At 47.4% G+C, this 57,671-nt stretch carries 55 protein-coding genes (2 of these 55 only partly in view); 18 read left to right on the forward strand and 37 right to left on the reverse strand.

The genetic code is table 11. The annotated features are described in order from the left end of the window. The 12 genes from AC58QD_RS07590 to AC58QD_RS07645 all read right to left on the reverse strand — a co-directional run. Positions 1-707, reverse strand: partial view of a HAMP domain-containing sensor histidine kinase gene (locus tag AC58QD_RS07590; protein ID WP_497331672.1) — the beginning only. 742 nt of this gene lie to the left of the window's left edge; the window shows 707 of its 1,449 coding nt (coding positions 1-707); its start codon is at positions 705-707; its stop codon lies beyond the left edge, outside the window. Continuing rightward, entirely contained in the window at positions 700-1,383 is a 684-nt protein-coding gene (locus AC58QD_RS07595; protein WP_497331674.1) for a response regulator transcription factor, read from the reverse strand. The genes AC58QD_RS07590 and AC58QD_RS07595 overlap by 8 nt, the downstream gene beginning before the upstream one ends. 33 nt (positions 1,384-1,416) lie before the next feature. Then, positions 1,417-1,743 (reverse strand): hypothetical protein, encoded by a 327-nt coding sequence (locus AC58QD_RS07600; protein WP_497331676.1) that lies wholly within the window; start codon positions 1,741-1,743, stop codon positions 1,417-1,419. Positions 1,744-1,927: 184 nt separating this feature from the next. Then, complete coding sequence (locus AC58QD_RS07605) at positions 1,928-2,371, reverse strand: DedA family protein (RefSeq protein ID WP_497331678.1); 444 nt, start codon at positions 2,369-2,371, stop codon at positions 1,928-1,930. Then, positions 2,368-2,967, reverse strand: a complete 600-nt coding sequence (locus AC58QD_RS07610; RefSeq protein ID WP_497331680.1) for a class I SAM-dependent methyltransferase — start codon at positions 2,965-2,967, stop codon at positions 2,368-2,370. The genes AC58QD_RS07605 and AC58QD_RS07610 overlap by 4 nt, the downstream gene beginning before the upstream one ends. Before the next feature lie 404 nt (positions 2,968-3,371). Beyond that, positions 3,372-3,500: an SMI1/KNR4 family protein gene (locus AC58QD_RS07615; protein ID WP_497332164.1), complete on the reverse strand. Its 129-nt coding sequence runs from the start codon at positions 3,498-3,500 to the stop codon at positions 3,372-3,374. Positions 3,501-3,637: 137 nt separating this feature from the next. Next, positions 3,638-7,225 (reverse strand): cadherin-like beta sandwich domain-containing protein, encoded by a 3,588-nt coding sequence (locus AC58QD_RS07620; protein WP_497331682.1) that lies wholly within the window; start codon positions 7,223-7,225, stop codon positions 3,638-3,640. Between the two features lie 297 nt (positions 7,226-7,522). Continuing rightward, positions 7,523-8,797, reverse strand: a complete 1,275-nt coding sequence (locus AC58QD_RS07625) for an ABC transporter permease (protein WP_497331684.1) — start codon at positions 8,795-8,797, stop codon at positions 7,523-7,525. Continuing rightward, positions 8,790-9,692: an ABC transporter ATP-binding protein gene (locus AC58QD_RS07630; protein ID WP_497331686.1), complete on the reverse strand. Its 903-nt coding sequence runs from the start codon at positions 9,690-9,692 to the stop codon at positions 8,790-8,792. The genes AC58QD_RS07625 and AC58QD_RS07630 overlap by 8 nt, the downstream gene beginning before the upstream one ends. Next, complete coding sequence (locus tag AC58QD_RS07635; protein WP_497331688.1) at positions 9,689-10,600, reverse strand: ABC transporter ATP-binding protein; 912 nt, start codon at positions 10,598-10,600, stop codon at positions 9,689-9,691. Before AC58QD_RS07635 ends, AC58QD_RS07630 begins: the two co-directional genes overlap by 4 nt. Next, complete coding sequence (locus AC58QD_RS07640; RefSeq protein WP_497331690.1) at positions 10,593-10,979, reverse strand: GntR family transcriptional regulator; 387 nt, start codon at positions 10,977-10,979, stop codon at positions 10,593-10,595. Before AC58QD_RS07640 ends, AC58QD_RS07635 begins: the two co-directional genes overlap by 8 nt. A 13-nt stretch (positions 10,980-10,992) precedes the next feature. Continuing rightward, on the reverse strand, positions 10,993-11,721 hold the full coding sequence (locus AC58QD_RS07645) for a hypothetical protein (protein ID WP_497331692.1): 729 nt from the start codon (positions 11,719-11,721) through the stop codon (positions 10,993-10,995). Between the two features lie 173 nt (positions 11,722-11,894). Between AC58QD_RS07645 and AC58QD_RS07650 the strand changes: the two genes are divergently transcribed. Further along, complete coding sequence (locus tag AC58QD_RS07650; protein ID WP_497331694.1) at positions 11,895-12,878, forward strand: LLM class flavin-dependent oxidoreductase; 984 nt, start codon at positions 11,895-11,897, stop codon at positions 12,876-12,878. A gap of 299 nt (positions 12,879-13,177) precedes the next feature. Here the strand turns inward: AC58QD_RS07650 and AC58QD_RS07655 are convergent, their stop codons facing one another. Then, on the reverse strand, positions 13,178-14,296 hold the full coding sequence (locus AC58QD_RS07655; RefSeq protein ID WP_497331696.1) for a response regulator: 1,119 nt from the start codon (positions 14,294-14,296) through the stop codon (positions 13,178-13,180). Position 14,297: 1 nt separating this feature from the next. Continuing rightward, the gene (locus AC58QD_RS07660) at positions 14,298-17,465 is read right to left on the reverse strand and encodes a hybrid sensor histidine kinase/response regulator (RefSeq protein ID WP_497331698.1); all 3,168 of its coding nucleotides are present in this window, start codon (positions 17,463-17,465) and stop codon (positions 14,298-14,300) included. Between the two features lie 170 nt (positions 17,466-17,635). Here AC58QD_RS07660 and AC58QD_RS07665 point away from each other — a divergent pair, with 170 nt between their 5' ends. The 5 genes from AC58QD_RS07665 (at position 17,636) to AC58QD_RS07685 (ending at position 21,927) form a co-directional block, all read left to right on the forward strand. Further along, positions 17,636-18,526, forward strand: a complete 891-nt coding sequence (locus AC58QD_RS07665) for an AraC family transcriptional regulator (RefSeq protein WP_497331700.1) — start codon at positions 17,636-17,638, stop codon at positions 18,524-18,526. Between the two features lie 167 nt (positions 18,527-18,693). Beyond that, the gene (locus AC58QD_RS07670) at positions 18,694-19,467 is read left to right on the forward strand and encodes a phytanoyl-CoA dioxygenase family protein (RefSeq protein WP_497331702.1); all 774 of its coding nucleotides are present in this window, start codon (positions 18,694-18,696) and stop codon (positions 19,465-19,467) included. 16 nt (positions 19,468-19,483) lie between these two features. Then, positions 19,484-20,494 carry an aldo/keto reductase gene (locus AC58QD_RS07675; protein ID WP_497331704.1) on the forward strand — a complete coding sequence of 337 codons (1,011 nt, stop codon included), beginning with the start codon at positions 19,484-19,486 and terminating at the stop codon, positions 20,492-20,494. A gap of 14 nt (positions 20,495-20,508) precedes the next feature. Further along, entirely contained in the window at positions 20,509-21,231 is a 723-nt protein-coding gene (locus tag AC58QD_RS07680; protein WP_497331706.1) for an SGNH/GDSL hydrolase family protein, read from the forward strand. 126 nt (positions 21,232-21,357) lie between these two features. After that, positions 21,358-21,927: a Uma2 family endonuclease gene (locus tag AC58QD_RS07685; protein WP_497331708.1), complete on the forward strand. Its 570-nt coding sequence runs from the start codon at positions 21,358-21,360 to the stop codon at positions 21,925-21,927. 24 nt (positions 21,928-21,951) lie between these two features. Here AC58QD_RS07685 and AC58QD_RS07690 read toward each other — a convergent pair whose 3' ends face one another. From AC58QD_RS07690 to coxB, 8 genes are all read right to left on the reverse strand, one after another. After that, positions 21,952-22,668 carry a hypothetical protein gene (locus AC58QD_RS07690; RefSeq protein WP_497331710.1) on the reverse strand — a complete coding sequence of 239 codons (717 nt, stop codon included), beginning with the start codon at positions 22,666-22,668 and terminating at the stop codon, positions 21,952-21,954. After that, positions 22,661-23,200, reverse strand: a complete 540-nt coding sequence (locus tag AC58QD_RS07695; protein ID WP_497331712.1) for an RNA polymerase sigma factor — start codon at positions 23,198-23,200, stop codon at positions 22,661-22,663. Before AC58QD_RS07695 ends, AC58QD_RS07690 begins: the two co-directional genes overlap by 8 nt. Before the next feature lie 159 nt (positions 23,201-23,359). Next, the gene (locus AC58QD_RS07700) at positions 23,360-23,815 is read right to left on the reverse strand and encodes a DUF420 domain-containing protein (protein WP_497331714.1); all 456 of its coding nucleotides are present in this window, start codon (positions 23,813-23,815) and stop codon (positions 23,360-23,362) included. A gap of 20 nt (positions 23,816-23,835) precedes the next feature. Next, positions 23,836-24,732: a cytochrome c oxidase assembly factor CtaG gene (ctaG, locus tag AC58QD_RS07705; protein WP_497331716.1), complete on the reverse strand. Its 897-nt coding sequence runs from the start codon at positions 24,730-24,732 to the stop codon at positions 23,836-23,838. Between the two features lie 98 nt (positions 24,733-24,830). After that, entirely contained in the window at positions 24,831-25,145 is a 315-nt protein-coding gene (locus tag AC58QD_RS07710) for a cytochrome C oxidase subunit IV family protein (RefSeq protein ID WP_497331718.1), read from the reverse strand. A gap of 4 nt (positions 25,146-25,149) precedes the next feature. Continuing rightward, on the reverse strand, positions 25,150-25,767 hold the full coding sequence (locus AC58QD_RS07715; protein ID WP_497331720.1) for a cytochrome (ubi)quinol oxidase subunit III: 618 nt from the start codon (positions 25,765-25,767) through the stop codon (positions 25,150-25,152). Beyond that, complete coding sequence (gene ctaD / locus AC58QD_RS07720) at positions 25,764-27,614, reverse strand: cytochrome c oxidase subunit I (RefSeq protein WP_497331722.1); 1,851 nt, start codon at positions 27,612-27,614, stop codon at positions 25,764-25,766. Before ctaD ends, AC58QD_RS07715 begins: the two co-directional genes overlap by 4 nt. Positions 27,615-27,641: 27 nt before the next feature. Continuing rightward, positions 27,642-28,721 (reverse strand): cytochrome c oxidase subunit II, encoded by a 1,080-nt coding sequence (gene coxB, locus AC58QD_RS07725; protein ID WP_497331724.1) that lies wholly within the window; start codon positions 28,719-28,721, stop codon positions 27,642-27,644. 398 nt (positions 28,722-29,119) lie between these two features. Here coxB and AC58QD_RS07730 point away from each other — a divergent pair, with 398 nt between their 5' ends. From AC58QD_RS07730 to AC58QD_RS07750, 5 genes are all read left to right on the forward strand, one after another. Next, positions 29,120-29,803, forward strand: coding sequence for a YhcN/YlaJ family sporulation lipoprotein (locus tag AC58QD_RS07730; protein ID WP_497331726.1), 684 nt, complete (start codon positions 29,120-29,122; stop codon positions 29,801-29,803). Between the two features lie 166 nt (positions 29,804-29,969). Then, positions 29,970-30,785: a flagellar motor stator protein MotA gene (gene motA, locus AC58QD_RS07735; protein ID WP_497331728.1), complete on the forward strand. Its 816-nt coding sequence runs from the start codon at positions 29,970-29,972 to the stop codon at positions 30,783-30,785. Beyond that, positions 30,757-31,569: a flagellar motor protein MotB gene (locus AC58QD_RS07740; RefSeq protein ID WP_497331730.1), complete on the forward strand. Its 813-nt coding sequence runs from the start codon at positions 30,757-30,759 to the stop codon at positions 31,567-31,569. Before motA ends, AC58QD_RS07740 begins: the two co-directional genes overlap by 29 nt. A gap of 177 nt (positions 31,570-31,746) precedes the next feature. Further along, the gene (locus AC58QD_RS07745) at positions 31,747-32,334 is read left to right on the forward strand and encodes a guanylate kinase (RefSeq protein ID WP_497331732.1); all 588 of its coding nucleotides are present in this window, start codon (positions 31,747-31,749) and stop codon (positions 32,332-32,334) included. Positions 32,335-32,431: 97 nt separating this feature from the next. Beyond that, on the forward strand, positions 32,432-33,589 hold the full coding sequence (locus AC58QD_RS07750; RefSeq protein ID WP_497331734.1) for a virulence factor: 1,158 nt from the start codon (positions 32,432-32,434) through the stop codon (positions 33,587-33,589). A gap of 131 nt (positions 33,590-33,720) precedes the next feature. Here AC58QD_RS07750 and AC58QD_RS07755 read toward each other — a convergent pair whose 3' ends face one another. The 3 genes from AC58QD_RS07755 to AC58QD_RS07765 form a co-directional block, all read right to left on the reverse strand. Beyond that, complete coding sequence (locus tag AC58QD_RS07755) at positions 33,721-33,906, reverse strand: hypothetical protein (RefSeq protein ID WP_497331736.1); 186 nt, start codon at positions 33,904-33,906, stop codon at positions 33,721-33,723. 209 nt (positions 33,907-34,115) lie between these two features. Continuing rightward, on the reverse strand, positions 34,116-35,792 hold the full coding sequence (locus AC58QD_RS07760; RefSeq protein WP_497331738.1) for a DEAD/DEAH box helicase: 1,677 nt from the start codon (positions 35,790-35,792) through the stop codon (positions 34,116-34,118). 255 nt (positions 35,793-36,047) lie between these two features. After that, positions 36,048-36,899, reverse strand: coding sequence for a MurR/RpiR family transcriptional regulator (locus tag AC58QD_RS07765; RefSeq protein WP_497331740.1), 852 nt, complete (start codon positions 36,897-36,899; stop codon positions 36,048-36,050). A 242-nt stretch (positions 36,900-37,141) separates the two neighbouring features. On the opposite strand from AC58QD_RS07765, the gene AC58QD_RS07770 reads away from it, so the two are divergent. From AC58QD_RS07770 to AC58QD_RS07785, 4 genes are read left to right on the forward strand one after another with little or no spacing between them, the layout of a single operon-like run. Next, positions 37,142-38,173 (forward strand): HD domain-containing phosphohydrolase, encoded by a 1,032-nt coding sequence (locus tag AC58QD_RS07770; RefSeq protein WP_497331742.1) that lies wholly within the window; start codon positions 37,142-37,144, stop codon positions 38,171-38,173. Between the two features lie 40 nt (positions 38,174-38,213). Beyond that, positions 38,214-38,765: a heme NO-binding domain-containing protein gene (locus AC58QD_RS07775; RefSeq protein ID WP_497331744.1), complete on the forward strand. Its 552-nt coding sequence runs from the start codon at positions 38,214-38,216 to the stop codon at positions 38,763-38,765. A 3-nt stretch (positions 38,766-38,768) separates the two neighbouring features. Beyond that, the gene (locus AC58QD_RS07780) at positions 38,769-40,508 is read left to right on the forward strand and encodes a hybrid sensor histidine kinase/response regulator (RefSeq protein WP_497331746.1); all 1,740 of its coding nucleotides are present in this window, start codon (positions 38,769-38,771) and stop codon (positions 40,506-40,508) included. After that, positions 40,501-40,875, forward strand: coding sequence for a response regulator (locus AC58QD_RS07785; RefSeq protein ID WP_497331748.1), 375 nt, complete (start codon positions 40,501-40,503; stop codon positions 40,873-40,875). The genes AC58QD_RS07780 and AC58QD_RS07785 overlap by 8 nt, the downstream gene beginning before the upstream one ends. Before the next feature lie 93 nt (positions 40,876-40,968). Here the strand turns inward: AC58QD_RS07785 and hisJ are convergent, their stop codons facing one another. Further along, the gene (hisJ, locus tag AC58QD_RS07790; protein WP_497331750.1) at positions 40,969-41,811 is read right to left on the reverse strand and encodes a histidinol-phosphatase HisJ; all 843 of its coding nucleotides are present in this window, start codon (positions 41,809-41,811) and stop codon (positions 40,969-40,971) included. Positions 41,812-41,917: 106 nt separating this feature from the next. Between hisJ and AC58QD_RS07795 the strand changes: the two genes are divergently transcribed. Further along, complete coding sequence (locus AC58QD_RS07795; RefSeq protein WP_497331752.1) at positions 41,918-45,193, forward strand: DEAD/DEAH box helicase; 3,276 nt, start codon at positions 41,918-41,920, stop codon at positions 45,191-45,193. A 398-nt stretch (positions 45,194-45,591) separates the two neighbouring features. On the opposite strand, the gene AC58QD_RS07800 is transcribed toward AC58QD_RS07795, so the two are convergent. Continuing rightward, positions 45,592-46,917 (reverse strand): hemolysin family protein, encoded by a 1,326-nt coding sequence (locus AC58QD_RS07800; protein WP_497332166.1) that lies wholly within the window; start codon positions 46,915-46,917, stop codon positions 45,592-45,594. A gap of 427 nt (positions 46,918-47,344) precedes the next feature. On the opposite strand from AC58QD_RS07800, the gene AC58QD_RS07805 reads away from it, so the two are divergent. Then, a complete protein-coding gene (locus tag AC58QD_RS07805; RefSeq protein WP_497331754.1) occupies positions 47,345-47,974 on the forward strand; it encodes a sensor domain-containing protein in 630 nt (209 codons plus the stop codon). Positions 47,975-48,031: 57 nt separating this feature from the next. Here the strand turns inward: AC58QD_RS07805 and AC58QD_RS07810 are convergent, their stop codons facing one another. The 8 genes from AC58QD_RS07810 to AC58QD_RS07845 all read right to left on the reverse strand — a co-directional run bounded on the left by AC58QD_RS07810 (position 48,032) and on the right by AC58QD_RS07845 (position 54,822). Further along, positions 48,032-48,277 (reverse strand): glutaredoxin family protein, encoded by a 246-nt coding sequence (locus AC58QD_RS07810; RefSeq protein WP_497331756.1) that lies wholly within the window; start codon positions 48,275-48,277, stop codon positions 48,032-48,034. Between the two features lie 104 nt (positions 48,278-48,381). Beyond that, the gene (locus AC58QD_RS07815; RefSeq protein ID WP_497331758.1) at positions 48,382-48,861 is read right to left on the reverse strand and encodes an NUDIX domain-containing protein; all 480 of its coding nucleotides are present in this window, start codon (positions 48,859-48,861) and stop codon (positions 48,382-48,384) included. A 245-nt stretch (positions 48,862-49,106) separates the two neighbouring features. Next, on the reverse strand, positions 49,107-49,739 hold the full coding sequence (locus AC58QD_RS07820; protein ID WP_497331760.1) for an ATP-binding cassette domain-containing protein: 633 nt from the start codon (positions 49,737-49,739) through the stop codon (positions 49,107-49,109). A gap of 3 nt (positions 49,740-49,742) precedes the next feature. Continuing rightward, the gene (locus tag AC58QD_RS07825; protein WP_497331762.1) at positions 49,743-50,612 is read right to left on the reverse strand and encodes a hypothetical protein; all 870 of its coding nucleotides are present in this window, start codon (positions 50,610-50,612) and stop codon (positions 49,743-49,745) included. Further along, positions 50,609-51,211: an RNA polymerase sigma factor gene (locus tag AC58QD_RS07830; RefSeq protein WP_497331764.1), complete on the reverse strand. Its 603-nt coding sequence runs from the start codon at positions 51,209-51,211 to the stop codon at positions 50,609-50,611. The genes AC58QD_RS07825 and AC58QD_RS07830 overlap by 4 nt, the downstream gene beginning before the upstream one ends. After that, entirely contained in the window at positions 51,208-51,861 is a 654-nt protein-coding gene (locus AC58QD_RS07835; protein WP_497331766.1) for a hypothetical protein, read from the reverse strand. The genes AC58QD_RS07830 and AC58QD_RS07835 overlap by 4 nt, the downstream gene beginning before the upstream one ends. 14 nt (positions 51,862-51,875) lie before the next feature. After that, the gene (locus AC58QD_RS07840; protein WP_497331768.1) at positions 51,876-53,954 is read right to left on the reverse strand and encodes an ABC-2 transporter permease; all 2,079 of its coding nucleotides are present in this window, start codon (positions 53,952-53,954) and stop codon (positions 51,876-51,878) included. Next, positions 53,947-54,822 (reverse strand): ABC transporter ATP-binding protein, encoded by an 876-nt coding sequence (locus tag AC58QD_RS07845; protein ID WP_497331770.1) that lies wholly within the window; start codon positions 54,820-54,822, stop codon positions 53,947-53,949. Before AC58QD_RS07845 ends, AC58QD_RS07840 begins: the two co-directional genes overlap by 8 nt. Positions 54,823-55,054: 232 nt before the next feature. On the opposite strand from AC58QD_RS07845, the gene AC58QD_RS07850 reads away from it, so the two are divergent. Beyond that, positions 55,055-55,903 (forward strand): sugar phosphate isomerase/epimerase family protein, encoded by an 849-nt coding sequence (locus AC58QD_RS07850; RefSeq protein ID WP_497331772.1) that lies wholly within the window; start codon positions 55,055-55,057, stop codon positions 55,901-55,903. A 59-nt stretch (positions 55,904-55,962) separates the two neighbouring features. Here the strand turns inward: AC58QD_RS07850 and AC58QD_RS07855 are convergent, their stop codons facing one another. Further along, positions 55,963-56,949 (reverse strand): bile acid:sodium symporter family protein, encoded by a 987-nt coding sequence (locus AC58QD_RS07855; protein WP_497331774.1) that lies wholly within the window; start codon positions 56,947-56,949, stop codon positions 55,963-55,965. A gap of 479 nt (positions 56,950-57,428) precedes the next feature. Continuing rightward, positions 57,429-57,671: the final stretch of a YidC/Oxa1 family membrane protein insertase gene (locus tag AC58QD_RS07860; protein WP_497331776.1), read on the reverse strand. The gene runs 420 nt beyond the window's last position; only the last 243 of its 663 coding nucleotides appear in the window; its start codon lies beyond the right edge, outside the window — the gene reads right to left on this strand; it ends in the stop codon at positions 57,429-57,431.

Here is a 57,671-nt window from a genome sequence, read left to right on the forward strand (position 1 = left end):
TGGGCCATCGCGTTGATGTTCGCCGACACCACTCCCAGCTCATCGCGGCTTCGCACATCCAGCCGAACGGCAAGTTCCCCTTCCGCGATCCGGGTTAGGCTTCTGTTCATTTGGCCAATCTGCCGCATCTTCCTAAACGTAAACAAATAGAAAAACAAGATGAATAAGGACGTCGTGAGGAAAAAATTCGTCAAGCTCCGGTCCGGGTAATGATAACCTTGCTCCGGACGCAAGCGTCCGCTTACGATCAAATACGCCTCCTGATCTTGATAATAAATAGGGGAGATTCGCATATAGGGTTGTCCGGACTGAGGGGCGAGGTTAGCGGCTTTTTCCGTATAAAGCGCTTGATGAATATTGATAAACTGTTCAGAAGCCCCTTCCGTATGAAGGAGAATGCGACCGAGCGGGTCGGTTATATAAGCTTCGACTCCCTCTAAACCGGCTGCGTTTTCCATGGCTACCATTAAATCCGATGGGTTGCTGATCTGCTCCAACACTTGTTCCAACTTGCCCAATTGGTTCTGAATGTGTTCCTGGCTCGACGTGTAGCTGGTGAAGGGGATTCTATGGTAATGCCTCGAGATCCGGTCGATGGCGAACGATGTAAAAAAACTTAACCCCACACAAATCACGAAGGTGACCATAAGCTTCACGCGCAAGGTCGTTTGTAGACGATTGGAAAAGCTCAAGAGGCGTTCAATCAACTTTGTACCCCACTCCCCACACGGTTTTGATGTAACGTGGCTCTCTTGGGTTGAGCTCCAACTTCTCACGAATGTTGCGGATATGGACCATGACGGTATTCTCGGAATAAAAGTCTTGTTCTTTCCATACGTTTTGATAAATCTTGTCCACGCTGAACACATGGCCCTTATGGGAAGCTAGCAGCTCCAGAATGGAGAATTCGATCGGTGTCAGCGCCACTTCCCTACCTTCTACGGTCACCAAATGCCTTGCCGTATGGATAATTAAGTCCCCTACCTGAATTTCCTGCTCCTCCGCTTGTGTTTTCCGTTGGAGTTGGCCTCGGCGAAGTTGAGCTTTCACACGCGCAACAAGCTCCAAGGGGTTAAAAGGTTTGGCCATATAATCGTCCGCTCCAAGCGAGAGACCAGTGATCTTGTCCATGTCGTCCCCTTTGGCGGACAACATGATGACAGGCGTGGGATCCGTTTCGCGAAGTTTAAGGCAAGTCTTGATCCCATCCAGCACCGGCATCATCACATCCAGAATAATGAGCTGGACGGGCTCCTTCGCGAGTATCTCCAGAGCTTCTTGACCGTGCTCCGCTTCCAGCACTCGATACCCGTCATTGCGCAAATAAATATGAATGACTTCCCGAATCTCCGGATCGTCATCGACCACAAGTACCGTCGTCATAGCGCTTACGCTCCTCTCTCTTCCAGCGTCGCTTTAGTAGTCCAACCGTTCTCCGAACGTTATACGTCCCCTGCCGGCTTCTTGCTGCTTAGACGATGCTCTGCAAAAGAGCAAACGGGAACCGGCAAACATGCGTTTATCGGTAATGAATAACAGCACCAAGGCACCTGCAATAAAAGGATACCAAATCATGTAAGGAATAATAAAGACCGGGAGAAAAGGAATGACGCGGTCCAGGTCGGATACAAGGCTATGGATTTGCGGACCTGCTTGGTTCAGCGCGGAGTAGACTAGATTCAACAAAGGGATCATCAGCAGCCACAATAGCGGTCGGTACTTTTTCATCACTCTATTGTTCATATTATGGGAATCACCAGCTTTTTAGATATTTAGAAGCGAAAAAAGGAGCGAGTCCGGTGCGTAAGCTTAGACACTCTTAGAATAAGGAACGACGCGCCAATCACACAGGGAAGCCACATGATTCTCAGCCCATAATGGGTCAGCATATTCCATAGGGGCTCCAAATGTTCGCTAGCCATTAAGCCTACGGTAAAGTATACCGCGGTCCAAGCCAACGCTCCTGAATAAGCATAGGCGGCAAAGGACGGAACCTCATTCGGCTTGCCCCGTTCAGATAAGGTACCAAGTGCCGAACGACCGGGATGAAATAGCTGAAGCCGAGCGCCAACCGCCCATGGGCGGCCAATAGCTTCTCCGCTTTGGCCATCGGCCCCCGCAGTCGGCCTGACTTCAGCTTGGGCACGACGATAACTTCTGCAGTGCGGCCGACGCCGTACCCGAAGGTGAGGCCGCTCATGGCGCCAACCCATAAGGCCAAGAAAGCGACGGCTGGAGCAGCTAATGCACCCCCGAGTAAAGCGGCTAGCTCGCCCGGCACGGGCAAGGAGAACAACCCTAAACACAAGCTCAAGAACAAGGCGGCGTAACCCAGATTATCGACCATGGACACTAATGTGGAGTAGGTCATGTCGGAGCTCCTCTTTTCCGACACACGTACACGAATGCCGGAGGCAGATTAAATGGCACGTACCGAATGGCCTGCACGTCGAACCGTTGCTCGAGCTGTCGTTTCATCTGCAGCGAATATTGGAAGGCTACGAATGTTCCACCTGCCTTGAGCGACAACTCAATCTGAGCGAGTATGCTCTGCCGCATGGTTGGCGGGAAATTCGCAAAGGGCAGCCCGCTGACGATCGCATCCACCTCATACAAGCCTTCCATGCGAACCGCTTCTTGCAACTGCAAGACGTCCGTGTAGCAAGCGGCGTCAGGAAATTTGCGAATAAGCTCCGATCGCAGCTGCCCCTCCTTCTCGAATAAGATCAACTTACCGTTTGGCGCAAGCCGCTCCTGCAGAACCGTTGTGATGGGGCCCGTACCTGCGCCAAGCTCGGCTATGCTGCCTGTCCGTTCCCACGGGATCGCGTCGGCCATGGCTCTCGCCAAGTAGGGAGAGCTTGGCGTTACGCTGCCCACTTGACGGGGGTGCCGAAGAAATTTATGAAGGAACAGCAGCTTATCCTGCCATTGGGTATTGGAATCTTTGTTTTTGACCGTTAGCATGTGGCGATGACCTCCTATTTGCTTGGTATGCCACTAATCCTAACGGAAACTTCTGCGGAAAAAGTCAGGGGATTTCTGAAGCTTTTCTTAAGAAATGAGGTATAGGCCGTTCGGGGGAAAGAAAAGGCTACTACTATAGCCCAAAAAAGTGAGGTGAGAGCGCATTGCGACAGCTTCCAACAATAAAGGGACCGTCACGGTGGACGGCCACGAGATTACGATTACGAATCCAGACAAGGTGTTGTGGCCCGAGAAGGGAATCACGAAAGTCGTACGACAATTAGATTGATTCGAGTATATCTTGAGTGCTCAATTGTGCTTCAATGCTGTACCCTTGTTCAGCATGTTCTTCCGTGTTACATTCATGGTTAGCATTCTCCTTATAATTGAAATGTCGCCTTACATTAGGTAATAAAACCGCCATTCTGCTCCATTAAAATTTTCAGGTACGACTTTGGCAATGTCACGCCTAGTTTTTCCTCAGCATTTTTAATTGCCTCATCGGTTAAAGACTTTAATTTATAAGATCTAATTCCTTACGTTTTAAGAGTTGATAAAGACACATTGAGAAGAGGCTTGACGATGGGCTTGGTTATGCCTACAACCAAAAGCCCACCTCGGGTGAGATGGGCTTTGGTATCAATCACGATGGGTCGCTATGCCAGTTTTTTTAATTGGCGGTATTGTTGATCAAATTCGCCGCTACCAGCATTCGCTGAATCATAGCAGCCGTTTCTGCTCTTGTAATATTGCTCTTCGGCAGCAATCCTGCATCGGAGCCTTGAACCAGTTTGTTCTTCAAGGTTAAAGCAATTGCAGGCTTGGCCCAATCGCTAATTGCACTGCTATCAGCAAATCCGATAAATAAAGCTTCCTCGTCTGCAAGGTTTACATTTGCAGCTAAACCGGCAATCTTCATGGCACGGGAGATGATTACCAAGGCCTCTTCTCGGGTAATCTTCTTCTTCGGCAAATAGGTGTTTCCCTCGTATCCATCAATCAGTCCGTACTCACTCGCTTTCGCTACAGCTCCTGCGAACCAATCCCCGGCTACTACATCGGTAAACATTGTACTTTGGGCATTATCGGCCAAGCCAAGTGCTCTGACGATAATTGCCGCAAACTCCGCACGAGTAATCGCCGCATCCGGCTCAAAACGCCCTTCGCTCAGTCCATTCACTACCATACGTGAAGCCATATCGTTAACGACCGCTTTCGCCCAATGACCTTCAACATCCGCAAACTTTACCGGGTTGTAAACCAAGGTGTAGGTGCTGTTGGTTAAGCTGTTTACAACTGCGTAATTCTTTCCGTCACGGACTGTAACGTAAGTAGGCACATGACGGACTGTTCCGTCTGCTTCCAGAACGGTGGAAGTTGTAATCCGGTTCGGGTCTACACCAGCAGGAAGTGGAATTTCACGCACCACATACGATCCGAATTTATCTATACTGACCGTCTTCCCATTAAATGCAGCAGTTACCGTAAATTCAACTGGAGGCGCCATGATGGTAAAGCCTTCATTTTTCGCAGCATTATCCAAGGCAGCGACCTTCGAAGCGTCACCTTTCGCAATATCTACCTGTACAACGATATCCTTTAATGATACTTGCGTCCCAAGCTGGGCTGATAAGCGATCAATTAATACTTCAGATGCCGGAAGCTTATAGCTTCCGTTGCTCGTTTCGATGACGAGAAGAGCCTGTCTATTCTCCAATATTTTGATAGCATCCCCTGTCAATACTGCAGAAACTATATCCGTAGCAGTGGTCACAGGGATAGTAATCACCGGATTTCCAGTTTCTTTAAGCAATTGAGCCTCTAATTTGCCCGCATCGATCTTTACTGAGACTACAGTTTGTCCCCCAACCTGCGTGGTGGTTCCTGTTGCGATCTGCGCTTGAGGCTGGCCGTTTACGATGACTCTGAAGCCCGATTCGCTCGACCCGTCACTGCCCGTCTGTGAACTGGATGATGAAGGTTCGGCCTCCCTAGTTACGATCACCTCATAATTCTTCGTCGTTCCATCCTGTGCATAAACATTTGTTGTTACCGTGTTGCTGCCCACACTCAGGTTGATCGGGCTGCTCGCATGTCCGCTTACCGTCGAAGTCCCATTCACCTTCAATGCAGCACCACTGTCATAAACAGATGCCGTTACGGTAATTTGATTTACACTGTACGGCACACTTGATGTATAGCTTGTCGTTCCTGAGGCAAACGCAGGACTTAATACCCCTTCACTTAACCTCAACCCGTTTAAGTCAGCATTCCCCAATCTATTTACAATGATTTCATAGGTCTTCACTCTGCCGCTTGGAGCATATACAGCAACCGTGACCGTGTTGCTGCCCACATTCAGGCTGATCGGATTGCTCGCATGACTGCTTGCAGTCGGTGCTCCGTTCACCATTATTGCAGAGCCGCTGTCATAAACAGACGCCGCTACTGTTAATGCATACACGCTATGCGAGACACTCGTTATGTAGCTTGTCGTCCCCGAGGCAAAGGCCGGACTGAGTACGCCCTCGCTTAAAGTCAGGCTGGTCAGATCAGCATTATCGGCTAGCGTCACTGGCCCGATCCTAGTTACGATCACCTCATAACTCTTCGTCGTTCCATCCTGTGCATAAACATTTGCTGTTACTGTGTTGCTGCCCACACTCAGGCTGATCGGGCTGCTCGCATGTCCGCTTACCGTCGAAGTCCCATTCACCTTCAATGCAGCACCACTGTCATAAACAGATGCTGTTACGGTAATTTGATTTACACTGTACGGGACAATTGATGTATAGTTTGTCGTCCCTGAGGCAAACGCAGGACTTAATACCCCTTCACTTAAACTCAACCCGTTTAAGTCAGCATTCCCCGCCCTATTTACAATGATTTCATAGGTCTTCACTCTGCCGCTTGGAGCATATACAGCAACCGTGACCGTGTTGCTGCCCACATTCAGGCTGATCGGATTGCTCGCATGACCGCTTGCAGTCGGTGCTCCGTTCACCATTATTGCAGAGCCGCTGTCATAAACAGACGCCGTTACGGTTAATGCATACACGCTATGCGAGACACTCGTTATGTAGCTTGTCGTCCCCGAAGCAAAGGCCGGACTGAGTACACCGTCGCTTAAAGTCAGGCTGTTCAGATCAGCATTATCGACTTGCGTCACTGGCCCGATATAAGCACTGAACACCTCTACCCCTAGAGTGGCACCACTTGTTGCTACTGGTTTTACGCCAAAGCTAATATATTTTCCTGCATCAGCAGCAGTTAATGTATACGAGCTGTCGGTCGCTCCTGATATTGCTGTTTTATTAGCACCGGAACTACTATCAGCACGATACCATTTGAAGGTAGTCGCACCTTCCAGAGCCCCTTCCGTATCACTATAGGAATAAGAGCCTGTTAGGGTTTGTCCGACTCCAGCTTGTCCTGAAACCGAAACATTACTAGCCACAGGGCCATCGTCAGCAAGCAATACTTTGGTGATGTTTGAATAATATAGTCGATCTTCCGGAGTAAAAGCTATTCCATATGCATTGGATGGCAGTGTCTTAAAAAGTAAAGGACTATTGATGGTACCGTCACTCAGATCTGAATTGGATGCCATGGTAATATTTTTACTATAATCACAAAAGTATAAATTCCCAAGGGAGTCAAAAGCCAAGTCAGCTAGTTGTTGTCCCGTCGATGTAAACACCTCATGGACTTTAGTTGGATCCGTAAGAGACAGCGCAGGTCCGTTTAAATCATTTTTTAAAATTTTATAAATTTTCTTATTCCGAAAAGTGCTGAAGTATAAATCCCCTGTTTGAGGGTGAAAAGCCAATCCGTATAATTGAGAGTTCGCTGTTAATGTTGTAGTAACTTGGCCAGGATTAGCCGAAGCGGAAAAAGGCCCCCCACCCAAATTCCCAGCTGAAACTTTATAAATTTTATGATCATTTCCGCTTAAATTATCAATTACATAATATAAGTTACCTTCTGAATCAAAAGTTAAATCCACCGGTCCCGAATACGGGAGTCCGTTAACAATAGTTGATATCGTCCCATCATTCTCAATTTTAATAAAATCAGTAGTAATACGTGATGCGTACACAGCCCCATTATGATATGTAAGTCCCAATGAGGATACAGCTTTCTCTGTAAACGGAGGCTCTATGGGTGTAGCCAGTACATTGGGGACAGCCAGAGACAAAAATATAAGTAGTGCCATAGCTGTAATAAAAAGCCTTTTAACTCTTAATTTCACGTTCATTCACTTGCTCCTCCTAAATCTTTAGTAGTCTATATCATACCATGCTGATTAGGACTTGAGTACTAATTTTTAATTGAAAAAATGGTACAATAGAATCATAATTCGATAATTAATCCTATAAATCAACAAATATTACTCTACCCACCAGCAATTGGGTTAGGGCTCACAGTGAGGCTGCCTACTAGATAATATTACCTGTGTAAACACATGATTGAATACAAAAAACAGTTAGATCAAGGAGGGTTTGATCTAACTGTTCAGAATACTTCTTGATGTGCAATCAGACCACTGTAATATCTAAACCTTAAACGCCTTCATAGCCTTACGAAGCTCACCAAACGATGGTCGCTTGCCATACATAAGCACACCAACGCGATAAATCTTCGCGGACAACCAGCCAAGCGCGTAGACTGACAATGCAGTAGTGCCGATGGATAACCATACTTCCCACACCGCCGGATCGCTCATGCCGACACGCAAGAACATGATGAGCGGCGAGAAGAATGGAACGAATGACATAGCTACTACGAAAGGCGCTGTTGGATTCTGTAATCCGAACATGGCAATCATGAAGCCTGCTACGATTACGAAGGTAAGCGGCATAATCGCTTGCCCTACTTCTTCCGTACGGCTAACGAGTGACCCTACTGCAGCGAACAATGTCGAGTATATGAAGTAACCAAGCAGGAAGAAGATGACGAAATACACAAGCAGCATAGGATCCAGGTCGCTTAGACGAATATCCAGATCTATCAGCATCTCTCTGTTCCCAGGGACAGCCAGGTTAGCTACCGCAACGGCGATGAAGATTCCGATCTGCAAAAGGCCTAGTAGACATATACCGATGATTTTACCGAACATTTGCTTTAGCGGTGAGACACTTGTAATTAGCAATTCCATTACCCGCGAGCTTTTCTCAGCTGTAATCTCCATGGCAACCATGTTTCCAAAGCCTATTACGCCCATATACAACAGGAACAATAAGGCATATACAAGGATGTAGGCCATGGCCATCTCAGACTCCGATTTACTGGAATCCCCTTGCTGCAGTTGAACGGTATCCATCTTCACAGGAGCGGTAAGTTTGGCCAGTTGCTCTGGCTTCAGTCCGATATCCTTGACGACAATCTCGCTCTTCAGAATTTGAAGCACACCTTGCAGCTTATTCGTGTTGGAGAAATTCATCGACTTCTTGGACTTGAATTCTGCCTTCGGAAAACCAGCCGTAGCATCATCAGTCAGCTCAAGCACACCTTTGATCTCACCCGCTTCGATTCGCTCCAGGGCGAGCTTCTCGTTGCCTTCCTTCGTCCCTGTACCCTTAAGCGGTACAATTTCGAAATCCGGCACCTCCTGCTTGCTATAGTAGGCTTGTAGCATTTGAGTGATTTCTGTACCGTTCTCTATCACTCCTATTCTAGTTGCATCATCGCTAGAGAACTTCGAAATAATATTAGGAAGATTAATAAGGACCGAAATAATTACGGCAAGGATCAATGTCGTGATCAGAAAAGATTTGGAGTTGACTTTGTTGCGGAACGTAAAACCGACTACTGTCATCATTTTATTCATGATTGCCACCTACCGTCTTTATGAAAATTTCATTCAGTGTGGGCTCCATGATCTGGAACCGATTTACTTCCCCTTGCTGCATTGCGGTTCGCAATATTTCCTGTGCAGCGTCCGGATGAGAGATATGGATCTCAGTCCAAGCCTGCAAGCGATTCACTTCAGCGACTCCGCGAATGTTAGATAGTCCCTGCACTTCATGCTCCGTATCCAGAAGAATGCGTTCACGAGGAAAGGATCGCTTGATCTCTTTCAGACTGCCCTTCAAGACGGTATTCGATTTGTGCAGGATACAGATGTTCTCGCAAAGCTCCTCGACATGATCCATCCGGTGGCTGGAGAACAGAATTGACGTTCCCTGGTCACGCAGTTCTTTGACGTTCTTCTTAAGCAATTCAACATTAACCGGGTCCAGTCCGCTGAATGCTTCATCGAGAATCAGAATTTCCGGATTATGGATGACCGCAGCGATAAACTGGATTTTTTGCTGATTCCCTTTTGATAGCTCTTCCACTTTTTTATCGTAGTATTCGGACACCTCGAACCGTTCTAGCCACCGCTTCAGATTCTGATCGGCTTCCTTACGATCCATCCCCCGCAGCTGAGCCAAGTACACAATTTGCTCGCTTACCTTAATCTTCGGGTACAAGCCCCGCTCTTCAGGCAAATAACCTAGCAAAGACTTTAATTCCTCTGTATAGCCCTTTCCTCTCCACTTGATCGTTCCCTCATCCGGCAAAATAAGGCCAAGCACCATACGCATCGTTGTTGTTTTGCCTGCACCGTTAGCGCCTAACAGCCCGAATATCTCACCTTTCTTCACATCAATGTTAATCCCGTTAACAGCTGTTTTGCTGCCGTATTGCTTCGTTACTTGTGTAAGCGTTAGTGTGTTCATTTCCAGCTCATCCCCTTTTGTGCATGTAAGTTTACATCGGTTTTAATTAAGCAGGCTAATATTTCATCCAGCTCGACGGATTGGATCTGGCGGATCTCGATGCCTTGGGCTCGCAATGCTTGCTCTGTCTCCTTTGCGGAATGGCTTATGATGCGGCAGCCGCGATACGTATCCACCCTGGAAATACCAGGTACAGAGGCCAGCTTGCTTACTTCAGCATCAACAGCGAACGATTTCCAGCTATCCAGTAAAGTGTCCTTCTCATAGAACCCTAACAGTCGGCCTTCATACATGAAGGTCACATAATCGGCTAACCGCTTCACCTCTTCAATGGTGTGAGTGGCCAGTATGACGTTCTTACTGCCATCGATCATGAATTGTTGGATATCCTCCAGCATGAGTCTCCAAGCAAGGGGATCCAGTCCCGAGGAGGGCTCATCAAGCAGTAACAAATCAGGATTCTGAGCAAGGGCTAGGGCAAAATTAACTCTGCGCTTCATCCCTTTCGAGAGGTCCTTTACTTTACGGCGTGGATCGATCTCATATCTCTTCATGCAGGCTTCCCACTTGGCTTTGCTCCATTGCGGATACCAATAGGAATGGAAATCAGCGAATTCTGCTACACACCAAGCCTGTTCATCCGAGTAAGAATTGTCCGTTACATAGCCAATCCTTTGCTTGATCTCCACTTCCTTGTCCTTGATGCTCTCCCCGAAGAAACGAATCTCCCCTTCATCCGGCTGTCCAACGTTCATGAATAATTGAAACATTGACGTTTTGCCCGAACCGTTCGGACCGACGACAGCAAGCACGAATCCTTGCTCTAATTGAAAGCTGACAGGACCAAGTTGGAAATCGGGATAGGCCTTGACTAAATCTTGTACCTTAATGACGGGTTCATTATTCATACCATTCCTCCATTGCTTCCTTCAGGAGCTTCTCCATCTCTTCACGGGTGAACTGCACTCCACGCGCCGCTTCAAAAGCGGTCCGCACCGCATCATACACAGCTTGATTCCGGAATCCTTGTTTGTCCTGTGTGCTGACTGCAGCAACAAAGGTTCCCGTCCCTTGACGGGTACGCAGCAGTCCTTCATTCTCCAAGTCTTGATAGACACGGCGGATGGTGATGACACTGCAATTCAGATCCAAAGCCATCTCGCGAATCGAAGGCAGCAGAGTGCCTTCCGTCAATTGTCCGCTTACGATTAATCCTCGAAGTTGAACCTCGATCTGATGGTACATTGGTTCAGGAGAGTCGGGGGATACACGCAACGGAATTTGCATGTCATCACCCCCTTCATCGAGCGTATTTCCGCGTTCGTATGCGGCGCTCACATAGCTTGATCCAACCGAGCATAATAACAAAACCAACAATGAGACTTAAGATGGGTACTAACAAACCATATTGCTCTATAAGGTCCACTGTCGTAAGGAAGAAACTGAACCCCGTTAATCCAATGGCTATTGCGGCCATAAGGGCCACTCCAGTGGCTAGGAAGCTGACCAGTAAATATTGCTTTCCAGTTGTTCCAAGCTCCACATAGACATAGAATCCACCTATCATGATACTGATGCCCAACCAGGTTACCGCCCATTCGATATATTGCCATACTGATATCTGGTCCGCGAAGCCGGAAAAATAATAGAGCGGTAAGAAGAATGAAGCGGCTAGCAGGAGCATGCACACTACCATCTGTTGAAACCTGGCAAGAACGATCTCCTCCACTCGAATAGGCATTACCCTCAGAAAGACCAGACGTCTCGTAAAAGAGTCTGAACTCCAGTAAGTTCGGTAATCCTTCGTCATGACGAAGCCCATCACACTGACACAAATCATCAGAAGTCCATCCGTAACAAAGGTCTCCCTCCATGTCAATTGTTCGCGTGGAAGACTAAACATTTCTCTTATGCCCATATAGCCAATAATGACGCTAAAGTATATGTTCAGCAGCACGGATATTAAGAATCCAATCATGGACCTTTTCATGCTTTGCTTCGTTATCCACCATGCTCGTTGCCAAATCATTGAATCACCCTCAATCATTCGTTTAGGTCTGTATGTTTGTATAGTGTGTATATCTATATAATGAGTATACATAGGTAATTCCCAATTATCAAGTGTTTCTGGTAAAATAATTCCATCATGCCTTTCCATGCGAGAGACGCATAACACTTTCTTAGAGTAAAAAGGAGTTGTACATGATAGGCGTACTTAATACATTGAAATTGAGTGTGTTGGATTTAATCCCCGTATTTCCTGGCACTAGTCCTACAAGCGCATTAGAACAAGCAGTTCTGCTAGCGCAGACTGCTGAGCGTTCAGGCTACAACCGATATTGGGTAGCGGAGCACCATGATATGGAATTACTGGCATGCTCGAGTCCAGAGGTAGTGCTGTCTCATATCGGAGCCAAGACCGAGCGCATTCGTCTCGGCTCAGGCGCAGTCCTGCTACCTCACTACAAACCGATCAAAGTAGCGGAAACCTTCAACCTCCTTGCCGCCTTGTATCCCGGGCGAATAGATCTCGGGCTCGGACGCGCTCCTGGCGGGTCGGCGCACTTGAGTATGGCGCTCAGCGGCAACTTCCTTGAGAATGTACGGCAATTGCCGCACACCATTGGCGATCTGTTGAAATTGCTCACCAATGAATACGAGCTCGAGGGGGTGCGCGTTACCGCCCGGCCATTCCCTCCTGTTCCGCCGGAAGTATGGATGCTTGGCACCAATAATCGAAGCGCCTCCTACGCAGCCGAGTTCGGAACCGGCTATGTATTCGGTCAACATATGAGCGACATGGATGCTGTCGAGGTGCTGCGCGCCTATCGTCAGCAGTTCCGGCCATCCAAGCTTTGCTCTGAGCCTAAGGTTATCGTGGCTATAGGAGTAATATGCGCGGAGACAGAGAAGGAAGCGCGTGAGTTAGCCTTACATGGAGCCATGCTGTTTCGTTCGCGAGATGAAGCTGATGCTCAAACAGATGACACCCCGACAATAAGCTCTGATCCACAACCCGAGAATCCCAAATGTCTGGTAGGATCACCGCAGCAAATCATCGCCCAACTCGTCGAGTTGCAACAAAAATATGGAACGGACGAGTTCCTGATCGTCAATTCCATACCTGACTACGAGAAGCGTTTACGCTCTTATTCACTTCTTGCCGAGGGTTTGAGAGACTTTTAAGCGGGGTGCGGCTTCCGCTCTCTAAAGCGGATTTTCCGCTTTACTGCTGCCCGCGGGGTGTGTCCCGCTCTCTAAAGCGGATTTTCCGCTTTGCGGCTACTCGCGGGGCGCGTCCTCCGCTCTCTAAAGCGGATTTTCCGCTTTACGGCTGCCCGCGGGGCACGGCTCCCGCTCTCTAAAGCGGAAAATCCGCTTTACTGCTACCCGCGGGGCGCGCTCCTGCTCTCTAAAGCGGAATTCCCGCTTTGCAACTACTCGCGGGGCTCGGCTCCCGCTCTCTTACCAAATCCCGCTATCCGCTATTTACTCTCCATAACCAACTGGCGGAGATCTAACATTCGCGGCTTGACCTTCAATCCTAGATCGCTTTCTAACATCTGCTGATAGCGATCAAAATACTGCAGGAACGAGGCGCGCTCTTTCAAATGCGCATACGTTTCAAGCAGCAGCTCGTACGACTCCTCGTCGCAGAAATCATGCTCAATTAATTTCTGCAAGGTCTCCGTTGCACGCTTGCCAGCCCCTGCTTCCAGATAGGCGTAAGCCAGCCCCCTGCCTAATAACGAGAAGTGACGCTTCACCCGCTCCCTGATGGATTGGCTCCACAAATAATCTTTGTTCCCGAATAAGGGACCGCGGTATAAGGCGAACAGCTTCTCTGAATCCTCCAAGCTCATGCCCTCTAGTCCAGGGAATCGGGCAAGCATTCGTTCGAATTCGTTGAAGTCACACACTAAGCTGCCGCTCAGCCGATAGGTCCCTCTCTCCACCTCCAATTGAACGTCTATGGAATGTTCTACAATGGATTTCTTCAACCGGTAGATAGCAGTGTGTAAATTTTGCTCCGCCTTGTCCGGATCGGAATCTGGCCAGAGCTGCTCGCTGATTTCCCACTTGGACATCTTGATATCGCGGTGAACTAACAGGAATGCCATGAGTTCTTCCACTTTGGCCGTGGAGAAATGCACCGCATCTTTGCTGCGAGGCCCGAATACTTCGAATCTTCCAAAACAGGTTGAATTACCCTCAATAGGGACAAACGCTACTTGCTCACGTACTAGCCTCCGCTTAACTTTTTCCCAACTGGAAGCAATCTCTGTTGACCCTACAGGCTTCAGCAAATAATCCAACGCATGTACACGGAATGCTTCAAGCGCGTAGTCCTTATAGGCGGTTATGAATATAATTTCAATCTGCGGCAGACGATCTACCAAATGAGAGGCGAGCTCCAGTCCGCTCATCCCTGGCATTTCAATATCGAGAAAAGCTATATCCGGGGCAAGATCGACGGCTTTGTCCAGCGCTTCATTCGGTCGTGTGAACATCCCCTCTACACTCAGATCCGAGTGTTCGCTTAATAACTTGCTCATCAATTGCAGGGCTGGTTTCTCGTCATCCACAACTATGGCTTTCCACATGTTAGTTCACTGCCCCCTTATTCACAATATGAAAGGACACCTCTGTGCCTCTTCCCACCGTACTCTCCACATGAAGTCCTCTGCCGTACACACTGCGCAGCCGTCGATCTATATTGCTCAGGCCCACTCCCGTACGTTCCTTCTCGACTCGTTGTTCCGGCTCCCGCTTGAACAAACCGGCCAGCTTAGCGGGTGGAATGCCTAGCCCATTGTCTTGTACACGAACCGTGAACCCCTCTTCAAACGACTTTACACTCAAAATAATGCGACCGCCTTCCTCACGCTTCAGAACACCGTGTCGAATGGCATTCTCCATAAGAGGTTGGATGGTCAGAGGAGGCAGACGCAAATTCATTAAGGATTCGTCGATCTCATACTCCACGATGAGCCGTTCATCGAATCTGCTTTGTTCAATCTGCACGTAGGCATCAACAAGCTCGAGCTCGCCTGCAAGGCTTACGAAACGCTCCGTGCCGGTAATGTCGAAGCTTTTGCGCAAATAGTTGCTCAAGTGAGCAAGCAGCTTAGCTGCTTTCACCCCATCGACGTAGCAAAAGGAGATGATCGCATTTAAGGCATTATATAAGAAATGCGGCTTAATCTGAGATTGCAGAAAAGCAATCTCGGAAGCGAGGGCAAGACGAACAGATTGCCGCATTTGCAACAATGTGCCTACTCGTGATCTTACTTCCTCTGCATAAAATGGCTTGGTTACAAAATCATTCGCCCCTGCAGCGAAACCCGCCACTAACTCCTCGGGACCACTCCTTGCGGTTAGCATAATAACGGGCAGCTCAATCAATGGATATTGCTTGCGTATTTGTCTGCACACCTCGTAGCCCGACATTCGTGGCATCGTAACATCCAGCAGGACAAGCGATATTTCCGGATGAAGCTTAAGTAATTGCAGCGCCCCCTGTCCGTCCGTTGCCGTCAATATACGGCAAGAAGAGCTGCTGAATAAGTTCGTCAGCACCTGCAGATTGGAGGGCTGATCGTCCACTGCAAGCAAAGTCACCGGTTCCGAAGAGCCCGGCGCATACGGCTCGGTTACCTGTACTCCTGCTGCCGCCATAGTTCTGGCGGTCCATTCTTCTGATGGACCGTTAACACTTGCACGTTCTGCAGCAGCTTTCGAGTCAGAATAATCATCATTAGCCGACACATAGTCTAATCCCGTCTCTGCTATGGGCAATGTCAGTCGGAAGCGTGTTCCTTTGTTCGGCTCAGACCATTCCACATCAAGCTTACCGCCCATTAATTCCGCTAATCGACGTGAAATGGATAGACCCAGACCAGTCCCCCCGTATTCGTCTGCGATATGCGATTCACCTTGATCATAACGATTGAAGATCGATTCCCAACGTTCACTTGGAATACCGATTCCAGAATCCTCAACGGTTAATTTGATCATCTGTGAATCCAACTGTACCACTTCAATCACAATTAACCCCTTCAAGGTAAACTTAACGGAATTCCCCAGAAGATTGAACAATATTTGTCGGAACCGATTCTCGTCCACAGCTGCGAGGGGAAGCCCGTCCTCAATGCGGCTAATAATACGGAATCGCTTGCCCTCCACCATATAAGCAAAAGTCTCCAAAGTAACCTCCACGGCTGCCTTGATATCCAATGCTGCTGGACGCAGATGGATTTCATCCCGCTTGATCGCTTCCAGGTCAAGAATATCTCGTACAAGCGAGGACAGTCTCCGAGAGATGGAAAGCATCATGGATAAGTTATTGCGATTCACATCGGTAACGATGCCCCCGCGCTCCTCCAGCATGAATTGGGTCATATTGATCAACCCATTCAGAGGAGTCTGGAACTCATGCGAGGTCCGAACAAGAAACTCGTCCTTCAATTTATCCGTGCTTCTCAGACGATCCGTCACCTGCTCAATCGTTGCGAATGCTTCCGAGAACCGATGTGCCAGCATGAGCGCCACGAGTATACTGAACATTAACATGCCTACTGTTCCGAGCAAATATTGACTGGACCATCCCATCAGAAACATAGAGAAATCGAAGAAGCTGATCATCAGCACAAAAATCGCCAGAATCAGAATCCATACGTTCCGACGGCCGAAGCTCCCATACTGCCCACGAATGAAAGAGAAATACAATAAGAAAGTCATCCCTGCATATTCGGCAAACTGAATGATTCCGAATAAGACCGTGAATACATTGAATACCCTAAAAGGCAGCCCTGCAATAATAAGCAAATAGGTAACACTTGTAATCAAAACTACACGAATGGCCCAGCGCGGAATAAGCTCTCTGCACACAGCCTGGATGAACAAGGCGAGGAATATGATGGCGACATATTGAGACATCGTCTGTACCTTTTGCGAGAGCTCGAAGGAAAGCCATGGAACAAAATACATAAAGAGCTTGCTGCCATAGCTGGCATAAGCCGTAGCCGCACCGATGCAGTATAGGCCGAACCAGAGGAAGCCTTTCTCCTGCCGCCTCCAGACATAAGTACTCAAATGATACAAGCCGATTAATAGAATCGCTACAATAACTGCTAACTCATAACCGAATATACTGGTATTCCGCGCACTTATAGCTTGGGCATCCCCGAAGTAGATACTGTCCACTATACCGCCGAAGGAAGAATCATAATTAGCTGCCTGTATGACAATCTCTGCTTGATTACCTATGATAGGAAAAAAAACAGCATATGGTTTATTCTCAGGTGTATAGCTGGACCAATCCAGTTCAGGCATTCCGCTTCCGCCAACCTCGACTCCGTTAATGAGAACCTTACTCGACAATCGAATGTAAGAAATTCGAATTCCGTATGATTGGGTAGACGGATTCAGCTTGAGGGTTAAGCGATAAGTAGCTGCTCCTTTGCTGCTATCGACCAAGGAAGATGGTTTCCACTGGGAAGGGACCGGATAATAATTGGGCTCTTCTTCACCTGACAGACCACGCTCATCAAACGTTGTAAGAAGACGATTCCAATAAAATTCCCACTCGCCATCCAACGGGATGGAGCCATCCTTCTCAAAGTCCCATTCTGTCAAATCCATGACACCCTGCTGAGCCTTAGGGAAGGAATTATTATGATGAGATACCGACATTAAGATATAGTAAGAGGCAACAGCTGCAATTACGCATACAACTACTGCTATGAGATTTCTGGCCGTTCTCCAATTCATCAACTTCCGGCTCCTCTGCCGCACGTGGTTAAAGCACTATGTATAAGATTGAACAGGTATATAGTACCATATCTAGCTCAAGTAGGGCACATTAACGACAATTAATGCAGATGGTCACTCTGAGCGTTATCGACTATAATCGGATTTAAGACCTATTGGGGGTGTCCCTCTTGTTCCAATTACGAAATGATGCTTTTCTGGAAAGTCCGGAGTTCCCTTTCGACGCGAGTCCATTCCGGATCCTTGACAATAAACCGATCGAACCGCATTCGCATGAATTCATTGAGCTGGCTTATATAGCGGAAGGCAATGGCACTCATTCCTATGAGGGACGTAACTATAAGATCAGCGCAGGTGACGTATTCGTCATAGAACCAGGTGCCGAGCATGCCTATTGGGTTGATTCCGGCACCTCCCTACTCGTATATAACATTCTTTTCACTCCAGGCCTGCTGAAATCAGAGATCGAGATGCTGTCGAGCGTTACACCATTTGTGAATTTCTTTTATGTAGAGCCCTTTCTCCGTAGTACGGTTCGCTTCCAAACCCATCTAAAGTTGGATTTATATGAGCAATTGGAGATGCGAGCCTTACTTGACCGAATTGTGTTAGAAATCAAAGACAAAAGGCTTGGATACCGGATTGTAACGAAAACTCGATTAATAGAGATGTTCGTGTTTCTGAGCCGCTGTCTCGATAGCCGCAACTCTCCCTCGCCTTCTTTTCGGGTAGATGATAATATGCTGGTGCACATCTGCAACTTTATCGAACGTCATTACGCACAGCCCCTTAGCTTGAACCAAGTCAGTCAGTTGTGCGGTATGAGCGCGTCGGCTTTCTCTGCCAAGTTCAAACAGCATACAGGGCGGACATTTATCGAATATCGCAACGCGGTTCGGATTCGTGCCGCCGCCCAACGGATTGCACATTCCGATATGAAAATGTTAGCGATTTCCCAGGAAGTAGGCTTTGATGATTTGAGCTTTTTCAATAAATTGTTCAAGGTTCAGCTTGGTGTTACACCGGGACAGTATCGGCGGCAACACGCCCAATCCGAGTAACTTATTACCAATGCGCCCCGAGTTCATTCTGGAAAATCACCTGTTAAGTGTGGAAAATCAACCAAGTTTGCCGTCTGCCTTTCCTATACGATGTAATCAACCCCTTATACATTTGCAAAGCAGATGTTGCTCGAACAAATAGGGTAAGGAAAGGTAGATGACTTTAGATGGAGAACCTGCTTTCACAAGAGCAAATCGATTTTTACCAAACGAACGGATTCATCCAAATCGACAATGTGCTGACTAACGAAGAAGTCGACGAATTGGCTCTCTATATGGAAGAAGCGATGAGCACAAAGGAAGCGAACGCTGCTCGTGTAGGCGATGGAGCGTATTATAAGGTGCTCAATCAGAAGGTTAACACTTGGCGGGACCATGCAGGTATGGCGCGCTACACCTCGCATCCCAGGATTGCTCGTCTGGCTATGGAGCTTAGCGGCGCATCGGGAATTCGCTTATTCCATGATCACGCGCTGTGGAAAATGCCGCAAGATTCCAAGCCGACCCCGTGGCATCAAGACTTTCCTTATTGGCCTATGAATGAACCAGGAGCTCTATCCGTCTGGATCCCTATGCATGATGTAGACGAGCACAATGGATGCATGATGTTCGTTCCTGGCTCTCACAAGGCCGGGAAGTTGACTGGTATTAATTTCATTGAACCTCAGAACATCTTTGACTATGTAAAAGGTACAGAGCTCGAGAATCGCAATCCGGTTATTGTCCCGCTCAAGAAGGGAAGCTGCACGTTCCACCATGGCCTGACCTTTCATTATGGACACGCCAACCTGAGCGATTCTCCGCGGCGAGTTTTGGCAGCCATCTATATGCCGGATGGCACGACCTTCAATGGCAAGTCCCATCCATGCACCAACGGTCTCGATTTCCAGGAAAATGAACCTCTGCACGGCGGGTTGTTTCCTGTGCTGGCCAGAGCGTGAGAAGGGGGCGAATCCATTGAAATACCGCAAATTCGGCCGTACAGACTGGGACGTCTCCGAGATAGGGTTTGGGGCTTGGGGAATAGGCGGAAGCTGGGGTCCCGTGGATGACGGTCTGTCTATCCGCACATTGCTTACCGCGTTCGAGAGTGGAGTGAATTTCGTTGATACGGCTCAAATGTACGGCAATGGACATTCTGAGGAAGTCATAGGACGGGCTCTTAGGCAGTGGACCGGCAACCACATCTACACGGCAACGAAGGTACAGCCGGTCGCGTGGCCTCATGCGGATGAATCCAATCCGGATTTCGCAGGACGTTATCCAGCGCGACACTTAAGAGAGCAATGTGAAGCGAGTCTCAAGCGACTCGGCTTAGAGGCGATCGACCTCTACCAGCTCCACGGCTGGTTCCCGAGCGGTGTGGCCGATACGGAATGGTTCTATACGCTCACCGAGCTGATGCGGGAGGGCAAGATTCGTGCTGTTGGTGTATCACTGCGTGACTACAGACCGGAAGAAGGGCTGGGCATTGTGGAAGCCGGTCTGACCGATTCGATACAAGTCGTGTTCAACCTGTTCGAGCAGCGTCCAGCAGATCGATTATTTCCTTTATGCAGAGAGCACCCCACGGGAGTCATCGCCCGCGTACCTTTCGATGAAGGCGCGCTCATCGGGAATTGGTCGTTGGAATCGTACGAGCAATTCGCCGATAATGATTTCCGCAGGAAATATTTTAAAGGCGAGCGGTTCCCTCGGACGTTGGAGAAGGTTGAAGCGCTTAAAGCGACTGTTCGGGAAGTAACTGGGGACCAATACGCATCTCTTGCAGAAGTAGCCCTTCGCTACACCCTGTCGATTCCAGGTGTGAGCTGTGCGATACCTGGGATCAAGAACCTCGAGGAGCTTCGCGCTAATATAAGCGTGTCGGATGGAGAGCCTCTCCCTGACGAGCTGTTGGAAGCCTTGAAGCCTCATAACTGGCCGAGAAATTATCACAATCCCAACTCGGGTGTGGATCCTGAATAGCGGAGTGGATACGAATGGATTCGAAGAATTACCAATCTTTTTCCTATCTGAATGAAAGATTGCAGCAGAAAACGGCGAACGTTGCTGAACGCCCCGTCTTGTATGTGGCTTTTGGGGACAGTGTGACCCAGGGCTGGATGGAATTCGCTACAATGGATCATAACGGATCATTCCCAGCGCTGTTCAAAAAAAGGGTTGATGAACGATTTCCACTTGCTTCTCTTAACATCATTAATGCTGGAGTGTCGGGAGATACCGCCATTCGATCCTTAAGCCGTGTAGAGCGTGATCTGCTGCCGTTCGGGCCGGATCTTATAACGATTGGTTTCGGAGTCAATGACGCCCACCAGGGTATGGATGGAATAGTCGGATACCGTCGAGCCTTAACCGAATTAATCGAACGAATTCGCGAGCGAGGCCACTCCGATATCCTACTTGTGACCCCAAGTATGATGATGAGGCACGACAACACCCAGATTCACGACAACGACAAGAAACATGTGAATGCCTTCGTTGCTGTCGCCCAATCAGGGGTGTTACCTCTCTATCGGCAAGCAATGCTTGAAGTAGCTTCAGAGACTTATACACCCTGTCTAGATTCATATGCCATGTGGCTGGAGATGGAACAAGCGGGGGTAGATATTCACTCTCGGTTAGCCAATGGGATCAATCATCCGGATCGAGCATTTCATAATCAGCTTGCTGAGAAGATGGAACAAATCGTATTTCCTATGTAATAAGATTAACCTCTGGAACAAATTCCTTCTTATGTAACGGGTGCCGTCACTACTTAACGGCACCCGTGTTACATGTAGGGGTTAATGTTATAATAGATTCATAATGTTGGAATGGAGGAATCTTGTATGGAGTCTAATTCAAAACGCAAGGAATCCACTTCACAAGTTAAAGAGCAGAATGAGATTTATAGTGAGTATGATCGATTCGAAATCATAGACCATGTTCGTTATGATCTTAAGCCGGCACCAAATATTAACCATCAAGTGTTAGCTGGCAATTTGTACTTCAATCTGAAGAAAACCTGCTCTTTGGATGGTGTCATTCTAATCACTCCCCTTGATGTTTACTTGGATGAAGGGAATACTTTTCAACCGGACCTGGTATTTATTCATAACGATAATCTTGCCATCATCAAAGAGGCTCGGATCGAAGGAGCCCCTAACCTTGTTGTTGAAATTTTGTCCCCAAGCACTAGCACGAATGACAAAATCCACAAGAAGGTTCAGTATGAACGTTTTGGAGTACAAGAGTATTGGATAATTGATCCCGTACATCGCACGGTTGATCAATTTATTCTCAGTTCCGGCAAATTCATATTGCATGCAACGTATGGAGATGACTTGACCCTCACTTCCGATCTTTTTCCATGTATCCATTTGACGATGGATGAACTATTCACTAGCTTTCGGAAATAAGCACTTCACTGTAACCGCATCTATTTATTGCATCGCCAGCCAATTCGCTTTCCAGACACCCTCTTTGTTTTTAGTCAATCCAAAAAATTTCCGATTCTCCCCTGTGTCCGGTTTATGGACCGGGATCATGAGGATGTATGCCGTATCCCCATCAATCGTCTGCTCCAACCGATATTCGCTCCAATAACTTTCCCACATCTGTTTGGAGCGCTCAACCCCAGCTTGATCTTTGGCAAGTTCACTAAGATACTCCTCCCTGCTTGGGGTGCTCGTTCCTGCTCCCTTATCGAGCAAAGCATAAGTTGTTTCATGATGGCCCATTCTTGATGCAGTAATATACCATCGGAATATATCGATTGGTTCCAGTCCAATTAGCAGAGCCTCTGATTTCGTCTCCGCATATTGGGCATATTGCATGTATTGCGTTTCAGTCAGCTTCCATTTCTCATCGGCGTATTCTTTTTTCTGATTGTTCGGTGTTGCCTCCGGAGGTTGAGTCTGAATCGGTTCTTTAACGGTATGAATATTCGTGAGATTAAATATAACTCCGACCATGATTACAGCACAAGCTGTCACCACAGCCAGGGCTAGCAAGCTTCGTCTTCGGTCCCGAGAACCAAGCTTTTTCTTTTTAGCTATCCTCTGCTCTATTGTGGCTATATGGTCCATTGTAAAGGTTCGTTTCGCGAAAGGGTCCGTATCCTTCAATTGCCCATACCATTCGGGTCTCTGTTCACTCACTCGCTACCTCCTCCTTCCGACTAACAGACATTTTTTGACGCGCCCGTGAGAGACGGGACTTGACTGTTCCTTCAGAAACGTTAAGGATCTCAGCCATCTCTCTGGTTGTAAGCTCATATTTGGCATCCAGGATCAGAACTTCTCGATACTTAATCGGGAGCTTCAACACCAAACTCCATATATCCTCAGTAAAATTACGATCCATCACTTCTTGCTCTGCTGAAGCAGCTGTATCCTTTCCCATTACCAATCCGACTAGAGTCACCCTGCGTATAAAAGCAGTACGCATATAGTTGACCGAAATATTGCGGGTTATGGTGAATAACCATGTACGCATGGAAGCTTCCCCGCGAAATGAGGCTATCTTCCGATAGGCTTGAATAAATACATCCTGCGAAATATCATCCGCCAAGTCGTGGCGTTTCGTAAGAAAGTATGCAAAATTCCATACCGCTTGACCATGTGTAACCATCAAATCGCGGAAACTATCCGCATCCATATGTGATATATGTTTCCAGTAATCCTGCTCCACGCCATCACCTCATTCATTAGACAATACAAATGGAAGTAAAGTTCCATTTGTCACTGCACTTACGCTTTTCCACTCCATCCCCACGCCCTTTTCGTGCTTCGGTAAATAAAAAACAGCCCCGAAGGGCTGTCATCTTTAAACATTCAAACTGTTGTGCCGTTATCCGAATATAGCTTTCCAAACCGGAACCGTAGAACCGCCTGGATACTTGATATACAGCAGGTAATACACCGTAACACCCGTAATAGCAGTGGCAAACCAAATAACGGAAGTCCAAGGTCCAATCTTGCGATGCTTGGCTAGTTGATTCTTATACCCCCATCTGAGTGTGATGATCCCCATTACGCCCCCAACCGTAGCGAGAGTAATATGGAACAACAGGAAGATCAAATACCATGTTTTGACATGATCCGGTCCGTCGAAGAGAGTATTTCCCAATAAAACCGTACGGGACAAGTAGAAGATGAAAAATAAGGTGGCAAATACACCAGCTAGCGTCATCGTTTTCATATGGGCTTGTATTTTACGCTGAGCTATCAAGACCCAACCTATAGCAACAAATATTGCGCTAATTACAATGAACGTTGTACTGAGGAAAGGCAAAAATTTGAACATGACTTACACCATCTCCTAAATTAAATAGCTGGACCCGGCTCCAACTCATTATCATCCAATCTTTCTCTGCCGTACCAGGTGAAGAATACGTAAGCCAACGCTGCGCCGTACATTATCTCTTGGACGACTTTCATAATTACTCCGCCTAGTTGTTGGTCCTCTTGTGCATCCAGCAACGAGAAGAATGCCGGACCTCCATCAAAGTTCTGCAGCAGAACTTGAGCATTCGTTGGTACACAGTAGCCCATTGCTGTAGCCCATGCGGCAGGATCGCTGTATGTCGCGAATATAGGCGTAGTGGCAAATATGATCAAAGCGCACGCAGGGGTGATCAGTACACCGTTTGCGAATATATACGCCATTTTTTTCAACTCAGACATGGAATAAAGCTCAGGTAGAGGGTTTACGATCGGCCACCACATCATGAAGGCGGAAACAGCCAATACTAGATAGAACAAGGCATGAATCGTAAAATGGGTCATTACATAGTCGTGAATCGCAGGCATATGATAGAACGAAAATACGATATTAAAAACAATAACTGTAATCATGGGATGTGTGATTGCAGTCAACACTCGTTTGAACCCAGGAATTCTGAATAACGGGCGAATCATCCACCCTGGAATCCCGATCAACATAAGCGGCGGTGCAATTAGATAAGCTAGAGACATGGAAGTCATATGCGCACTGAACATCAAGTGACCAAGAAGCTCAATTGGTCCACCATTGGCCATGTAGAACACAAACAATCCGATCAAGAATAAAGCAATCTTTTTGATAGAAACCGGTTCTGAGTCTACGAATCTGGATCGATAGGGCCCTATCATCGCCAAATATAATAATGCGACTATAACGGTAATCACCATGTTCACCGGGCTCCAAAGTTCGCTGAACTCGAAATATTGCAGTCCGAGCATGAAGGTAACCTCCTCCGTAACAATCGTTATTGTTCTTACCAAGAATACATAAAATTACTAAGAAAAAAGGGAGCCTGACCTGCAAGCCCCCGAAATTCCTACCACCAGATCCAATATACTACAGCAGCAACACCAGTTAGAGCAATTATGAATCCGAAGATGATTCCGACTGTGGCGAAGAAATGTCCACGGTCCTTCATATGCATCCAGAATGCTAATTGGAATGCGGCTTGGATAAGCGCCAAGGTTACAATAAATATTAGAGTAAACGTTCGACCCATCTCTGCAATTACGACTACAAACGCCAGAAGGGTTAGTATGATCGATAAGGCAAAGGACAAAAAGTGATTCCGGGGACCCTCATGATAATGCCTGCTTTTCCCCTGATCCGTTGTGGAATGATTAGAAGCCATGGTGCTAGCCCACCTTTCCCATCAAATAGACGACTGTGAAGATGAAAACCCAGACCACGTCGACAAAGTGCCAGTACAGACCAGCAACATAAAGCTTCGGAGCTGTTACAGTAGTGAGCCCTTTAGTCTTGGTTTGCAGCATAAGAAGCGATATCCACACTACTCCGAACAATACGTGAGCTCCGTGGAACCCAACCAACGTATAGAAGGCAGAGCTGAAAGCACTTGTAGAGAACTTATGCCCTTCATGCACGTATTCGAAAAACTCGTAAATCTCAAGTCCCAAGAACGCAAGACCCAACACTACAGTGATCCCAAACCATAACTGCATTTTACCTGTATCGTGGCGATGCATAGCTTGAATAGCTAACACCGACGTCAAGCTACTCGTTAACAAAATGAATGTAGCTAATGCAACTGTAGAAAGAACGAAAATTTCTGTCCCTGGAGGGCCATCCGCTATTTGGTTGCGAAGACCGATGAATGTGGCGAACAAACAGCCGAACAAGACCGTTTCCGCCCCAAGGAATAACCAGAAGGCCAGAACCTTATTTCGACCTTCCAAGGTGGCTTTCTCTAATTCAGCAGGAAGGTTGTTGCCAGTTAGATCAGCGTTACTCATACTCGAACCTCCTTATCCTGCAGTTCTTCGACCTCAATATGGTACCCATGATCATCATAGATCGAGCGTACAAACATACAGATGAAGAATATTATCATTCCGCCGCCTGCAACAAAATAGTTGTGATACATAAATCCAAACCCTGCTATGAATAATCCAATGGACATGATAAGCGGCAGAATCGATGGCGATGGCATATGAATTGACTGAAGCGGCTCTGCTGGAGTCATCTCCTTCTTACCTTCCATCTTCTCTTTAAACAAAGCATCCAAGCCTCTTACCAGCGGAAGCTGTTTGAAGTTGTATTCAGGTGCTGGTGAAGGAATCGACCATTCTAATGTACGAGCATCCCATGGGTCGTTTCCTGCATTTTTGGGTTTCATGTTAGTAATGATGATATTGACCAACAGAAGAATGGTACCAATCCCCATCATGAATGCCCCGATACTGCTGACTAAGTTCATCGTACCCCAGCCCTGTCCGTCGAGATACGTATAGACGCGTCGCGGCATACCAAGCAATCCAAGGACATGTTGGATAAAGAATGTAAGATGGAATCCGGTGAAGAAGAACCAGAACGTCCATTTTCCTAATGTTTCGTTCAGCATTCGTCCGAACATCTTAGGCCACCAGTAGAACAACCCAGAGAACAGACCGAATACCAAGCCGCCTACGATAACATAGTGAAAGTGCGCCACAACGAAGTAACTGTCGTGGTATTGGAAGTCAGCTGCCGGCGCGGCCAGCATGACGCCCGTCATACCCCCGATTACGAAAGTCGGGATGAAACCTACTGCCCACAGATTCGCTGTTGTAAAGCGGATTTGACCGCCCCACATGGTGAACAACCAGTTGAAGATCTTGATCCCTGTCGGAACCGCGATTAACATCGTGGCGATGGAGAACAGCGCGTTGGCTACCGGCCCCATACCTGTTGTGAACATATGGTGAACCCATACCATGAATCCTAAGAAACCGATAATGACTGTTGCAAATACCATTGCGCTGTATCCGAACAACCGCTTATGCGAGAATGTACTGATTACTTCAGAGATAATCCCGAATGCTGGCAAGATCAGAATGTATACTTCCGGATGTCCGAAGATCCAGAAAAGATGCTGCCATAACACGACGTTACCGCCGGCTGCTACATCGAAGAAATTACCATGGAATAACCGTTCGAACATAAGAAGGACAAGTCCTACTGTAATTGCCGGGAAGGCGAAAAGAATAAGTGCTGACGTTACGAAGGAAGCCCATGTAAATAGAGGCATTCTCATGAAGGACATTCCAGGCGCACGCATATTAATAATCGTGACCAGGAAGTTAATGCCCCCAATCAATGTACCAATCCCTGCTATTTGCAGTCCCAATACATAGTAATCGACACCCTTATCTGCGAACTCAGGTGTAGAGAGCGGAACATAGGCAGTCCAACCAGCATCAGGAGCTCCGCCGAAGAACCAACTCAAGTTCATCAACAATCCACCGGAGAAGAACAACCAGAAGCCGAGTGAATTCACGAACGGGAAAGCAACGTCTCGAGCACCAATCTGGAGCGGAACGACTGCGTTCATAAATCCTAAAATCAGAGGCATAGCAGCAAAGAAGATCATCGTCGTACCATGCATAGTAAGCAATTCATTAAAAACAGAAGCGTCAACAATGTTGTTCATCGGCTTCATTAATTGTACGCGGATCAGGATTGCTTCCAAGCCGCCAATCAGGAAGAAGAAGCCGCCAGCCATTAAGTACAAGATACCGATTTTCTTATGGTCAACCGTTGTAAGCCAGTCCATCAGTCCGTTGTATTTAGTGACCTTATGGTGAGCATGTGCGTGTGCCAACTTATAAACCCCTTTCTTCAGAAGTGTTTACTTCTGCTTTTGTCCTGCTAAATATTCCACGAGCGCGTCGATCTGTTTATCGGTAAGTCCGAGGCTAGTTTCCATCTTGCTGCCTGGAACGTCTTTCGGATTCGGCATCAGGTTACCTGGTTTGACCTCTTGCGGATCATGTAACCATGTACTTAGATTTTTGTTGAAATCTCCCGGATCACGATTGAACAATATACCGGCTACCGTCTCACGGTTCGCGTAGTTAACAAGACTAGGAGCTACTTTGCCGCCAACAACCTGCTTCTGCTGATTATCATAAATAGCGTGACAGCCGATACAGCTCTTCTTGAATACCTGCTCCCCTTCGAGAGCCAATGAAGAAGTCACTGTATTGTTAGGAGACTTCATACCCGCTATCCACCGTTCGAACTCGTCCGGAGTTACTGCCTTTACCTTAAAATCCATGAGAGCATGTGAAGTACCGCATAATTCCGCACACTTCCCATAGTACACGCCTGGTTCATCAGCAACCAAGTAATGCATGTTGGTCAAGCCAGGGTTGTTATCCTTCTTACCACCTAACGTAGGTACCCAGAAAGAGTGGTTGACGTCCGCTGATTCCAAGTGGAACGAGATTGTACGGTCAGTCGGGATAACCAAATCCTGAGCAGTAATAATCTTTTCATTCATATACTCGAATTCCCACCAGAACTGGTGCCCGGTTACTTTAACTTGAAGGGCATTCGGATCATTGGAATAATCTTTATCAAGTTCAAATGTGTACTTAACCGTCGGGACCGCAATGATAAACAGCAAAATAAACGGAATCACAGTCCAAATAATCTCGAGCTTGTGATTACCTTCAACTTGCTTCGGAACCCCAGTTTGTCCAGGACGCTTACGGAATCGAACAAGAACATACACATAGATGATGGCTACGACGATGAATACACCGATCATAACGGCCAGAGAAATAAGAATAAGCCATAATTGCTTCTCAGCTACAGGGCCCTTCGGATTCAATGTCGTTATTTCGTCAACCCCACAGCCTGATAGTATGAACGTCATCATCGCCAATAAAGGGACTAAACGCCATACAAATTGCCACCGTTTCATTCACTCATCAACCCCAATTCACTGTTTTAATAGATCAATCGAGCTAAGAAGACCAATCTATTACTGCTAGTATGGATGGCCATATCTTGTCAACAAACCTAATCACTTCATTAACTATAATTTCGCCAACATTGTTTGTCAATCTTCCTGGCAAAGTTCACACAATGTTCTAATATCAAGGCTTTCAAGGATTTTTAGCATCCTAAGTGCGCTGCAAAAGAACCTCATTTTTACGAGAAGGATACATAAAGGGTATTTCCTTTTTTCGGATAATTTATGCAAAGGCAACTGACAAATATATATACTCCCCAACGCGAATATTCTCGTTTAATCAGCAAATGCTAAATCATAATTGTTATTACCCAATACATTCTGCCTTAATCGGTCAGGAGGAACTTATGCCCAAATTAAATCTGCTGATCAAATGGTTTACATGTATCTCCTTACTGGCCGCGATTAGCGCCTGCAACTACAAAGAGAAGTTCGAGAGCAGCCCTTCGGATTACGGGAGTCGAACGCACAATAGCAAAGCAAACGGATTTCGTACGTTCAACACACAGCTCAAGGCGGCCGATCACAACAATACGTCCATGGTATTCAGTCAAGCGACTTCCGACATGATCGACGATCTGAAAGGTATACGCAGCTCTTTTGTCATTTTAACCGATAAGAATGCCTACGTAGCGGTGCTGCTGGACAATACGGCTACTGGAACCAAAGGGAAAGGAACAAAGAACGGCACTGATCGAACCATTACGATGCCAGGTGTTGATGACCGTTCAGATACAACCAAATCGCTGAAGCCCGGTGATATTGCGATGGAGAAATACTCCTTCCCCATGATTCCGAATCCGCAGGATCTTTCGAGCGAGCTGCACGAAATGGTAACAAGAGAGATCCGTCAAATGCATCCTCAGATCACCAATGTGTTCATATCCGCGAATCAGGATTTCATTAACCAGTTCAGTCAGTATGCACATGACTCATGGCGCGGAACGTCTCTGCAATCCCAAGTGCCTCAATTGAATACCTTGGTGCAAAGCCATTTTGGAGGTCAGGGCATCATCCAGTTAACCCCGTAAAAAGTGTTTCTTCATCTATTAGCATTAAAACACGGCGAGAAGTTTCTCTTGCCGTGTATTTTTTTGCGCTTTTTCGAGTTATAGTTAAAGGATTGGATTGTCTCTAATCGAATAAGTATGGCATGCCGATAAATAGATATAGACTAAATCGCGAGGTGTCTCACCAATGGAAAAATCTACAATTTTTGGATTAATACTGGCGTTTATTTCAGTTGGGGTCGGAATGGTACTAAAAGGGGCTCAGCTTGCTTCATTACTCAACTGGGCGGCTATCTTGATCATTATGGGCGGAACAGCTGCTTCAGTTATGATTGCATTCCCTATGTCCGAACTGGCCAAGATCCCTAAGCTGTTCAAAATTATTTTTATTAACCAAAAGTTAGTTCCGAAAAAAGAGCTCATTCAATTGTTTATCGAATGGGTGACCATCACTCGCCGTGAAGGTCTGCTTGCTCTGGAGAGCAAGGTCGAGGATATAAACGATCCTTTCCTGAGAAACGGTATGCGGATGATTATTGACGGGAACGATCAGGAGTTTATCCATGACGTGTTAATGGAAGAAGTAAATGCGATGGAGGATCGTCACCGATCAGGTGCATTAATATTCACCCAGGCAGGTACATACGCACCAACACTCGGTGTACTTGGAGCCGTTGTCGGATTGATCGCAGCATTAAGTAATTTGAACAATGTAGATGAGCTTGGCCATTTAATCTCCGCTGCATTCGTCGCTACCTTGCTCGGGATTTTCACAGGTTACGTCCTCTGGCATCCAATTGCAAACAAGTTGAAGCAAATATCCCGCAGAGAAGTCGAAATTAAGTTAATGATGGTCGAAGGGTTGCTGTCTATTCAATCCGGTATTTCCGCTATTGCCATTGAACAGAAGCTTTCCGTATTCCTGACTCCTTCTGAACGTTATGGCCCTCAGACCAGGGAGGAGGAATCCGAGCGTGAGCAAAAGGCGAAAGCAGCATCATGAAGAACATATGGATGAAAGCTGGCTGATCCCATACGCCGATTTACTCACCTTGCTTCTCGCTCTGTTCATTATTCTGTTCGCGTCTAGTGAGGTTGATTCGAAGAAATACGACAACATTATGCGCAGTCTTAACTCAGCGTTCAGCGGTGGGACAAACTTATTCCAGCAAACTTCCGTAGTTCCGATAACCTCAGATCCTACAGATCAAATCAATAAAAAAACAGAAGAATTCAAGAATCCATCACAGACTTCACAAGAAAACAAGGAACTGCTTGCCCAGATGGAGAAGGAAATGGTAGATCTGCAAGAGCTGAAGCAAAAGCTGGACAAATACATTCAAGACAATGGATTAAATACACAGCTTGAAACCCGATTAACCAATGATCTATTGATGATCACCATTCGAGATAACGCCTTGTATGCCTCAGGGAGTGCAGAGGTTAAGCCTGAAGCGAGGAAGCTTGCTCAGAATATTGCCAGCATGCTTACTCAATATCCTGGCTATCAGGTTGAAGTGGCTGGTCATACGGACAATATTCCGATCAACACGAGAGAGTTCGAGACGAACTGGGACCTGAGCTCCAAGCGTGCGCTTAATTTCATGAAAATCTTGCTGCCAGCGGATAGTGCTGGAGCCGCCCGCTTCAGTGCAATCGCCAAGGGTGAAAATCATCCGATTGACACGAACCAAACTGCGGATGGCCGCGCTAAGAACCGTAGGGTAGAAGTATCGATTTTGCGTAACTTGAAATCAGGCTCAACAATCCCGGCGTCCAATCCATAATTCCCAACAATCCTTGCTTAACGGCAGCTTAGAAGACGCAATATGTTAAATATCATTAATCGTCTTCTTTTCTATACTGTGATTCGCATATTATTAGCAATAAGACAGATTCCGCGACATGAATGGAATGCAAGGCAAGGTTTGACCACATACATACATGGGAAAGGTGTGCTGCTTATGAGCGAAAATAAAACGAATGCTTGTATCTTTGTGTTTACTGGGCCTGACGGCTCTGGACGCAAGACAGTCGCAGATATGGTCGGTTCTACTCTCGAGCTGAGAAAAGTACTCTCATGTACAACTAGGGCGCGACGCGCCGGAGAACTTGAAGGGCAGGATTATCACTACATTAGCCGCGAAGAGTTTCAAGAAGCCGATCAAGCTGGAGCTTTTATTGAAAGCATTGAGATTGACGGGAATTTCTACGGGATCCGTCATGCAGATATTGATCAATTGTTAGAGGCCAGCGATTTTGTTTATTTGATCCTAAACCCTAAGGGCGCAAATATCTTGAAGACCGTTTATCTCGACAAAGTGGTGGAGCTGTTCATCTACGCGGATCGTTCTTCAGTGGCGAACCGTCAAAGAGAACGTGGTGACGAGGAAGATGTCATCGAACGTCACATGTCTCATTATGACGAGGCTATGGCATACTTGCCTGAGTGTGAGTTTGTGTTTGACAATCAGGACTTGGCCCACACCGTGTTTGCTATTACGAATTTATTAGAGCCGTATCTGGACCGGAAGTTACTTGATTTGGACTGACCTTGTTGAACGAGCCTCGCGTGAATAGACGCGGGGTTTTTTCTTTGCTCGGATTGTGACACAATAGTAGGAGTACCCATTCAGGAGGATCCCGAACATGAAAATAGTTTCCATCGAACCTACACCTAGTCCGAATACAATGAAGATTAATGTGGATGAAGCATTAGTTAAAGGTGAGAAGCGGACATACGATAAGCAGAATCGAGTATCCGCTCCGTCTAACATGCAGCAGCTTTTGGATATCCCAGGAGTCACCTCCGTGTTTCGAGCGGCTGATTTTGTTGCCATTGACCGTAACCCGAAGGCAGATTGGCAGTCCATACTCACACGCGTTCAAGGCATTCTGGAAGGCGCATCTGGTGCAGGCAGCGATACTGGCGATACCGCTGAGGATCAAGCAGCCTTTGGCGAAGCGCAAGTATGGATTCAAACATTCCGCGGTATCCCCATGCAAATCAGGGTTCGCAGCGGCATGGATGAGTTTCGGGCAGCACTGCCCTCTCGTTTCACTGATGCTGCAATGCAAGCGGGGACAGCATCGCCTAACTTGATCAGGGAGCGTACACTTCAGGATGGAGGCATACGGTATGGAGAGCTTGCTGAGATTGGAGAGCAGATTGCAGCCGAGCTTGATGCCTCATACGATGATGAGCGGTTGAAGCAGCTAGTGCACAAATCGCTCGAAACTGGGACCGAAGGTACGATCATGCCGGAGGAGCGCAGAGAGTTGAGCTTTCAGGAGCTGTCTGAACGCCTGCAGGATGAGAACTGGAAGGTGCGTTATGCTGCGCTTCAGCGGATCAAGCCGTCTCTGGAGACGCTGCCTTTGCTGATAAAGGCTTTGCAGGATCCGCAATCATCCATTCGCAGATTGACCACGGTGTATCTTGGCGATATTCGAGAACCGCAAATTATGCAGTACTTGTTCCAAGCGCTGAAGGACAGCTCTGTGTCCGTACGGCGGACAGCTGGCGACACGTTGTCCGATCTAGGTGATCCGGCTGCGATAGAACCGATGATTGAAGCCTTGAGCGATCCGAATAAACTTGTGCGTTGGAGGGCTGCTCGCTTCCTGTATGAGGCCGGAGACGAATCCGCCGTAGCAGCGCTGCAAGAAGCATTGAATGATTCTGAGTTCGAGGTACGGCTGCAGGCAAAGCTGGCGCTAGCTCGCATCGAGGGCGGCTCCGCAGCCGAGGGCTCCGTCTGGCAGCAAATGACTCGTCGTAATGACGAGCCGTCTGGAGCTAATTGAATGTTGGAAGCTTTGCAGCGGGCTGAGTTTAGTTAGTTGTCGTCCCCTTAATTCAATTAAATACAAATAGGCTACCGACTGTCACTTTGGTCAGTAGCCTATTTGCCTCATGAACATTTGAACTTGTTGCCTTAAATACTGTTTATCATGAATCCTATGTCTTCCATAACCTCTTTTGTTCGTTCCATCGGACCTGGATCACTTTCATTTTGTGTCTTCTCCTGTCCTTCCGGTGGCACACTTGTCGCAGCTTCATTATCATTCATTACGTTTTGAACCTCAGAATGGATAACCGTTTCACGTCTGCTTTTTTCCATTATTGACTCCTTTATACTGAGGCTCTTCATTTTCGGTTTACTTAGTCAGGCCATAGGCCAACAGTGTTTAAAATACCCCATAATTGTTCCGGTATCCCAATCCTTTTATACAGATATTCGAACGCTTTCCTTCGGTTCGACCTTATAAACTTATAGATTCTAAACTATCGAAAAAAAAGCAGCCGCAAAATCGGCTGCTTTTTACTGTGTTAACGCCCTTGCCGGGCGGATGCGCGGCCTTTGCCGCGGTCACCGCTGCGTCCACCGCCTGCGCTGCTTGCTCCCGCACTGCTGCGCCCACCGCTGCGTCCGCCTCTGGCGCTTCTCGCTCCCGCACTGCTCGCTCCCGCACTGCTCGCTCCCGCACTGCTGCGCCCGCTGCTGCGTCCACCGCCGCCGCTGCTCGCTCCCGCGCTGCTGCGCCCGCCGCTGCGTCCGCCTCCGCCGCTGCTCGCTCCCGCGCTGCTGCGCCCGCCGCTGCGTCCGCCTCCGCGGCGCTCGCCTGCTGCATCGCTGCGCCGGCCGGCGCCCTCGCGCGCAGGCGCTGCGCGCTCCTCGCTTGCGCCGCTCGCACCAGCATCGCGCTCCGCCGCGCTCGCGCGCCTGGTGCCTGCGCCCGCGTTACCGCGCCCAGCGCCGCCGCGACCGCTTACGCGGCTCGCCTCGCCTCTGCCCGCTCCGCGCCGGGCTGTGCGCTCGCCGCTCGTGCGGCCGCCCCGGCCTGCTGCAGCCTTGACGCCAGCAGGCTTCTTCGTGCCGCTCTGCATCAAGCCTCCCTCGACGTTGCGTCGCTCGAGAGTCTTCCCTATGCCTTTCTCGAGCTGCAGCACCCTGATCCGATCTCGCGGGGTCGCGAACAATATGGCCACCCCTGTCTCCCCTGCACGGCCTGTTCGGCCGATTCGGTGGATATAGCTCTCCGTATCATTCGGGAGGTCATAATTATATATATGGGTAACACCCTCAATATCGAGACCTCTGGCAGCTACATCTGTAGCCACTAGCACTTGAAGCTTCGCTTCACGGAACCGCTTGAGAATAAACTCCCTCTTAGCCTGGGACAAATCTCCGTGCAGCTCATCTGCATTAATATTTTGCTCCTGCAGCTTGCGATTCAAGCTCGCTGCGCCTTTCTTCGTTCTGCAGAACACGATAGCCAGAAAGGGTTTATGAAGCTCCAACAAACGAATCAACGTTTCCGGCTTGTCCGCCTCGTTCGTTTCAATAATGGATTGTCTAATCTCATCGAGCGTCACATGCTTGCTCTTGATCTTGACTTCTTCCGGCGCAACCATGTATCGGGTTGCCAATGCTCTAACCTGTGATGGCATCGTAGCTGAGAATAACATCGTCTGGCGCTTCTCATACGTTTGCGACATAAGGGTATCGGTATCATCGAGAAAACCCATCCGCATAATTTCATCCGCCTCGTCCAATACGAGGTACTTCACTCCAGACAGCTCGATCGACCCTCTATTCACATGATCCAGCAATCTTCCTGGAGTCCCGACGATAATATGCGTAACCCCTTCGAGCTTCTTGATCTGCCTGTCCAGATCTTGACCGCCATAAGCGGATAATACCCTCGCTCCCACTACACTGGACAGCCGCTCTAACTCCTTCGTAATTTGCAGAGCCAATTCACGAGTAGGCGTTATTATAAGCGCCTGCAGAAACGGCCTGTTCGGCTCTATCCGTTCAAGGATCGGAAGCAGGAAGGCAAGTGTTTTCCCCGTACCTGTCTGTGCTTGCGCGATCATATCTTTACCTGCCAGTAATAGCGGAATAGCTTGTTCTTGAATTGGCGTCGGCTCCGACACCCCGAATTCCTTTAATTTGAGCTGTAACTCCTTGCGAACACCTAATCTTACAAAATCTGCAGCCATTCGGCCACCTCCGTTTATCTCACACTTTATCTTACAAACTATACCATACCCACTTGATTCCCACAAAAATCCCACTCTTGACGCATCGATTTTGTTTGAGATGTCATAGACACAAATAAGGGAACTGCTTTCCCCTATTCTCGATTTTGTACCCTTTTCAGATACAAAAAGAATAATAGAGGACAGCACCTCCCTCATTACGATCTTCAGTTATGCTGATCTTTCTCCCCTTACCGGCGACTGACAGAGTCTCCCCTAGTTTCGCTTAGTCCGACTAACCGCAAGTCTCGTCTTCTCAAGTAACGGGATTACCTTTTCATGCTGACGGCTGGCAATGGTGATGAACAGAATGTCGACCACATTCAACTGGGCTATTCGTGAGGCCATCGCCCCGCTTCGAATGCTTTGTTCCACCGAGCTTGTGAATAACCGAATATCCCCGAGCTCCGCTACGGGAGAAGACCCGAACTTGGTCAGTGTAATAATAGTCGCACCCTGCTTTTTGGCTTCCGATAAAGATTGAATGATGTCCTCGGTTTGACCTGAATAAGAGATTCCAATCGCTACATCTTTATCCGTCAAGCTCCCTGCAGAAGTAAGCTGACTGTGGTAATCCGAATACGCCCGGCACCACCAATTGATCCGACTGAATTTCTGATAAATATCCTCGGCAATAACAGCAGATGCCCCAACACCGTAGATGTCAATTTTGCGTGCGCCGGACAGAGCGATCGCTGCCTTTTCCACCTCATCCGACGACAAAACCGTTAAAGTATCTTGAATGGATTGTTTGTTATTGTTGCTGACTGCCTGCATGATCGAATCTACAGAGCCGCCCATCTTAATCTCTTCATATGTGCCAGTCGGTACATTCGAAGTCAGATCGCCCGCTACCCGCAGCTTCAGGTCTTGATAACCTGTCATATTCAGCGTCTTCGACAGCCTGATAATAGTCGCTTCAGAGACACCGCTCAGCTCAGCCAGCTTTTGCACCGAGTACTTTACGATCTCCTTCGGATTCTCCAGAATGTATTCAGCGACTTTTCGTTCAGATGGCTTTAATTGATCCAATATGGCTCTTAATGCCACCAATCCTCCGCTAAGCATCTACACCACTCTCTTTATCCTATAAATTTCACCGGTATCTGTACCGCCGCTATCGGCCTCGTCGCTTCTAAGCTTATACGAAATGACACGCCAGGTAAATACAAATGGGGTAAAAAGCGCCTTTTTCCCTTTTTCGCTTGGTAAAACTTCTCATTTTAAGGAAGGATTTATCCCATTATTCGTTGAATTATTACTTAAGACCTATTCTCTTAAGAACACGGTGCAAAACGAGGTGTCACAGGATGGAACAACATTGGCTTAAGTCCGCTTCGATCTTCATCATGGACGATCAATTGTACAATGTCGAGCTGTTGGAGCGGATTTTGAAACGAGCCGGATTTGTCAACCTCACGAGTACTACGGACCCGACTTTATTCGAAACGATGTTTGATCAGACGAAGCCCGATATAGTACTGCTAGATCTTCATATGCCCGTAATCGATGGATTTGCCGCCCTGGCTCAAATCATACAAAAGGTGCCCGAGGATGATTACTTACCTGTATTAGTCTTAACAGCGGATGTAACTCCAGAAGCCAAGAAACGCGCCTTGCGCGAAGGCGCTAACGATTTCTTGACCAAGCCCTTCGATCGAAGTGAAGTTGTACTGCGTATAACGAATTTGTTGAAAAATCGCTTCCTCCACCTGCAGCTGCAGCAGCATAATCAATTGTTGGAGCAAAAAGTGATGGAACGTACATCAGAGCTTGAGAAAGCGCAGTTCGAAATTTTGCGTATTCTGGCGCGATCAGCGGAGTACCGTGATGATGTGACGGGTGAGCATACGCATCGTGTCGGTAAATTATCAGGTTTGACAGCAAGAGCGCTTGGTCTGTCAGAAGAACAAGTCCAACAGATCGAATCTGCTGCAACGCTTCACGATATTGGCAAAATCGGTATCCCTGATACGATTCTGCTGAAGCCCGGAAAATTCAGCCCGGATGAGTTCGATCGGATGAAAGCCCACACGTCAATTGGAGCAAGCATTATAGGTGATGCCTCTTTCCCCATCCTTCGAGCGGCTGCTGAGATTGCTATGTGTCATCATGAGAAATGGGATGGCACCGGCTACCCGAGAGGGCTTAAGGGGGAACAAATCCCTTTGTTTGCTCGGATAGTGGCAATCACCGATTTTTTTGACGCTCTCTCTCATGAGAGGCCTTACAAATCCGCTTGGAGTATCGAAGATGTTCTTAATGAGATCCGCGCTCAAAGGGGGATCCACTTCGACCCGTTGGTAACGGACGCTTTTTTATCTATTATTCACTCTAAATAATGGTTACACTCATCTATACATATCCTTGAGGAGGAATCGTATGAAAGGCATGGTTTTTACGGCTTTTTTGGAAATGGTTGAGGAGAAATTTTCATTACAGATAGCAGATTCTATCATTGAAGCATCTAAAGTTCCTTCCGGCGGAGCATACACCTCCTTAGGCACTTACTCCCATGAGGAGATCATTAGTCTTGTCATTCAACTCGCCCAACAAACCGGTATACCTGTCCCCGATCTTGTCCGCACTTTCGGTGAATATATGTTCGGACAGCTGGCAGCCAGCCACCCTCAATTTATCGACCGGAATAAGGGTGCCTTAGATTTCCTCAACAATGTCGACAAGTACATTCATGTCGAAGTTCGCAAGCTGTATCCAGATGCAGAGCTGCCCGCTTTCTCCTACGAGTCCCCCGCCCCCAATGTGTTGGTTATGACTTATCGTTCCTCCAGACCGTTTGCTGATCTCGCTGAAGGATTAATTATCGGCTCTATCAAATATTTTGACGAGAACATCACGGTTGAAAGAACCGATCTGGACAATCAGGACGGAACGTCTTCGCAATTCACCTTGACGAAACAGGAGATTGCATAAGCTATGGCTATGGATGAGCTGGGCCTATTGCGCAGGCAGCTGGAGCGTGAGAAACGGGCGCGCAAAGCAGCCGAAGATATCGCGGAGCAAAAAACGAGAGAGCTTTATTACACCAACAATGAACTTAAGGACATTAACAATAATCTGGAGGAATTGGTCAAAGAACGGACAGCTGACCTGATCAAGGCCAGGGATGAAGCGATCGAAGCAAGCAAGATAAAAAGTCAATTTTTAGCCAATATGAGCCATGAGCTCAGGACTCCTCTTAATGCGATCATCGGCTATAGTGAAATGCTGGAGGAAGAGGCAACGGAGATTGGCGAGACTGCTTTTGCCGAGGACCTGAGAAAAATTCATTCCTCTGGTAAACACCTGCTTTCGCTCATTAACGACATTCTCGACTTATCGAAAATTGAAGCAGGCAAGATGGATATTTATCTGGAAGTGTGCGAGTTGGAGGGCTTCGTACGTGACGTCGCTGCAACTGTGGATCCGCTTATGAACAAGAACGGGAATCAGTTCGTTATCAATGGAATACCCGGATTCTTCCGGACGGATGTCACCAAGCTTCGTCAAATCATTCTGAACCTGTTAAGCAATGCATCCAAATTCACTACGAATGGTCGAATTCAATTGGATATTGGGCCTGCCGCCGAATCGGACAAATCTGGCCTGAGATTCCAAGTAACGGATAGCGGAATTGGTATGAGTCCAGAGCAAATGGACAAGCTGTTCGTAGCGTTTACGCAAGCAGATCTCTCTACTACACGCAAATATGGCGGTACCGGACTAGGACTTGCCATTAGTCAACGGTTCGCCGTCATGTTAGGCGGATACATTCAGGTCGAGAGTGAACTGGATAAAGGGAGCACCTTCACTGTCTGGCTCCCTTATTTGGAAGAAGAGACCGATCCTAACGATAATTTATTGGAAGTCTCCAATGATCCTATGAACGAAGGGGTCGCTAGACGCACCGTGCTTATTATCGATGATGATATCGATATGCTCAAGCTGCTGCAGCGTCACCTGCAGAGGGAGCGCTACTCGGTCCTGTTGGCTTTGAACGGGAAGGATGGCTTGCAGCTGGCCAGAGAACACAAACCCGATGCTATTCTGCTTGATGTGATGATGCCCGGGTTGGATGGATGGAGTGTGCTCGGTTCGCTTAAGAAAGAGACGGATCCAGAGATCGCTGCCATTCCCGTCATCCTGCTATCGATCACAGACGATCGCAAGCTTGGATATGCGCTTGGCGCAGCTGAATATTTGGTAAAGCCGATTCAACGAGACCGTCTGTTATCTGTGATCCATCAATACGTAACCCATCGCGAGGCCGGCTCCGTTCTAGTCATAGAAGATGACCTTCCTACTTCGGAAATGATGACGAAAATGCTGCAGCGTGAAGGTTATGAAGTAAGTCGTGCCGGTAATGGCCGAATCGCACTGGAGCAGCTGGCTACGGCTGTACCGCAGCTGATTTTACTGGATTTGATGATGCCAGAAATGGACGGATTCCAATTTGTCTCCGAGCTCAAGAAACATCCAGAGTGGCAGTCCGTGCCGATCGTTGTGATTACGGCCAAGACTATTACCCGTGAAGATCGGGACAGGCTGAATGGCCGAGTCTCTAATATCCTCGAGAAAGGACAGTCTTCCACCAATGATCTGCTTCGAGAGGTACACAGCCTAATCGTGCAATCCGACCGATCAGGCAGCAGTGAAGGAGAGTCTACCCATGACTAAAGTGCTTATCGTGGAAGATAACGAGATGAATCGCGATATGTTATCCAGACGTTTACAACGCAAAGGATATGAGATTGAGATTGCGATGGATGGCGAAGAGGGTGTCCGAAAAGCCTCTGAACAGCTGCCAGACTTGATCTTGATGGATATGAGCTTACCTGTTATGGATGGTTGGGCGGCAACCAAGCTTATCAAGTCCAACCCGGTAACACTTAATATTCCTGTAATTGCGCTAACCGCCCATGCTATGAGTAACGATCGGGAGAAAGCGTTGGAAGCCGGTTGTAACGACTACGACACGAAACCGGTTGATCTGAATCGATTGCTGCTTAAGATGGAGACACTGTTAGGGTCTCCTATGCAGTAAGCACTTGTCATGACTGGTTATGTTCCGTTAGGTGCATAGAAGAAGCCGCCTCCTTATGAAAAGCGGCTTCTTCCATCTTTTATATGCAGCCTCTCACTGGCATTCCTCCAGCCAGTCCCATCCGAAGCCGACGTGTTCCGATTTGTGAGAATCCGACCCGTACACGCAAGTCACACCCATCCCGAGAGCCTGATTGATGTACCACGCTGGTACATAAGCTTCCCCACATGTGGCCACACGCAATCCAGCTGTATTGACATCAAGTCCGACTCCTGTGCTCACCAGCATGGGCAGAATTTTTCCCAGCCTGGAGCGGATCTGGGCATCATCTATTGCAGGAAGAGCATGCTGAAATTTCTTAATCAGATTAATATGTCCGATTCTACGGTCACCTGGAAGGGTTGCCGCAAAGGCAATTGCTCGTTCCACATGATCGAAGTATTGTTCCACTACCCGCTCCATCGTGCCGTAATAGCTCAGAATATTCTCTTCAAAATCAGAAGGCTTGTAGTCGATGCAGCGCATTCCGCCTTTTCCGGGCAAGTAATGAACCGAAACGATCAAATCTTCAATCTGCGGGAGCACAGGCTCTAAGAAGCTATTCGTAAATGAAGTCGCTCCATCCAGATAATCCAGCTCCAGTCCCACTCTCACGTCAAGACGTCCAGCATAGCGCTGTTTATACTCCCTCACATATTGGATGTACGCTGGAAGCTCACTGCTATCCATGGCCAGCTCTCGCATCAGCACCGGGTCATCGATGTATCGATCCGGTAATGGAGGGTGTTCGGTTACACTGTATCGGGTAAATCCTTGCTCTATAGCTCGATCCAAATATTGATGCAGTTCATCCGGGTTGCCATGCTTGCAAAACTTCGTGTGCGTATGACCATCCCATTTCATAATCGCAGCCTTATTGCCCTTCCCCTCACTCATTCCTGATCCGCCTCTCTTCATCATTCCTGCACTGCTAACTGCCATTCATTATAGCATGGGAAAAGTGTTATAATGTAGGACATAATTAGCGAAGAAGGTGTAAGGTATGAGCTCCATTTTCCCAATAACGATCCATGACATTGAACAGTCCTGCGGGAAAACTTCCCTGAATCGCGGAATGGAATATTACAACTCGCGCAAAGTAAGCCCTATTACTTACTCTGCGGAAGATAAAATGTTTAAAGCCATCGTGCAAGGAAGCAAAGAGTACCTCGTCTTTGTAGACTTACACAGCGAGAGTTATATATATGGCACCTGCACTTGTTCAGCTTACGATCCCGGTCAGGACTATTGCAAGCATATTGCTGCTACCCTCTTCAAACTCATGAATACGAATCTCTCTGCTCTGACGGATGAAATGACTTCCGGCGTCTCCGTCAAAGATAAACAATTTGCCAATAGTGTTCTGTCGCTATTCGGGAGAACCGCCGCTGGACCTGCTGATTCCAAGTTTTTCGGCAAGCCTTCTGCTCCAAGTGCAGAGAAGCAGCAGCTCGAGGTTGAGTTTATTTGCAAAGCAACTACTTTTTCCACGCAAGCCGGTTTAATGACGATGGAAATGAAGCTTGGTCCCAAACGTATGTATGTGTTGCAGAAAATAAAAGATTTTCTCGACGCCTACGATAAGAGGAAACCATTCTATTTCGCCAAAAACTTCACTTATGATCCCTCCCAGCACACTTTCAAAATAACGGACATGGCGATCTTGGACGTATTGCGAGAGACTGTTCGCAATGAAGACGCTTATCGAACCGCATTCGGCAACCAATTCGGGCAAAGCTACTCCCTGCGCAATGATCGTTTGTTGTATTTGCCGCCGCATATGTGGGACAAGCTTGTGCCCCTGCTCACAAATGACAAAGTCCATGTATCCTTCGAGCACGGGCTGGCTTCCAGCTCCAAAGTAGAAATTGTGAATAGCGAGCTTCCGCTTCGTGTAGAACTCAGCAAGCCCGCGAGCTCTTATTACCAGTTGGATTTTGACAATCTGGATCGGATCGAAGTGATGGAGAAGTATGGGTATGTGCTCGCAGAGGGCAAGCTTTATCCGATGAAGGAAGACCAGCTCAGGCGTGTCTCAGAGCTTAAGAACAGTCTCCACTACGCTCCCTCGAAGCAAATCCGTTTTGAAACCGAGCAGATGGAAACGACCATTAATACCCTGATTCGAGGCTTACGGACAGTTAGCAGCGTTAATATTTCGAAGCAAATTGCAGAACGCATCGTAGACGTTCCTTTGCGCGGCAAGCTTTATCTGGATCGGGAAGAAGATACTTTGTACGCGAAGCTTGAGTATGCGTATGACGAGGTTACGATTAATCCCTTGGAGCCTGAGAAGGATTCGACCATAACGACGAATCGAATTCTAATGAGAGATGCCGTTCAAGAGAAGCAGCTCCTTGGTTATCTGGAGCATGCTGGATTTCGCAAGGAGGGAATACGGCTCTGGCTGGAAGAAGAAGACGCTGTCTATGAATTCCTCTACCACACGCTGCCTGTACTCGAGAAAATCATGGATGTCTATGCTACGTCAACATTCAGACCTATTATGCCTGCATCCGCTTCTGTTCCAAAAGTGTCCATTGATTGGGACGAGAAGACAAGATGGTTAGAAGTGAAGTTTGATCTAAACGGAATTGACGAGAAGGATATCAAGCAAGTACTGCGCTCTATGGTGGAAAAGAAAAAATATGTAAGGCTTCCAGACGGGTCTTTCCTCTCTTTGGAGCATGAAGGATTTCAGGAGTTGGCCCAGGTCATACAGGATATGGATATTCGCAAGTCCGACCTCAAAGGAGACCGGATGACACTGTCCGTAGCCCGCGGCTTCCAGCTGCTGTCCTCCGGCATAGATGTCTCGCGCAGCCTGAAGCTGGGGAGATCGTTCCGTCGGCTGCTCGACAATCTTAACAATCCGGACAGTCTGGAATTCCCTATTCCTTCCGAGTTGGACGGCACGTTGCGGGATTATCAGAAGTATGGCTTCCAGTGGCTAAAGACATTATCCCACTATAGGTTCGGAGGCATTCTGGCTGATGATATGGGACTCGGTAAAACGCTGCAAGCGATCGCCTTTATCTTGTCTGAAAAGGAGCAGATCCGTTCTGGCGGCTCTCCTGTCCTCATCGTCTGCCCTGCATCGCTAACCTACAACTGGCGCAATGAAATCGCCAAGTTCGCCCCATCGCTCCGGGCAGAAGTTGTAGCAGGAGCCAGACAAGAACGCTCGGAGCTCATCCAGTCATTGAGCGAGCAAGACGTGATCATCACTTCTTATCCTTTGCTTCGAAGGGATATGGACTTGTACGAGCCCATTCTGTTCCACACCTTGATTCTGGATGAAGCACAGGCCATTAAGAATCACACAACGCTTACTGCACAGACGGTGAAGGAAATCCGGGCGTCCCAACGATTCGCTCTAACCGGTACACCTGTAGAGAATTCACTCGAAGAGCTATGGTCAATCTTCGACGCCATTTTCCCTGAGTTGTTCATTGGCCGTCGAGCCTTCCAAGATCTTACTCGGGAGACCGTCGCAAGACGTGTGCGACCCTTCATCTTGCGCCGGATGAAGCGCGATGTATTGAAGGAGCTTCCAGACAAGATTGAGACGCTCCAGACCTCTGAGCTGACCGCTGAGCAGAAGAAGCTGTATATGGCTTATCTGGCCAAGCTGCGGGAAGAAACCGTTGAACACTTAAACGAAGCGGGCTTCCAGAGAAATCGGATCAAGATTCTTGCCGGCCTTACCAGACTGCGTCAATTATGCTGCCACCCAGCATTGTTCGTCGATGATTACGAAGGCGATTCAGGTAAGCTGGAGCAGCTGATGGAAATCGTGGAGGAAGCGCTGAGCAGCGGGAAACGCATTCTTCTATTCTCGCAGTTCACCGGCATGCTCAGTATTATTCGCAAGGAGCTGGAACAGCGCGGGGAGACGTGCTTCTACTTGGACGGTCAGACTCCAGCTGCCGAACGCGTGGAGCTGTGCCAGCGGTTTAATGACGGGGAGCAGGATCTATTCCTCATCTCGCTCAAGGCCGGAGGTACGGGACTGAACCTGACCGGAGCAGACACCGTCATCCTGTACGATCTGTGGTGGAATCCTGCGGTTGAGCAGCAAGCGACAGACCGCGCCCACCGAATTGGACAAACGAATGTCGTGCAGGTCATCCGACTTCTCGCTCAAGGCACAGTGGAAGAGAAAATGTACGAGCTGCAGCAAAAAAAGAAGGACTTAATCGACCAAGTAATCCAACCAGGCGAGGAGGCTTTGTCCTCCATGTCAGAAGCCGATCTTAGGGAGATTCTTATGATCTAATATCAACGCCACAAACCGGAGTATGTTTGCATTCTAAGAATAACCGTTGGAGAAGATCACTCCAGCGGTCTTTGGTGGTTGAGTTCAGTTAGGCGTGTGGGGGGCAGGAAGGTGGGCTACGATTGCTGTTGTGCCAGGGTTCCCTTGATTATGATGTTTAGAGGTAGGAACCCCACCACAAAGGCAACCACTTCGTTTCTCCGCTCCACCTTCCTACCCTTTTTTATTCGACTTTGGATGAGGAGCTCTACTTTAGTCCGCTAAAGAAATTCTATTATTTATTTGCCCTATCACTATAAAAAAAAGGGCAACCCCCTCGAATTAAATACTTTCTGATATATCAAAAAAAATCCCAACCACTTGTATAGTGAATTGGGATGTTGTACTAACTATGATGTTCATGACACTTGCTGTTCAATTACCGTTTTCCCGGGAACTTTGCGTACGATCAATCTGGAAATCCGCATATGATCAACTTCATCCACAGTCAGCATGTAATCCCCGAAAGGCACCTTCTGATTCTTCGTGGGAGGCATCTCGATCTGCGAGTATACCCAGCCGCCAATCGTATCGTAATCTTCCGTTTCTATCTCTGTGCCGAACATATCGTTGAATTCTTCGATTAGCAGCATTCCATCGATGGAATACGTATGCTCATCCTTTTTCTCAACCTTAGGTCGTTCATCGTCAAACTCGTCATGAATCTCCCCTACAATTTCCTCAAGGATATCCTCAAGTGTGACAAGTCCGGAAGTACCGCCGTATTCATCAATCAGCAGTGCCATTGCTGTGCGTTTCTTCTGCATTTTCTTGAGCAAAACACTGATGGACATAGACTCCGGTACGTTTAGCAACGGCCGCATAATTTCCTTGATATCATCAAGCTGACCGTTAGCTTTGAGTAAATCTTTTATATGAATAAAACCAATGATATTATCTTTGTCCGGGTCACATACTGGATAGCGTGTATGCATTTCAGTTATAGCGATTTCCTTGTTCGCTTCAAAAGGAAAATTCCCATACAAACAAACCATTTCGGTCCGCGGAATCATGATTTCTCGTGCACTGGTTTCGGAAAATTCGAAGATATTGTCGACTAACGCAAGCTCTGTGTTGTCAATGTAACCACTTTTGTTGCTTTCCTTCATAAGAATCCGGATCTCTTCCTCATTGTGCGCGGATTCGTGACCGGCATCCGGCTCGATTCCAGACTTGCGCAGCATCCAGTTAGAGGTTCCGTTCAAGGACCAAATAAGCGGGTACATCATCTTGTAGAATACCATTAACGGAATGGCTCCCCACAGTGTTACTTGCTCCGACTTGCGAATGGCATAAGTTTTGGGGTATTGCTCCCCAATCGTGATGTGCAAAGAAGTGATAATGGTAAAAGCGATAATAAAGGAAATCGTATGAATCACTGTTGGATGTAAACCAAAGCTAGTCAGTGCAGGGCCGATCAAATCAGCCACAAGCGGTTCCCCAATCCAACCAAGTCCGAGTGATGCCAATGTAATACCGAGCTGACAAGCTGATAAATAAGCGTTAAGATTGCCAATGATCTTCTGAGCGACCTTCGCTCTTATATCACCTTCTGATGCAAGCGCTTCAATTCTACTGCCACGTACTTTAATTACAGCGAATTCCACTGCAACAAAATAACCGTTCAACAACACAAGCACAAAAATAAAAATTAAATTTAAAAATAATCCGGGGTCAGGATCCAAATACACCCTATTGCCTCATTAAGGCAGATAGGTACACCTCCTTCAGGGAATTGTGAAACAAGACAGAATGATGTCTTTGACAACCATTATACCTTCTATCAAAAATGCCAGTCAAACCGTGAAACTCGGCGCATAATACGGCAGCAGCTAGTAAACCGCTCTCTGTTCCATAATGAATGCTTATAAATGCTTCCTATAACCGGTTTGGAGCGATTCAGAGCAAATTTCAACTGTAACCGCCGTTTTGTTAATATTGTATGGGGTTTAACTTGTATATTATGTCTTTTCTACCTCGACTTAAGTCCAGCATGGATGACGTTCCAAGGACGGTATGCATATTGGAATATTTGAGCTATGATTCTTTTATAAGATTGAAAAGCAAGCCTATGGACATGGGATCCATTGGCACAAGGAGGAGTAAGGAATAATGATTGCTACAAGAACAAATGCTAGAGAAAACGAAATGCAGCCCGGTTTCATTAGTTTATTCTTCTCAAGGATGGCCTATCTGCTGTTGGCCATGCCTCTTGGAATATTCAGCTTTACGGTTACAGTTGTGCTGCTTCTGCTTGGGATCGGCTTAATGCCGCTCGGCGTTGGTTTCTTCATTTATGTGTTCGCGCTTGGGGCGGCCAAGTATTTGTATCAGCTCGATACGGCTATGTTATCCCGAATCATTCGCAACCATGACCAGACCACAATTGAAGCACCTGAGTATCCCCCAATTGAATGGCGTCGTGTTTTCAAGGAAAAAGCTTACTACGAGCCCGTAGTGTACCATCTCTTCAAGCTTCCAATCAGTATCCTGCAATTCGCATCGGTTATTACCTTCAACATTTGCGGCTTCGCCTTGCTCTTCACGCCTGTTGTGTATCTAGTATTGGAAAGCTTCGGGATCCCGATGTACGATGATTCTGTACTCATTTTTTTATTCCCTGACATTACCCCTTATCAGCAATCTTTTGTGGGAACCGGTCTGGGTGTGGTGTTCTTGTTGATTGGTATCAGGATAACTCCAGCTTTGTTGAGAATGCCAACCGTATTACCGAAGCTTTGAAAAGGAGACCCGTCCGGTGAATCATCCGGACGGGTCTTGTTGGTTGACGTCGGCAGCCTATTCGCCAATCATCCGCTTGAGCTCCTCCAACTGGAACCCTTTTATGGCCTGATCGCCGATCACAGTCACCGGTATACCCAGGAAGCCCAGTTTCTCTACAGCTTCGCGTGCCTCCATATCGGTCATTACATCTTTCACTTCAAATTCAACACCTTCTGACGCTAAGAACTGCTTTACTTTCTCGCAGTCTGCGCAGCCTTGGGTGGAATATACTGTAGCGGTTGCAGCTCTCATCTCACTCATCCTCCATTTCTCCATCCTCTATATTATGCTCCATGCTTCACTCGATCACAAGCAGCTCCGCCTAGCCAAGCTAGAGCATTAGACGACGTTTTAAGCTTATACGGCTACTCCTTTCCGGTCTTTTCTTGCACCAACCGGATTAGAGCCAGATCAATTTCATCCAACGTCTCCAGTTCATCCTCTCCGTTCCAGTACATAATATCAGCGATTTCCTCATTGGGCTCGAACCGGCTTCGAGCGGTTACCTCTCCGGTGAATAGCGCGCCACACTCCCAACGAGAGTCGGGCATCAAGCAAAATTTCATCATACCAACGAATTTCAGCTCGTGAATCGACTGTCCTGACTCCTCCTCCAGCTCTCTTGCCGCACATTCCCGGAGGGTTTCACCGACTTCACGCTTGCCGCCGGGCAGCTCCCACTGCCCCCTCCATCTGTCGAATACAAGCAACACATCAGGTCCACTCGTAATAACCAATAACGCATGTGTAAGCGGGATGTCACCTGCGTATTCTTCCATCTCTGCTTCCCGGATTGCTTCAAATGCAACAAACCGGTCTCCCTTGCGATTCACTTCCAAGTCCATAACCATCCACTCTCCCTTTTATTAAGAACAACAAAAAGCCCAGCAGATAATAAATACCTGCTGGGCTCCTATATGAGCTCGCAGGTACAAACAGCCGAAGCGTTTGCACCCGCGGAAAGACCGAACGAGTTCAAACGCTTACGTATGATGATGATGAAGTTGAAGGAATCCGTTGATATACATGGGAACACCTCATTAGTTATTTGTACTAGGATACTTCATATGATTCGATGATGCAAGAAATATTAGGAAATGTTGGGCAGCACCAAGATCTGATCATAGTCTCCATCTCGAAACTCTTCGATAAAGTGGGTGGCGACTACAACGACCGCATGCTCAGCATATTCCTGAAGAAAACAGTGAATCGATCGTCTCTGTTCCAGATCCAGTCCCACATAAGGCTCGTCCATGATCAGGAAGCTAGGGCGGCCTAACATGGCTTGAGCAATCATCGCTCTGCGCTGCTGACCTTCGGATAGTTCTCTTAGCGGACGCTTCCCTGCATGTTCCAATCCCAATAATACAGTCACTCGTACAATTTCGTCCACTATCGCAGCGAAGTGTATACATTTGAGCTCTGCAATGTATCTCAGATATAATTCCAAGGTCATATCCTCATAGAGGGAAATCTCTTGGGGGACATATCCCATAGTGAGCTTGACCTCAAAAGGAGATAGCAACTCGCTTTCCTTTTCATAGTCTATATGGCCCCGTGAAAGCTTGTATGCGCTGCTCAATGCGTGCAGCAGCGTACTTTTGCCAGAACCATTAGGACCAATAACCGCATTCATGCCACGTGTTAACACAGCATTCAGAGGCCCGATTATCTGTTTGCTTCTCCCCGCTCGGAGGACTGCCCCATCCAGGGTAATTCTCATCCTCTAGACTCCTCCTGCCTTTTGAATACTAGCAATTTTCCATTGCACGAGCATGGCAAGCGCCACGATCAACGAGCCGCCGACTATCTTACTCATTGCCCACCCGTCCTCATAACGGCTACTGAATAAATAGAACACCCCAAGCTTGTCGTTTAATAAAAGTTGCACAGACCACACTAACAAGGAGGTTATGACGGCGGAAGATAGCTTCATATACAACATGGCCGTCAAAGCGACCAGGCTGGATACGCCTAATGGGATCAGCCAGTTCACGATCAGAATTCCGATCTCCCTTATGGAAGAATCGACAAGCAACGATGCTGCAAGCGCCAGAAGTACATTATAACCGACGATTAAGAGCAACCTTCCATAGATCAACTGTGCAGGCGAAATCGGCAAGCTTAGTTCCAAACGAAACATAGGAGTTCCATAGGAACGAAATGCAGCACATACCCCTATAGCCGCCACGGCCGGCACAATAAATATTAAGGGCTGCACCATATCCGCTTTCACGAAAATACCCGACCATCCGCCCAGCAGCAAAATAAAAGCAGATATTAGCCAGAAAGGTAAAGACAATAATCGGGTCTGGGACCGCACGACTCTCATAATTCGGAGTAATCGATTCCAAGTGCTTAATTCCCTTACTCTAGTACTGTGTTCGATGGTATGACTACGAGCTACCGATAAAGCATTCATGAGCCTTCGGGAGTCCTCCAGCGTTGGAGTTTCAATCGTGTACCGCTCCAGAGCATAAGTCACTTCATCAAGCTGGTCCTGAGACAAACTCTCCTCAGACCCCGTTTGGACACCGAGTTCCTTCCAGACCTCTATTGTTTTGTTATGGTAATTTCCTTTGCCTTTGCTAGTCATGAGCGTACGCTGCCTCCCTTCCTGGAGGGTTCCATTTGGGATTGTTCTTCTTCATTAAGCAATCTGTGAAGCTCGGCGAGACTTTGGTACAGCCTGGATTTCACTGTACTAAGTGGAATATCCAGCGTACGAGCGATCTCATCCAGCTTCAATTCCTGGTAAAACCTCAGAACAACAAGATTACGCTTCTCTGGATGTAACTGGAGCAGAGCCCCTATCACTCTCTCTCGATCTGCTTGCCGCTCAAAAATAGAGGTCACCGTATCACCAGACTTGAAATCGTGGCCGAGCTGTTCTTGGAGATGCTCGTTTTGTTCTTGCAGCTGTTCGTTCTTATAGGATGATTTGCGCCACAAATCCTTACATAAATTAGCAGCAATTCGGTATATCCATGGCTTGAGCTGATCAGGCAAACGACGCTTGCGGATCGACTCTATGACGCGCACAAAACATTCCTGAGTCAAGTCTTCCGCGAGCACCCTGGAGTTTAACATCCGATACAAATAAGCAAATATAGGAGCATGATAACGGACAATTAGACTTTCCACTGCCGACTCGCTTTTCGACCGTAATTCTATAAGCAATTGTTCGTCTGTCATGAACCCTCCTTCAATCCGCGGTTGAACAAGATCAAACTAAATACTACTATTCCAATGGTCAGGCTAAAGTACAACATCCGATTAGCATCTAAATGTTCTCCCATAGGGATCGTCGTCATAAATAAATTCCACTGTTTCGTTATGGACCCCCGCGATATACTCTCGATCGACCAATGAACAAGAGGAACCGCCAGGCCCGCCTTATCATTTCTGAAAAGCAACGTCGATAGTAACGCTAAATGACCAAGCCATAAAGACGGTATAAGCACCGCTGTTGTAAAAACGTCCCATGGGATTGCAAAAACCGTAAAATGAATGACCAAGAGTGAGCCGTAAAAGGATCCGAGCAATAAAATGATCCCGACCAACCATCTCTCGAACCATAATCGCAATCTATGGACAGGAAGTGAGAACAGCCACTTGAAAGTCCCCTCTTCCAGTTCTTCGGCGAACAATTGGGAGAAGATGAAGATGGCGATCAGGGAGAACCCTATCTCATATATCCCAGTCAAATGAATCTGTTCTACATCCTCCACGAATCCCAAGGGTACAAGATTTATAGAGATCAGGACCAGTACCGCAGCAAACGCTAGTGCAGCCCCAATCATACCCGACCAGACCAGTTTAAAATGCAACCAAAATCTTAGCAACAAGAGTTCCTCCATTATCGAAGAATAATATTGAGTTGAAGGGGTTGGTCCGGGTTATCCACCAGCATCTTGTACATCATGCGCAGCATTCGCTCAACTTCTTCCTTCGTATGTTCATTCATATAATTCTCAAGCGTCTTCCCCATCGGTCCGCCATTTGCAGATATGTGGACTGGCTTCCCTTTTCTATCACTCGCGATGTACGCGGATAGGGCTGCTGCTAACCAGTTACTCTCCTGATATCCGGACTTGGTCAAATACTCCACAAATAGTTGGTTGATCCGTTCAGAAGCTACCGTATCGATTTCAGTTGTATTCAGCGTATTAGCGTCCACAATGATGACTCCCCCTAAATTCCGGCCTCCATGGTCATTAGAAGGTTCATAAGGCAGCAAAGTTATCGGGGATGTGTCTATTCCCAAAAGCTCAAGGATGTGTCTAAAGTTAGTGTCGGCCATAGTTACGAAAGCCGCCGCATGGCTGTCATTCATCCATTGACTGATTAGTCCCTTCACCTTGGATGAATCGTTAGGACGGATTTCCTTAAGAGGTCCTGCTAATAACGCGAGTCCATCCATGCCTTTCCCTTCGAATTTCACTTGCTGCCTGCCTTCCCTCGCTTGCGTAATTGATGTTCTGTTCAGGTTACTGAATAGGTCGAGTGAGTCTGGAAAATCCGTTGATATTGTATAGTTTGATGCCTTAACTGCGGGATAGGTATCTTGCCATTTACTGTTCTTATTGAGATATACCTTATCCTTATTTTCCACAACCAGATTGTGCTTTCCCGGAATTGGATACCAGCCTGCACTGCCTGGCAAATACACTTGAGAAGAAGAGGCAGCGTAGGCTGAAACTAGTTTAGGAGCAGATTGTCCAAAAGGGCGGATCAGTCGCCAATCATTCATTTTTCCTGTGTAGGCAAGTTGCACTTTGACTCTATCATTCTGGCCTAAGGGCTCAGCAAGATGAATAGTCAACCCATATCCTTCTCGCTTCAGTTGCCCCTGAGTCCCATTCACCAATACCTTGTCGACTTCAAAGGCAGGATTCAACGTCATCTCCAGACGATCAACAGCCTTACTGCTCTGCTCCGATTGGATGTCTACCAACGCGATCACCTCGAGGGACGCATCCTGCTCCTTGTAACGAACAGATAAATCATAATCCGTGATTGTAAAGGCGGCTGGGTCAGAAGTTGTTTTTGCCAATTGTGACTCCACTTCATCCTCCCAGTCCTGATAAGCTTCGATATGTGCCCCTCGTACGATCCCGTAGAAAGTGGCCGTGCTAAGAGTTGCTAGTAGACATATAACGATTAACCCATTCACCCATACTGTGCCAACCCTTTCCTTACGGCGGCTTTTTACAACCCCCAGGATACAACCTAGAAATAATCCCGTGAGCGCCAAATAAAAGGCTCTATGCAGCCACAGACTGCTATCCCTCAGAAAACCCCATACCTCGTCCATAAAACCCATTGATTTGTAGTCCATTAACAAAAAATTAGGCAAAGCGAAGAAAGACTGCGGCAAAATCGAGTTCAATATCAAGAAACCGCCATATACATGGACAAACCACAATAGGAATCCGATGAAATAGCTAACACGGCCGCGAATGAATACACCTATCGCCCATCCTAAAACAACTGCATACATAATTCCCAGGGCTAGTACTGTCAGCACCATTAACGGATAGGCTATATCTGGTTCGCGATGCAGGAGGAAGAACCACTGATACAGCAAAGTTGCTACTGATGCCAGATTGGCGACTACAAACGGAAGTGAAAGGATAACAAGTCTAGTACCAAGCATTCTTCCAGACCGGTAAGGTAAACTCCCCAGCAGACGATCAACCTTCAACCCTTGGTCCCGATGTGCCCCGTAAACACCAGCGAGCATTGCTCCGATTGAAAGCGGGCCGGAATACAGGAACCCTAACTGTTGGACTAAGACGTAGGTATTAACAGCATCCTTATTGATCGTATAGATTAACGTCCATAGCAGGGCAGATGCCACTATTAATATCCATAAAAAGGGCCCCCGATAAAGAAGCTTCCATTCCGTCTTGATATGCACAACCCAATCATTCATGCGTGTCGCCTCCCACGTAAGCCATATAACCATCTTCCATATCAGGCTCTGCCAGAACCGCACTATGAAAAGGGAGTTGATCCGCAATTACACGTAATTCATATCCGTTCCTGGATTTGCGGCGGCTAACGCATCTCCCTTGTACCTCACCTGCCAACCACTCCTCTTCCTTCACTTCCCCTTTCCATACTCGCCCCTCAACTTGTTGAACCAATTGATCAGGAGTGCCATTGAATAGGAGCTTTCCTTTGTCCAATATGGCTAGTTCTCTGCAACTGCTCTCAATATCTGCAACGATATGTGTAGACAGAAGCACAATCTTGTCCAAGCTTAACTCCTCCAGCAGATTCCTGAAGCGGATGCGTTCCTCTGGATCAAGTCCTGCGGTTGGCTCATCGACGATAATGACCTTCGGATCGCCAATAATGGCTTGAGCGATTCCAATTCGCTGCTTCATACCGCCGGAGTAGGTTTTCATTTTATGGTTGGCTTTGCTGCTCAGGTTAACTTTGTCTAATATCTCAGCAACAAGATTACGGCGGGAAGAAGCCGGGATTCCTTTTAGCATAGCGATATACAGAAGAAACTCTTCACCGGTCAATTTGTTATACAACCCGAATGATTGCGGAAGATAGCCGAGCAGACGTCTAATCTCGTGATCATCCTTGCCTAGCTGATAGTCGCCAAACTTAACTTCCCCTTCAGATGGCGGGAGTAAGGTTGCCAGTATTTGCATTAATGTGCTTTTACCCGCTCCATTCGGTCCAAGTAATCCGAACATTCCGTTTGTCATATGTAAGTTCAATTGATCTAATGCTAGAGTTTTGCCTTTGTAGGTTTTTGTAAGCTGGGTTATCGTTAGATTCACATCATCACTTCCTTTGTTGTTTACAGGATTCTCTAGATAGGACGGATGAGTGCGGAAAAAGTTTGGCCGAGAAAAAAACCAGATGTTTCTTGTTTCTATCAAACAGATATTTCCAATAGTTTCACTTTCACTTTCCCAGCGTCCCCTAAAACTGATATAGTAGAATAAGTAGGTCATGACCCGTTATGCGGCGGGTGCCCCCTAATCACAAGAAATAAAGGAGGCCGTACTTTTGATTCGTTCGCTTGGCATTATGGCCCATGCTTTTGGAAGCAAGCCTTTGGATCAATTAGCTCGAGAGATTGGAAATGCTGGCTTTCACAGCGTTCAATTAGCACTTGGCAAAGCGTTGTCTGATATTGACTGCAGTACCGGCAATTTAAGTCCAGGACTTGCCAATCATATAGGAGAAGCCTTCGATCGCAATGGAGTTCGGATTGCTCTACTAGGTTGTAATATAGATCCCATTCATCTCGATTCCAATGAACGTCGGCAGAACATTCGGAAGTTTAAAGAACACTTGAAGTATTGCCGTGATTTTGGGTGCAGCATAGTAGCAACGAATACAGGTAAATTATGCACATACCGGGATAACTTTCCGGATGATTATGAGAAGAAGGCGTGGGGAATATTGCGCCATTCGCTCTACGAGCTTGCTGAGGAGGCCGAGAAATGGGGCGTTATTGTGGGCGTTGAGCCTGCTGCTTCGCTCGTCATCCACAACTCGGAAGGGATGCATCGAATGCTCGAAGAGGTGCCTTCTTCAACTTTGGGAGTTATACTCGACCCTTGCAATCTGATTCATGCGAATAACGCAGACAAGCAGGATGAGGTTATCGAAGAAGCTTTTGAGCTGCTTGCCAATCGGGTAGTGGCTTTTCACGTCAAGGATTCGGGTATTCCGACTGATGAATCCATCAGAATTCCAGCCGCTCTGGGCGATGGCCATTTCAATGTACCTTTGTTCCTTTCCTTGGCCAAGAAGAGGAAGCCGTTCGCCGATATCGTGCTGGCAGGTGTAACAGGCGACATGATCATTCCGTCGCTCGATTACTTCCAACGGACATGGGAAACGTTGTAACGAGACTTGAGATAAACGCACGACTAAAAAGAGGCCGAAGCTATGTGCTCTGGCCTTTGTTATTTATGTCCAATGCCTACTGCACCTTCCAGTGGAATACGGTTAGCTTTCGTCTCTTTCTGCCGGAAGAATAAATAGCCGAAGAAGGAAGCCATTAACTGCTGGGTCAGCATCCCTATAATGGTCGGCAACGCCACTTGGGGAGGAAAAAATGAGATTGCGAGTACGGCTCCCGCGCTTATGTTGCGCATCCCGCAGTTGAATACCATACTCACAGCCATTTCTCGGTCAAGCTTAAGCATCCTGGAGGCGATCCAGCCTAGTCCATAGCCGATCGACACAATTACAATACAGACTGCCGCAATATACACCACGTTCCAATTCCACTCTGTGAAGAAAGGCGCAATGACCGAGCTGTTGATCACAATCACCGCGACTAGCCCAATCTTGGAAACGGGTGATAGTATCGGACTCCATGAAGCTTTGACTTTACCCGCAGTTGCTTGGTTCATTAACATTCCGGCAATAGAAGGCACAACAACCATCCACATCAACTGAGTCAACATGCCTAGCGTATCCATCTGAACCTTAGCCCCGACCAACAGCGATAAGGTGAATGGCACGATAAAAGGGGACAGCATCGTATCGATCAGAATCATCGACAACGTAAGCGCCGTATGCCCGCGATAAATTGTAACCCACATGAAACTGACGATCCCTGTAGGAATAGTCAGGACTAACAGAAGTCCCGTTATGGTTAGTGGACTATCGCTGAAGGCAGCGTGACCAGCACCCCAAGCGATTAGAGGCATCACGATATGTAGAATGAACATGAAGACGAATATGGGCAGCGGATGAAGAACCACCCTTTGCAAATCTCTTATATTCATACTCAAGCTTCCGGAAAACGTCATAAAGGCGAAGATCCATGGAACCCAAGCTGTAAAAGGAGACAAAGCTCCTGCAGTAGTCAAGCCTATGAATACGCTCGTCGGAGTGATAAGCGGCATCCATTTCTCCAGTTGTTTGTTTAAGGTTGTTAACATAGGGTCTCCCTCGCTGCAGCTTTGCTTAATCGGACACTCGGACATTTGAATAGCTCGAAGGTTAATCCGTTTTACTATTCTGGTTGGACTTTATCAGAGTACTCCTTTTCCAGCGGACCGACAAGAGAAAATCTCCTAGAAGACGCTATCGCTATTTCACTCCCTCCTACCCCTTCAGTTCCATTGAGATTCTACGAATTAATTGCAAAAAAGCAACTAATTTCAATTCTTACTCCAGACAGCTTCCTTTAATTGCATAAAAGCAACTAATCCCCTCAACAAGACCACCGAGCCCTTCAAATTCATCTTTTAATTGCTTTCCTGCAACTAATTTGGCCTATAACTCCCCGCTCAATCGATTTAATTGCTTTTATCGCAACTAAATTCACTCAGCCCATCTCAAACTCTTACAAATCGGCAAAAAGACAGTCCATTCCCGGCACCGGCAAAATGGACTGTCCTTCGATTTAATAATAAGTCTACTTAGATAACATACGTTTCCCCCAACCCGTTCGATAGAAGCCGCGTTCCAACAGGCCAAATCCGGTACTGGTCATCCAGTACAAGCCTAGCGCCACTGGTGAACGCCACATGAAGACAAGCGGCAGCAATGCAACAATAGATGCAAGCGTCCAACGGTTCATCCCGCCGAGACTAGGCTGAATCGAGGATTCTGTCAAGGGTATAAGCCCCAGAATGAAGCTTAGTGTAGCCGTGGCCAG

The sequence above is a fragment of the Paenibacillus sp. J2R1T-4 genome, from assembly GCF_059692235.1.

Bases quoted from the DNA above. Each gene is read 5' to 3' on its own strand.
- AC58QD_RS07595 (WP_497331674.1), bottom strand. From the start codon at position 1,383: ATGACGACGGTACTTGTGGTCGATGACGATCCGGAGATTCGGGAAGTC.
- AC58QD_RS07600 (WP_497331676.1), bottom strand. From the start codon at position 1,743: ATGAACAATAGAGTGATGAAAAAGTACCGACCGCTATTGTGGCTGCTG.
- AC58QD_RS07605 (WP_497331678.1), bottom strand. From the start codon at position 2,371: ATGACCTACTCCACATTAGTGTCCATGGTCGATAATCTGGGTTACGCC.
- AC58QD_RS07610 (WP_497331680.1), bottom strand. From the start codon at position 2,967: ATGCTAACGGTCAAAAACAAAGATTCCAATACCCAATGGCAGGATAAG.
- AC58QD_RS07620 (WP_497331682.1), bottom strand. From the start codon at position 7,225: ATGAACGTGAAATTAAGAGTTAAAAGGCTTTTTATTACAGCTATGGCA.
- AC58QD_RS07625 (WP_497331684.1), bottom strand. From the start codon at position 8,797: ATGAATAAAATGATGACAGTAGTCGGTTTTACGTTCCGCAACAAAGTC.
- AC58QD_RS07630 (WP_497331686.1), bottom strand. From the start codon at position 9,692: ATGAACACACTAACGCTTACACAAGTAACGAAGCAATACGGCAGCAAA.
- AC58QD_RS07635 (WP_497331688.1), bottom strand. From the start codon at position 10,600: ATGAATAATGAACCCGTCATTAAGGTACAAGATTTAGTCAAGGCCTAT.
- AC58QD_RS07640 (WP_497331690.1), bottom strand. From the start codon at position 10,979: ATGCAAATTCCGTTGCGTGTATCCCCCGACTCTCCTGAACCAATGTAC.
- AC58QD_RS07645 (WP_497331692.1), bottom strand. From the start codon at position 11,721: ATGATTTGGCAACGAGCATGGTGGATAACGAAGCAAAGCATGAAAAGG.
- AC58QD_RS07650 (WP_497331694.1), top strand. From the start codon at position 11,895: ATGATAGGCGTACTTAATACATTGAAATTGAGTGTGTTGGATTTAATC.
- AC58QD_RS07655 (WP_497331696.1), bottom strand. From the start codon at position 14,296: ATGTGGAAAGCCATAGTTGTGGATGACGAGAAACCAGCCCTGCAATTG.
- AC58QD_RS07660 (WP_497331698.1), bottom strand. From the start codon at position 17,465: ATGAATTGGAGAACGGCCAGAAATCTCATAGCAGTAGTTGTATGCGTA.
- AC58QD_RS07670 (WP_497331702.1), top strand. From the start codon at position 18,694: ATGGAGAACCTGCTTTCACAAGAGCAAATCGATTTTTACCAAACGAAC.
- AC58QD_RS07680 (WP_497331706.1), top strand. From the start codon at position 20,509: ATGGATTCGAAGAATTACCAATCTTTTTCCTATCTGAATGAAAGATTG.
- AC58QD_RS07685 (WP_497331708.1), top strand. From the start codon at position 21,358: ATGGAGTCTAATTCAAAACGCAAGGAATCCACTTCACAAGTTAAAGAG.
- AC58QD_RS07700 (WP_497331714.1), bottom strand. From the start codon at position 23,815: ATGTTCAAATTTTTGCCTTTCCTCAGTACAACGTTCATTGTAATTAGC.
- ctaG (WP_497331716.1), bottom strand. From the start codon at position 24,732: ATGCTCGGACTGCAATATTTCGAGTTCAGCGAACTTTGGAGCCCGGTG.
- AC58QD_RS07710 (WP_497331718.1), bottom strand. From the start codon at position 25,145: ATGGCTTCTAATCATTCCACAACGGATCAGGGGAAAAGCAGGCATTAT.
- AC58QD_RS07715 (WP_497331720.1), bottom strand. From the start codon at position 25,767: ATGAGTAACGCTGATCTAACTGGCAACAACCTTCCTGCTGAATTAGAG.
- coxB (WP_497331724.1), bottom strand. From the start codon at position 28,721: ATGAAACGGTGGCAATTTGTATGGCGTTTAGTCCCTTTATTGGCGATG.
- AC58QD_RS07730 (WP_497331726.1), top strand. From the start codon at position 29,120: ATGCCCAAATTAAATCTGCTGATCAAATGGTTTACATGTATCTCCTTA.
- motA (WP_497331728.1), top strand. From the start codon at position 29,970: ATGGAAAAATCTACAATTTTTGGATTAATACTGGCGTTTATTTCAGTT.
- AC58QD_RS07745 (WP_497331732.1), top strand. From the start codon at position 31,747: ATGAGCGAAAATAAAACGAATGCTTGTATCTTTGTGTTTACTGGGCCT.
- AC58QD_RS07750 (WP_497331734.1), top strand. From the start codon at position 32,432: ATGAAAATAGTTTCCATCGAACCTACACCTAGTCCGAATACAATGAAG.
- AC58QD_RS07755 (WP_497331736.1), bottom strand. From the start codon at position 33,906: ATGGAAAAAAGCAGACGTGAAACGGTTATCCATTCTGAGGTTCAAAAC.
- AC58QD_RS07760 (WP_497331738.1), bottom strand. From the start codon at position 35,792: ATGGCTGCAGATTTTGTAAGATTAGGTGTTCGCAAGGAGTTACAGCTC.
- AC58QD_RS07765 (WP_497331740.1), bottom strand. From the start codon at position 36,899: ATGCTTAGCGGAGGATTGGTGGCATTAAGAGCCATATTGGATCAATTA.
- AC58QD_RS07770 (WP_497331742.1), top strand. From the start codon at position 37,142: ATGGAACAACATTGGCTTAAGTCCGCTTCGATCTTCATCATGGACGAT.
- AC58QD_RS07775 (WP_497331744.1), top strand. From the start codon at position 38,214: ATGAAAGGCATGGTTTTTACGGCTTTTTTGGAAATGGTTGAGGAGAAA.
- AC58QD_RS07780 (WP_497331746.1), top strand. From the start codon at position 38,769: ATGGCTATGGATGAGCTGGGCCTATTGCGCAGGCAGCTGGAGCGTGAG.
- AC58QD_RS07785 (WP_497331748.1), top strand. From the start codon at position 40,501: ATGACTAAAGTGCTTATCGTGGAAGATAACGAGATGAATCGCGATATG.
- hisJ (WP_497331750.1), bottom strand. From the start codon at position 41,811: ATGAGTGAGGGGAAGGGCAATAAGGCTGCGATTATGAAATGGGATGGT.
- AC58QD_RS07795 (WP_497331752.1), top strand. From the start codon at position 41,918: ATGAGCTCCATTTTCCCAATAACGATCCATGACATTGAACAGTCCTGC.
- AC58QD_RS07805 (WP_497331754.1), top strand. From the start codon at position 47,345: ATGATTGCTACAAGAACAAATGCTAGAGAAAACGAAATGCAGCCCGGT.
- AC58QD_RS07810 (WP_497331756.1), bottom strand. From the start codon at position 48,277: ATGAGTGAGATGAGAGCTGCAACCGCTACAGTATATTCCACCCAAGGC.
- AC58QD_RS07815 (WP_497331758.1), bottom strand. From the start codon at position 48,861: ATGGACTTGGAAGTGAATCGCAAGGGAGACCGGTTTGTTGCATTTGAA.
- AC58QD_RS07820 (WP_497331760.1), bottom strand. From the start codon at position 49,739: ATGAGAATTACCCTGGATGGGGCAGTCCTCCGAGCGGGGAGAAGCAAA.
- AC58QD_RS07825 (WP_497331762.1), bottom strand. From the start codon at position 50,612: ATGACTAGCAAAGGCAAAGGAAATTACCATAACAAAACAATAGAGGTC.
- AC58QD_RS07830 (WP_497331764.1), bottom strand. From the start codon at position 51,211: ATGACAGACGAACAATTGCTTATAGAATTACGGTCGAAAAGCGAGTCG.
- AC58QD_RS07840 (WP_497331768.1), bottom strand. From the start codon at position 53,954: ATGAATGATTGGGTTGTGCATATCAAGACGGAATGGAAGCTTCTTTAT.
- AC58QD_RS07855 (WP_497331774.1), bottom strand. From the start codon at position 56,949: ATGTTAACAACCTTAAACAAACAACTGGAGAAATGGATGCCGCTTATC.